The 57671-nt window shown below is 67.9% G+C and carries 48 protein-coding genes and 1 tRNA gene (1 of these 49 running past the window's edge); 28 read left to right on the forward strand and 21 right to left on the reverse strand.

All coding sequences use genetic code 11. The features are described from left to right. Positions 1-250 precede the first annotated feature (250 nt). Positions 251-1255: a nucleoid-associated protein YejK gene (yejK, locus tag PM1_RS05565; protein ID WP_009616125.1), complete on the reverse strand. Its 1005-nt coding sequence runs from the start codon at positions 1253-1255 to the stop codon at positions 251-253. A gap of 64 nt (positions 1256-1319) precedes the next feature. Beyond that, complete coding sequence (locus tag PM1_RS05570; protein ID WP_009616126.1) at positions 1320-2687, reverse strand: TAXI family TRAP transporter solute-binding subunit; 1368 nt, start codon at positions 2685-2687, stop codon at positions 1320-1322. A gap of 106 nt (positions 2688-2793) precedes the next feature. Here PM1_RS05570 and sbcD point away from each other — a divergent pair, with 106 nt between their 5' ends. The 4 genes from sbcD to PM1_RS05590 all read left to right on the forward strand — a co-directional run bounded on the left by sbcD (position 2794) and on the right by PM1_RS05590 (position 9282). Next, positions 2794-4014, forward strand: coding sequence for an exonuclease subunit SbcD (sbcD, locus tag PM1_RS05575; RefSeq protein ID WP_009616127.1), 1221 nt, complete (start codon positions 2794-2796; stop codon positions 4012-4014). Next, entirely contained in the window at positions 4014-7454 is a 3441-nt protein-coding gene (locus tag PM1_RS05580) for an AAA family ATPase (RefSeq protein ID WP_009616128.1), read from the forward strand. Before sbcD ends, PM1_RS05580 begins: the two co-directional genes overlap by 1 nt. Positions 7455-7645: 191 nt before the next feature. Next, a complete protein-coding gene (locus PM1_RS05585; RefSeq protein WP_009616129.1) occupies positions 7646-8347 on the forward strand; it encodes a Dps family protein in 702 nt (233 codons plus the stop codon). Between the two features lie 392 nt (positions 8348-8739). Continuing rightward, a complete protein-coding gene (locus PM1_RS05590) occupies positions 8740-9282 on the forward strand; it encodes a hydrolase (RefSeq protein ID WP_009616130.1) in 543 nt (180 codons plus the stop codon). On the opposite strand, the gene rlmF is transcribed toward PM1_RS05590, so the two are convergent. The 4 genes from rlmF to PM1_RS05610 form a co-directional block, all read right to left on the reverse strand. After that, the gene (gene rlmF / locus PM1_RS05595; RefSeq protein ID WP_009616131.1) at positions 9283-10272 is read right to left on the reverse strand and encodes a 23S rRNA (adenine(1618)-N(6))-methyltransferase RlmF; all 990 of its coding nucleotides are present in this window, start codon (positions 10270-10272) and stop codon (positions 9283-9285) included. A 139-nt stretch (positions 10273-10411) separates the two neighbouring features. Next, on the reverse strand, positions 10412-10708 hold the full coding sequence (locus tag PM1_RS05600; protein ID WP_009616132.1) for a winged helix-turn-helix domain-containing protein: 297 nt from the start codon (positions 10706-10708) through the stop codon (positions 10412-10414). Positions 10709-10725: 17 nt separating this feature from the next. Beyond that, positions 10726-12558 (reverse strand): SLC13 family permease, encoded by a 1833-nt coding sequence (locus PM1_RS05605; protein ID WP_009616133.1) that lies wholly within the window; start codon positions 12556-12558, stop codon positions 10726-10728. A gap of 94 nt (positions 12559-12652) precedes the next feature. Next, positions 12653-14308, reverse strand: a complete 1656-nt coding sequence (locus PM1_RS05610; RefSeq protein WP_009616134.1) for a thiamine pyrophosphate-binding protein — start codon at positions 14306-14308, stop codon at positions 12653-12655. Positions 14309-14518: 210 nt separating this feature from the next. On the opposite strand from PM1_RS05610, the gene PM1_RS05615 reads away from it, so the two are divergent. Continuing rightward, on the forward strand, positions 14519-16423 hold the full coding sequence (locus PM1_RS05615) for a M14 family metallopeptidase (protein ID WP_009616135.1): 1905 nt from the start codon (positions 14519-14521) through the stop codon (positions 16421-16423). Positions 16424-16918: 495 nt separating this feature from the next. Here PM1_RS05615 and PM1_RS05620 read toward each other — a convergent pair whose 3' ends face one another. The 5 genes from PM1_RS05620 to PM1_RS05640 all read right to left on the reverse strand — a co-directional run bounded on the left by PM1_RS05620 (position 16919) and on the right by PM1_RS05640 (position 22896). Beyond that, a complete protein-coding gene (locus PM1_RS05620) occupies positions 16919-17209 on the reverse strand; it encodes a nucleotidyltransferase family protein (protein WP_009616137.1) in 291 nt (96 codons plus the stop codon). 89 nt (positions 17210-17298) lie between these two features. Continuing rightward, positions 17299-20148: a valine--tRNA ligase gene (locus PM1_RS05625; RefSeq protein ID WP_009616138.1), complete on the reverse strand. Its 2850-nt coding sequence runs from the start codon at positions 20146-20148 to the stop codon at positions 17299-17301. A gap of 410 nt (positions 20149-20558) precedes the next feature. Next, positions 20559-20930 (reverse strand): hypothetical protein, encoded by a 372-nt coding sequence (locus PM1_RS05630; RefSeq protein ID WP_009616139.1) that lies wholly within the window; start codon positions 20928-20930, stop codon positions 20559-20561. A 15-nt stretch (positions 20931-20945) separates the two neighbouring features. Further along, complete coding sequence (locus tag PM1_RS05635) at positions 20946-21374, reverse strand: DNA polymerase III subunit chi (protein ID WP_009616140.1); 429 nt, start codon at positions 21372-21374, stop codon at positions 20946-20948. A 34-nt stretch (positions 21375-21408) separates the two neighbouring features. Then, positions 21409-22896 (reverse strand): leucyl aminopeptidase, encoded by a 1488-nt coding sequence (locus PM1_RS05640; RefSeq protein WP_009616141.1) that lies wholly within the window; start codon positions 22894-22896, stop codon positions 21409-21411. A 200-nt stretch (positions 22897-23096) separates the two neighbouring features. Between PM1_RS05640 and lptF the strand changes: the two genes are divergently transcribed. Both lptF and lptG read left to right on the forward strand, forming a co-directional pair. Further along, positions 23097-24221, forward strand: coding sequence for an LPS export ABC transporter permease LptF (gene lptF, locus PM1_RS05645; protein ID WP_009616142.1), 1125 nt, complete (start codon positions 23097-23099; stop codon positions 24219-24221). After that, on the forward strand, positions 24214-25281 hold the full coding sequence (gene lptG / locus PM1_RS05650; RefSeq protein ID WP_009616143.1) for an LPS export ABC transporter permease LptG: 1068 nt from the start codon (positions 24214-24216) through the stop codon (positions 25279-25281). The genes lptF and lptG overlap by 8 nt, the downstream gene beginning before the upstream one ends. A gap of 512 nt (positions 25282-25793) precedes the next feature. Here lptG and PM1_RS05655 read toward each other — a convergent pair. Both PM1_RS05655 and PM1_RS05660 read right to left on the reverse strand, forming a co-directional pair. After that, on the reverse strand, positions 25794-26966 hold the full coding sequence (locus PM1_RS05655) for an IS4 family transposase (RefSeq protein WP_009618623.1): 1173 nt from the start codon (positions 26964-26966) through the stop codon (positions 25794-25796). Positions 26967-27258: 292 nt separating this feature from the next. Then, complete coding sequence (locus PM1_RS05660) at positions 27259-27771, reverse strand: RDD family protein (protein WP_009616145.1); 513 nt, start codon at positions 27769-27771, stop codon at positions 27259-27261. A 168-nt stretch (positions 27772-27939) separates the two neighbouring features. Here PM1_RS05660 and PM1_RS05665 point away from each other — a divergent pair, with 168 nt between their 5' ends. Further along, a complete protein-coding gene (locus tag PM1_RS05665) occupies positions 27940-29481 on the forward strand; it encodes an EAL domain-containing protein (RefSeq protein ID WP_009616146.1) in 1542 nt (513 codons plus the stop codon). 75 nt (positions 29482-29556) lie between these two features. On the opposite strand, the gene PM1_RS05670 is transcribed toward PM1_RS05665, so the two are convergent. From PM1_RS05670 to PM1_RS05700, 7 genes are all read right to left on the reverse strand, one after another. Then, positions 29557-29883: a hypothetical protein gene (locus tag PM1_RS05670; protein ID WP_009616147.1), complete on the reverse strand. Its 327-nt coding sequence runs from the start codon at positions 29881-29883 to the stop codon at positions 29557-29559. Between the two features lie 90 nt (positions 29884-29973). Then, on the reverse strand, positions 29974-31419 hold the full coding sequence (locus tag PM1_RS05675; RefSeq protein WP_009616148.1) for a SulP family inorganic anion transporter: 1446 nt from the start codon (positions 31417-31419) through the stop codon (positions 29974-29976). 218 nt (positions 31420-31637) lie between these two features. After that, positions 31638-31868 (reverse strand): hypothetical protein, encoded by a 231-nt coding sequence (locus PM1_RS05680; RefSeq protein WP_009616149.1) that lies wholly within the window; start codon positions 31866-31868, stop codon positions 31638-31640. Between the two features lie 46 nt (positions 31869-31914). Further along, positions 31915-36705 carry a YadA-like family protein gene (locus tag PM1_RS05685; RefSeq protein WP_024128477.1) on the reverse strand — a complete coding sequence of 1597 codons (4791 nt, stop codon included), beginning with the start codon at positions 36703-36705 and terminating at the stop codon, positions 31915-31917. A 55-nt stretch (positions 36706-36760) separates the two neighbouring features. Further along, a complete protein-coding gene (locus tag PM1_RS05690) occupies positions 36761-37606 on the reverse strand; it encodes a hypothetical protein (RefSeq protein WP_009616151.1) in 846 nt (281 codons plus the stop codon). Between the two features lie 92 nt (positions 37607-37698). Beyond that, positions 37699-39405 carry a LuxR C-terminal-related transcriptional regulator gene (locus PM1_RS05695; RefSeq protein WP_009616152.1) on the reverse strand — a complete coding sequence of 569 codons (1707 nt, stop codon included), beginning with the start codon at positions 39403-39405 and terminating at the stop codon, positions 37699-37701. A 216-nt stretch (positions 39406-39621) separates the two neighbouring features. After that, a tRNA-Leu gene (locus PM1_RS05700) sits at positions 39622-39707 on the reverse strand. A gap of 103 nt (positions 39708-39810) precedes the next feature. Between PM1_RS05700 and queA the strand changes: the two genes are divergently transcribed. The 6 genes from queA to PM1_RS05730 all read left to right on the forward strand — a co-directional run bounded on the left by queA (position 39811) and on the right by PM1_RS05730 (position 45945). Further along, the gene (queA, locus tag PM1_RS05705) at positions 39811-40854 is read left to right on the forward strand and encodes a tRNA preQ1(34) S-adenosylmethionine ribosyltransferase-isomerase QueA (protein WP_009616153.1); all 1044 of its coding nucleotides are present in this window, start codon (positions 39811-39813) and stop codon (positions 40852-40854) included. Positions 40855-40866: 12 nt separating this feature from the next. After that, positions 40867-41985 carry a tRNA guanosine(34) transglycosylase Tgt gene (gene tgt, locus PM1_RS05710; protein WP_024128478.1) on the forward strand — a complete coding sequence of 373 codons (1119 nt, stop codon included), beginning with the start codon at positions 40867-40869 and terminating at the stop codon, positions 41983-41985. Positions 41986-42024: 39 nt separating this feature from the next. Then, on the forward strand, positions 42025-42366 hold the full coding sequence (gene yajC, locus PM1_RS05715) for a preprotein translocase subunit YajC (protein WP_009616155.1): 342 nt from the start codon (positions 42025-42027) through the stop codon (positions 42364-42366). A gap of 66 nt (positions 42367-42432) precedes the next feature. Then, on the forward strand, positions 42433-44295 hold the full coding sequence (gene secD, locus PM1_RS05720) for a protein translocase subunit SecD (protein WP_009616156.1): 1863 nt from the start codon (positions 42433-42435) through the stop codon (positions 44293-44295). 13 nt (positions 44296-44308) lie between these two features. Beyond that, positions 44309-45226 carry a protein translocase subunit SecF gene (gene secF, locus PM1_RS05725; RefSeq protein WP_009616157.1) on the forward strand — a complete coding sequence of 306 codons (918 nt, stop codon included), beginning with the start codon at positions 44309-44311 and terminating at the stop codon, positions 45224-45226. 182 nt (positions 45227-45408) lie between these two features. Beyond that, positions 45409-45945, forward strand: coding sequence for a glycine zipper 2TM domain-containing protein (locus tag PM1_RS05730; protein ID WP_009616158.1), 537 nt, complete (start codon positions 45409-45411; stop codon positions 45943-45945). Positions 45946-46507: 562 nt separating this feature from the next. Here the strand turns inward: PM1_RS05730 and suhB are convergent. Further along, positions 46508-47323 carry a type III secretion system regulator SuhB gene (gene suhB / locus PM1_RS05735; protein ID WP_009616159.1) on the reverse strand — a complete coding sequence of 272 codons (816 nt, stop codon included), beginning with the start codon at positions 47321-47323 and terminating at the stop codon, positions 46508-46510. Positions 47324-47475: 152 nt separating this feature from the next. Between suhB and trmJ the strand changes: the two genes are divergently transcribed. The 14 genes from trmJ to PM1_RS05805 all read left to right on the forward strand — a co-directional run. Then, positions 47476-48255 carry a tRNA (cytosine(32)/uridine(32)-2'-O)-methyltransferase TrmJ gene (gene trmJ, locus PM1_RS05740; protein WP_009616160.1) on the forward strand — a complete coding sequence of 260 codons (780 nt, stop codon included), beginning with the start codon at positions 47476-47478 and terminating at the stop codon, positions 48253-48255. Further along, complete coding sequence (gene cysE / locus PM1_RS05745) at positions 48248-49024, forward strand: serine O-acetyltransferase (RefSeq protein WP_009616161.1); 777 nt, start codon at positions 48248-48250, stop codon at positions 49022-49024. The genes trmJ and cysE overlap by 8 nt, the downstream gene beginning before the upstream one ends. Before the next feature lie 139 nt (positions 49025-49163). Next, positions 49164-49661, forward strand: a complete 498-nt coding sequence (iscR, locus tag PM1_RS05750) for a Fe-S cluster assembly transcriptional regulator IscR (RefSeq protein ID WP_009616162.1) — start codon at positions 49164-49166, stop codon at positions 49659-49661. 28 nt (positions 49662-49689) lie between these two features. Next, a complete protein-coding gene (locus tag PM1_RS05755) occupies positions 49690-50904 on the forward strand; it encodes an IscS subfamily cysteine desulfurase (protein ID WP_009616163.1) in 1215 nt (404 codons plus the stop codon). Positions 50905-50932: 28 nt separating this feature from the next. After that, positions 50933-51319: a Fe-S cluster assembly scaffold IscU gene (gene iscU / locus PM1_RS05760; protein WP_009616164.1), complete on the forward strand. Its 387-nt coding sequence runs from the start codon at positions 50933-50935 to the stop codon at positions 51317-51319. A gap of 25 nt (positions 51320-51344) precedes the next feature. After that, a complete protein-coding gene (gene iscA / locus PM1_RS05765; RefSeq protein WP_009616165.1) occupies positions 51345-51668 on the forward strand; it encodes an iron-sulfur cluster assembly protein IscA in 324 nt (107 codons plus the stop codon). A 7-nt stretch (positions 51669-51675) separates the two neighbouring features. Beyond that, entirely contained in the window at positions 51676-52197 is a 522-nt protein-coding gene (hscB, locus tag PM1_RS05770) for a co-chaperone HscB (protein ID WP_009616166.1), read from the forward strand. A gap of 45 nt (positions 52198-52242) precedes the next feature. Next, positions 52243-54102, forward strand: a complete 1860-nt coding sequence (gene hscA, locus PM1_RS05775) for a Fe-S protein assembly chaperone HscA (RefSeq protein WP_009616167.1) — start codon at positions 52243-52245, stop codon at positions 54100-54102. Positions 54103-54108: 6 nt separating this feature from the next. Then, positions 54109-54447: an ISC system 2Fe-2S type ferredoxin gene (fdx, locus tag PM1_RS05780; RefSeq protein WP_009616168.1), complete on the forward strand. Its 339-nt coding sequence runs from the start codon at positions 54109-54111 to the stop codon at positions 54445-54447. Positions 54448-54457: 10 nt separating this feature from the next. After that, on the forward strand, positions 54458-54658 hold the full coding sequence (gene iscX, locus PM1_RS05785) for a Fe-S cluster assembly protein IscX (protein ID WP_009616169.1): 201 nt from the start codon (positions 54458-54460) through the stop codon (positions 54656-54658). Positions 54659-55096: 438 nt separating this feature from the next. Beyond that, a complete protein-coding gene (gene ndk / locus PM1_RS05790; protein WP_009616170.1) occupies positions 55097-55528 on the forward strand; it encodes a nucleoside-diphosphate kinase in 432 nt (143 codons plus the stop codon). Positions 55529-55555: 27 nt separating this feature from the next. Continuing rightward, positions 55556-56698, forward strand: coding sequence for a 23S rRNA (adenine(2503)-C(2))-methyltransferase RlmN (gene rlmN, locus PM1_RS05795; protein ID WP_009616171.1), 1143 nt, complete (start codon positions 55556-55558; stop codon positions 56696-56698). A gap of 18 nt (positions 56699-56716) precedes the next feature. Further along, the gene (gene pilW, locus PM1_RS05800; RefSeq protein WP_009616172.1) at positions 56717-57472 is read left to right on the forward strand and encodes a type IV pilus biogenesis/stability protein PilW; all 756 of its coding nucleotides are present in this window, start codon (positions 56717-56719) and stop codon (positions 57470-57472) included. Next, positions 57469-57671: the 5' portion of a helix-turn-helix domain-containing protein gene (locus tag PM1_RS05805; RefSeq protein ID WP_009616173.1), read on the forward strand. It continues 832 nt past the right edge of the window; the window shows 203 of its 1035 coding nt (coding positions 1-203); it begins with the start codon at positions 57469-57471; its stop codon lies beyond the right edge, outside the window. The genes pilW and PM1_RS05805 overlap by 4 nt, the downstream gene beginning before the upstream one ends.

Raw genomic sequence — 57671 nt, forward strand, 5'->3', positions numbered from 1 at the left:
GTGGGCGCGTAGGAGCGGATCTCATCCGCGAATCGCGCCGGAATGTCCGGCTATCGCGAACAAGGTCCTACGGGTTCCAGGAAGCACGGCTTTTCGTAGGATGGCGTTGAGCGGAGCGATACCCATCACTCCGGCAGCATGGGTATCGCAAGCTCAACCCATCCTACGAAAAGCACCTCGGCGCAAGAAAGTTGCTCCTACGACCGTGCTTCCTGGACACGTAGGAGCGGACTCCGTCCGCGATTCGCGGTTATTTGCGGCGCTTGAGCTGGTCGTGCAACTGCGTCGGCAGCCCGCGGATGATCAGCATGTCGCGCTCCTCGTCGTACTCCACCTTGCTGCCCAGCAGGTGCGCCTCGAAGCTGATCGACAGGCCCTCGGCGCGACCGGTGAAGCGGCGGAACTGGTTGAGGGTGCGCTTGTCCGCGGGGATTTCCGGGGCCAGGCCGTAGTCCTTGTTGCGGATGTAGTCGTAGAAGGCGCGCGGCGCCTGGTCGTCCATCAGCTCGGAGAGCGCGTCCAGGGCCATCGGCTCGCCCAGGCGCGCCTGGCTGGTGGCGTAGTCGACCAGGGTGTCGGTCTTCTCGCGGGCCTGCTCTTCGGGCAGGTCCTCGCTTTCCACGTAGTCGCTGAAGGCCTTGAGCAGGGTGCGCGTCTCGCTGGGCGCGTCGACGCCTTCCTGGCAGCCGATGAAGTCGCGGAAGTAGTCCGAGACCTTCTTGCCGCCCTTGCCCTTGATGAACGAGATGTACTGCTTGGAGGCCTTGTTGTTGCGCCATTCCGAGCAGTTGATCCGCGCCGCCATGTGCAACTGGCCCAGGTCCAGGTGGCGCGAGGGCGCCACTTCCAGCGCCTCGGTCACCGCCACGCCCTCGCTGTGGTGCAGCAGGGCGATGCTCAGGTAGTCGGTCATGCCCTGCTGGTAGTGGCAGAACAGCACGTGGCCGCCGGTGGAGAGGTTGGACTCCTCCATCAGGCTCTTCAGGTGCTCCACGGCCTGGCGGCTGAAGGCGACGAAGTCCTTGCCGCCGTCCAGGTACTCGGCCAGCCAGCCGCTGAACGGGTAGGCGCCGGACTCCTCCTGGAACAGGCCCCAGGCCTTGTTCGGCTTGGCGTTGTAGCTTTCGTTGAGGTCGGCCATGAGGTTCTCGATGGCCTGGGAGTCGCCCAGTTCGGCGTCGCGCGCGTGCAGCGTGGCGGGGTTGCCGTCGGGCTTCTTGTCGATCAGGTGGACGATGGCGTGACGAATCGGCATCTCGGGCTCGGCTCTGGACGATGGTGGCAAAGCCGCCAGTTTACCCGAGCGCGACGCGCCACGCTCACCCGGCCTTGTCCAGCGGCGCCTCGCCGTCGCGCTCGCGGCGGTTGCGGCGCAGCTGGCGCAGGCGACGGATCACGTAGTTCAGGTGCAGGTGCAGCTCGTACAGCTCGTTGTAGTACGACAGCGGCACCTCCACCCGCGACAGCTCGGCTTCCAGGCTCTCCAGGCGCTCGATCTCGCGGCTGAGCTCCGCGCTGCCGGTGTTTTCGTCCAGGCGCCGGTCGATTTCCCGCAGGTAGCGGTACCAGCGGTAGATGCGCGCGCGGATGCGCCAGCGGTACAGCGGGCCGATGGACTTGAACAGCGGGATGAGGATGGCGATGAAGGGGATCAGCAGGATGATGTAGCGGTCGGCCAGGGAGGCGATGCGGAACGGCAGGAAGCGCTGCAGCAGCGGCAGGCCGCTCTTGTAGTAGCGCTCGGCGTCCTCGTTCAGGCGCAGGGTGCGCGGCTCGGCGGCGGGGAAGGCGCCGGGGGCGTCGAGCAGGCTGCCCTGGCGCATCACCTGGCGCGCGGCCTGGAGGATCAGCGGCGTCAGCGCCGGGTGGAAACGCTCGTTGATCACCAGGGTGGCCACCGGCGACAGGGTGGTCAGGTTGCGGTGCGGCACGTTGTGTTCCAGGTTCAGCAGGCCTTCGCCCACCTCCAGGCGCTTGAGGAAGCGCAGGCGCGCCTCGTAAGCGTCGGCGCGGCGGAAGCCGGCCAGCAGCAGTTGCTCGCTGGCGGCCAGGCGCTGGATCAGCGGGTTGTCCGCCGGGCCGACGAAGAAGGCGGCGTCCAGGCTGCCGGCCAGCAGCGCGTCGGCGGCGCTATCGCCGCCGCTGGCCTGCCAGCCGGCGGGGTGCTGCTCATCCTTGATGCCGTTGGCCTGCAGGATGGCCGCGGTGATCGCCTCGGTGCCGCTGCCGCGGCTGCCCAGGGCCACGCGCAGGGGCAGCAGGTCGGCGATGCGGTCGATGTGCACGTCGCGGCGCTGGAACAGCCACAGCGGCTCCTGGAACATGGCGCCGAGGGTCTGCAGGCGCTGCCGTTGCCCGGCGGCGAGCTGGCGCTCCTGGCCGCTCTGCACCAGGGCGATGTCCACGCCGCTGTGCTCGTCCAGCAGCAGGTCCATGTTCTGCCGCGAGCCGGCGCTGGGCACCAGCTTCAGCTCGAAGCCCTGTTCGGCCAGCTCGGCCTGCAGCTTTTCGCCGAAGGCCGCGTAGCCGCCGTCGGGGGCGCCGGTGGCGAGGGTCGCGCTCATCGGCGGCGGCGGCGCGACGAAGTAGAAGACCGCGGCCACCAGGGCGGCCAGCACCGGCACTATCCACAGGTTGGCGCGCACCAGGATGGCGAGGTCGCGGAGCATGTTGAGCAGGCGTTGCATGGTCTGATTCCCGGCCGGCGTTCCTTCAGGATAGCCAGCCTGGCGCGGGCGCACCCCGGAAGCGGGTATCATCGCCGGCTGGATCAGACAGCGGGACAGCAGGCGCATGCGCATCCTCCACACTTCCGACTGGCACCTCGGCCAGCACTTCATGGGCAAGAGCCGCGAGGCCGAACACCGCGCCTTCTGCCGCTGGCTGGTGGAGCGCGTGCGCGAGCACGACGTGGATGCGGTGATCATCGCCGGCGACGTGTTCGACACCGGCGCGCCGCCCAGCTACGCCCGCGAGCAGTACAACCGCTTCATCGTCGAACTGCGCGAGACCGGCGCCAGCCTGGTGGTGCTGGGCGGCAACCACGACTCGGTGGCGATGCTGGAGGAGTCCCGCGAGTTGCTGGCGGTGCTCGGCACGCGGGTGATCGCCGCCGCCGGGGCCGACCTCGACCGGCAACTGCTGGTGCTGCCGCAACGCGACGGCACGCCGGGCGCGGTGCTCTGCGCCATTCCCTTCCTGCGCCCGCGCGACCTGCTGGCCAGCCAGGCCGGGCAGAGCGCCCAGGACAAGCAGCTGGCCCTGCAGCAGGGCATCCAGGCACACTACCAATCTCTGTTCGCCCTGGCCGAGGCCCGGCGCGCGGAATTGGGCGGGCGCCTGCCGATAGTCGCCACCGGGCACCTGACCACGGTCGGCGCCAGCGCCAGCGAGTCGGTGCGGGAAATCTACGTCGGCAGCCTGGAAGCCTTCCCCACCAGCGCCTTCCCGGCGGCGGACTACATCGCCCTGGGGCACATCCACCGGCCGCAGAAGGTCGGTGGCCTGGAGCACATCCGCTACTGCGGCTCGCCCATCGCCCTGAGCTTCGACGAGGCGCGACAGGCCAAGGAAGTGCTGCTGGTGGACCTCGACGAAAGCGGCCTGCGCGCGGTGACGCCGCTGGCCGTGCCCTGCTTCCAGCCCTTGCAGTCGCTGGCCGGCGACCTCGACAGCCTGCCCGCGGCGCTGGCCGAAGCCGCCAACCTGGGCACGCCGGAACGCCCGGTGTGGGTGGAAGTGCTGGTGCGCAGCGACGACTACCTGAACGACCTGCAGGCGCGCCTGGAGAAGCTCTGCGAGGCGCTGCCGGTGGAAGTGCTGCGCACCCGCCGCGAACGTGGTAGCCAGCAGGTGGGGCTGTTCGGCGAGGCGCGCGAGACCCTCGACGAACTCTCCGCCGAGGACGTCTTCGAACAACGCCTGGACGCCGAGGACCTGGCGCCGCCGCTGCGCCAGGAACTGGCCGGGCTGTACCGCCAGGTGGTCGCCGAACTGCGCGAGGAGCAAGCCTGATGCGCATCCTCAGCCTGCGCCTGAAGAACCTCAACTCGCTCAAGGGCGAGTGGAAGATCGACTTCGCCGCCGAGCCTTTCGCCGGCAACGGCCTGTTCGCCATCACCGGGCCCACCGGCGCCGGCAAGACCACCCTGCTGGACGCCATCTGCCTGGCCCTGTACCACCGCACGCCGCGCATGAACACGCTGTCGCAGAGCGGCAACGAGCTGATGACGCGGCACACCGCCGACTGCCTCGCCGAGGTCGAGTTCGAGGTCAGGGGCCGCCGCTACCGCGCCTTCTGGAGCCAGCGCCGGGCCCGCGACAAGGTCGACGGCGCGCTGCAGGCGCCCAAGGTGGAGCTGGCGCGCATCGAGGCGGCCGGCGGCGAGGGGGAAATCCTCACCGACAAGATCAACGACAAGCTGCGCCAGACCGAGCAGCTCACCGGCCTCGACTTCGGCCGCTTCACCAAGTCCATGCTGCTGGCCCAGGGCGGTTTCGCCGCCTTCCTCGAAGCCAGCGCCAACGACCGCGCGGCATTGCTGGAAGAACTCACCGGCACCGAGATCTACGGGCTGATTTCCCAGCGCGTGTACGAGCGCAGCAAGGCGGCGCAGAACGATCTGGAACTGCTGAAGAGCCGTGCCGAAGGCATGGAGCTGCTCAGCGAGGAACAGCGCGGCGAGCTGCAGGCCGAAGCCGAACGCCTGCTGGCCGAGGAAGCGCCGTTGCTCCAGCGCCAGGCCGAATTGCAGGCCCAGCGCCGCTGGCGCGAGGACCTTTCCCGCGCCGAACAACAGCACCAGCAGGCCGCCGCGCGCGAGCAGCAGGCCCGCGACGCCCTGCTCCAGGCGGCCCCCGACCTGCAGCGCCTGGCCGCCAGCGAGCCGGCGGCGCGCCTGCAGCCCCTGCATGCAGCCTGGCAACAGGCGAGCCAGGCGCTGGAGCGGGACGAAACCGGCCTGGCGGACCTGCAACGCCAGCAACGGGACTGCGCGGAGCAGGCCGTGCGCAGCCTGTGGCAGGCCAGCCAGTACAGCGCGCAGTGGGCGGGGCAGCGCCAGCGCGCCATCGATGAACTCGCAACGCAGCGCCGCGAAGTACAGGCGCAGCTCGCCGCGCACCCGCAACGCGCCCGCCTGGGCGAACTGCTGGGTGGCTGGCGTGCGCAATTCGCCCAGCGCGAACAGCTCGGCAGTGAATTGCAGGGCGCCCGTGCGCGCCTGGAGCAGGAAGCCGCCGCCATCCAATCCTTGCACGGCCAACTCACCGCCCAGGGCCAGGCCCTGGCCGGCGCCGGGCAGGCGCTGGACGCGGCGCACCAGGCCGAGGCGCAGCAGCAGGCGCGCTTGCAGGCCCTGCTGCAAGGCGCCGGCGAAAGCGCCCTGCGTGAGCGCTGGCAGCAACTGCAGCAGCAGGGCAGGGCAATGGACCGCCTGCAGCAGCTGGCGCAGAGCCGCGAGCAGGCCAACGTGCAGGCTGCCCGCCTGCAACCTCAGCTCGACTCGCTGCAGCAACGTCAGGCGCAGAAGGAAGCCGCGATCGCCGAACTGCGCGAGCGCTACAAGACGCTGAAGCAGCAGGTCGCCGACAAGGAGAAACTGCTGGAGCAGGAGCAGCGCATCCAGGCCCTGGAGGCCTACCGCGCACAACTGCAGCCCGGCGAAGCCTGCCCCTTGTGCGGTTCCCACGAGCACCCGGCCATCGCCAGCTACCAGGCGCTGGACGTATCGCAGACGCGCCGCGCCCTCGACGAATGCCGCGCGGCCCTGGCCGCTCTGGAAAGCGATGGCGTGGCGCTGCGCGACGAACTCTCCGACGTGACGGCTCAGGCGGCCCAGGCTCGGCAGCAACTGGAGCAACTGCGCGAACAACTGCACCAGCTCGATACGGAATGGCAGCGTCAGTCGGCCGAGCAGAACCTCGCCATCGAGGATGCCGCCGGCCTGGCCGCGATCCGCCAGGCCCAGGAGCAGGCCCTGGCCGACCTGCAGGAACGCCTGGCGGCGCTCGATGCGCTCAAGGGCGAATTGCAGCAGGCCGCGAGCGCCCGCGAGAGCGCCGAGCGCAGCCATGCGGCCGCGTTGCAGCAGGAGGCTTTGCTGCATCGGGATCTGGACAACGCACAGCAGCGCCAGGCGGAACAGCGGCAACGCCTGGAGCAACTGCAAACCCAGGCCGAACGCCAGGCCGCCGAGCTGCTGGCCAGCCTCGACGGTTTCGCCGCCGCCTTGCCCGAGCAAGGCGCTGCCTGGTTGGCCGAGCGCGAAGGCGAATGGCGCGCCTGGCAGCAGGCTCAGCAACGGGACCAGCAACTGCAGGAGGCCGAGCGCGAAGCCCGGCGCCTGCTGCAGGAAGCCGAAGCCCAGGCCGGGCAGTGGCGCGAACGCTGGAGCGCCAGTGGCGAGCCGGCATTGCCGGAGCCGGCGCCCGAGGCGCAGCCGCAACAGGCCCTGCAAGCGGCGGAGGCGGCCCTACAGGCGGCGCAGCGCCAGGCCGATGCGCTGCTCGGCCGCGAGCAGAGCCTTGCCGCGCACCTGGAGCAGGCGCGCACGACTCTGGCCGAATGCGAGCGAGCCTGGCAGCAGGCGTTAGCTGAAAGCCCGTTCGCCGACCTGGCGGCCTTCCTCGCCGCGTTGCTGGAAGATGGCGAGCGCCAGCGCCTGGGCGAACTCAAGACGCGCCTGGACACCGCGCTGACCGAAGCCGTGGCGTTGCGCGTCGCCGCCGAGGAAGCCGAGCGCCAACTGCGCGCGCAACCGCTGGGCGAACTGGAGCTACCGGCCCTCGACGAGCAGTTGCAGGCCCTCGCCACCCAGCTGCGCGAACTGGGCCAGCGCCAGGGCGAAGTACGCGCGCAACTGCAAGGCGACGACGCCCGCCGCGCCAGCCAGCAGGCGCTGTTCGCCGAGATCGCCGCACAGGAGGCGCACCACGACCTCTGGCAGCGCCTGAACGGCCTGATCGGTTCCGCCGATGGCGCCAAGTACCGGCGCTTTGCCCAGGGCCTGACCCTCGACCACCTGGTGCACCTGGCCAACCGGCAACTGCAGCGCCTGCACGGCCGCTACCAACTGGCGCGGCGCGGCGACGGCGAGCTGGAACTGGAGGTGGTGGACACCTGGCAGGGCGACGTCGCCCGCGACTGCCGCACCCTTTCCGGCGGCGAGAGCTTCCTGGTCAGCCTGGCGCTGGCCCTGGCGCTGTCCGACCTGGTCAGCCACAAGACCAGCATCGATTCGCTGTTCCTCGACGAAGGCTTCGGCACCCTCGACGGCGAGACCCTGGAAGTGGCGCTGGACGCCCTCGACAGCCTCAACGCCAGCGGCAAGAGCATCGGCGTGATCAGCCACGTCGAGGCGCTCAAGGAACGCATTCCCGTGCAACTCAAGGTGCACAAAGGTGTCGGTATGGGGTACAGCCGCCTCGACGCGTGCTTCGCCGTGCAATCCTGAGCCTTGCCCGGCGTCATTGCGCCGCACGTTGGGCGGCGCGACGACTTGCAATCGAAGCGCGGCGAGGTAGGCTCAAGAGCGCACTCTTGGCCGTAAGAGGAATAACGCAGGGAGTGCGTCAGGCTCGTCCCGGACCGCCAGTTTCGGCACGCACAGGGGCGGCATCCACAAGACCCCTTGAGGTGATCGAGATGAAGAAAACCGCAGCCACTGCGAAGAAACCCGCTGCACCCAAGACCGTCGCCAGCAAGCCGGCTGCGGCCAAGCCGGCCGCTGCCAAACCCGCTGCTGCGAAACCTGCCGCGGCGAAGAAGCCGGCAGCGAAGAAACCCGCCGCCAAACCGGCGGCTGCCGCCAAGCCCGCCGCCGCGGCCAAGCCGGCACCGCGCCGCGCCCCGGCCCTGGCCACCCCGTCGGACCTGTCCAGGGACGCCACCCGCGACCTCAGCGCGGCCCTGAGCCGCCTGCTGGCCGACGTCTTCGCCCTGTACCTGAAGACCAAGAACTTCCACTGGCACGTGAGCGGCCCGCACTTCCGCGACTACCACCTGCTGCTGGACGACCAGGCCACCGAAATCTTCGCCATGACCGACCCGATCGCGGAGCGCGTGCGCAAGATCGGCGGCAACACCATCCGCTCCATCGGCCACATCGGCCGCCTGAAGCGCATCGCCGACAACGACGCCGAGTTCGTCCAGCCGCTGGACATGCTGGCCGAGCTGCAGGAAGACAACAAGTCGCTGACCGCCTACATGCGCGAAGTCCACGACCTGTGCGACGAGTACCACGATATCGCCACCGCCAGCCTCATCGAGAACTGGATCGACGAGACCGAGCAGCGCACCTGGTTCCTCTTCGAGACCAGCCGCCGCGGGGATGTGACGGGGCATTGAGGGTGCATGGCTGAAGAGAGGAGGGCCCCTTTTGCAGGGGCCTTTTTCTTTGGCGCGGGGGGAGGTTTCTGCGTGGCTTGCGGGTGTGGCTCCCTCTCCCTAACCCTCTCCCTGAAGGGAGAGGGGACCGTTGGGCAGATGCTGATGCTTTGGAGTCAGCCGGCCACACAGAGACTGCCGGCTGAAACCAAGCCTTTTCTCGGCACGGACAAGCCCCCTCTCCCTTCAGGGCGGGGCGCGCAGCCGAGGGCTGGGGAGAGGGAGCGGACTTGACGTTGCTCCAGCGCTTCACCTTCGCTCATTCTCTTCCCTGCATTTGTGTCGACCTGCTTTCCGGTTGACACCCCCACACAGCAAGCCGAAAAAGAAGAACCACCCCAGGAGACTCCCCCATGCTGCTCCACGCCCCCACCTCGACCCTCCTCCTCATCGACATCCAGGAACGCCTGTTCCCCGCCATCCACGACGCCGAGGCGCTGCTGCAGCACAGCGCCTGGCTGCTGGCCGTGGCGCAGCGCCTGGGCGTGCCGGTGCTGGCCACCGAGCAGTACAGCAAGGGCCTGGGTCCGACCCTGGCGCAGCTGCGCGAGCACCTGCCGGCCGCGGCCATCCTGGAGAAGATCGCCTTCTCCGCGGTGGCCGACCCGGGCCTGCTGCAACTGCCCGGCGGCGAGCGCCGGCAGTTCGTGGTGTGCGGCACCGAGGCCCACGTCTGCGTGCTGCAGAGCGTGCTCGGCCTGCTGGCCGAGGGCCGCGAGGTCTACGTGGTGGCCGAGGCGGTCGGCTCGCGGCGCCCGGAGGACAAGGCCCTGGCCCTGGAGCGCATGCGCCAGGCCGGCGCGGTGATCGTCAACCGCGAGATGGTCGCCTTCGAATGGCTGGAGCGCGCCGGCAGCGAGACCTTCCGCGCCGTCAGCCGCGAGTTCATCCGCTAGTCAGCGGTACCAGGCGGCGCGCGCCTCGGCGTCGAGGAAGGTCCAGGCGACGAAGCGGCTCTGCTTCTGCCCCTGGGCCATGTCCAGGGTGCGCACCTGCAGCGCGCCGGCCTTCTTCAGGGCGCGGCGGAAGTCGTCGAGGTTGCCGGCCTTGGACACCAGCGAGCTGAACCACTGCACCTGCTGCGCCACTTCGCGGCTTTCGCTGGCCATGCGCTTGAGGAAGGCGATCTCGCCGCCCTCGCACCACAGCTCGTTGCTCTGCCCGCCGAAGTTCAGCAGCGGCAGCTTGCGCGAGGGGTCGAGCTTGCCGAGGTTCTTCCACTTGCGCCGGCTGCCGGCGCGGGCCTCCTCGGGGGAGGCGTGGAACGGCGGGTTGCACAGGCTGGCGTGGAAGCGTTCGTCGGCGTGCAGCAGGCCGTGGAAGATGTGCTGCGGCTCGCTCTGCTGGCGCAGCTCGATGGCCTCGGCCAGGCCCGGGTTGCCCAGCACTATGTTGCGCGCCGAGGCCAGGGCGGCGGGTTCGATGTCGGCGCCGAGGAAGCGCCAGCCGTAGTCGCGGTGGCCGATCAGCGGGTAGATGCAGTTGGCCCCGACGCCGATGTCCAGCACCCGCACGCCGGGCCCGCGCGGCACGCAGCCTTCGTTGTCCTCGGCCAGCAGGTCGGCCAGGTAGTGCACATAGTCGGCGCGGCCGGGGATCGGCGGGCAGAGGAAGTCGGCGGGGATTTCCCAGTGGCCGATGCCGTACTGCGCCTTGAGCAGCGCGCGGTTGAACACCCGCACCGCCTGCGGGTCGGCGAAGTCGATGCTGGGCTTGCCGTAGGGGTTGGTGATGACGTAGTCGCCCAGCTCGGGGCTGGCGGCGATCAGGCTAGGAAAGTCGTAGCGCCCCTGGTGGCGGTTGCGCGGGTGCAGCAGGTCGGGTTTCTTCGCGGCGGGATCGCGCAGCGGTTGCGGCTTGGCGGGGCGTTTCGGCGGCTTGGGCATGGCGGGCGGCAGGGCAGGGCAGGGGAGCGGAGGGCGATTTTCCCACAGAAGCGCGCCTTCTGCTTCTCGTAGCTGATCTCATCCGCGAACCGCACCGGGACGTCCGGCTATCGCGGACAAGGTCCGCTACAAGGCGGATTCAGGGGTATTCCAGAGTCGCCTTGATCTTGCCCAGGTTCGCCTCGATCCAGCGCGGGTCGATGGCGCCCCAGTCGCGGATGCGGTAGTGCCCGGCGTTGTTGCGCTCGCCGGCGTGCTGTTCGAACACGCAGTCGATGTCCAGGTCGGCCAGCGCCGCCAGGGTGTCCTGGGCGGTGCGCCGGGGCATGCCGGTGGCTTCCATCAGCGCCGGCACGCTGCTGGCCTGGCCGCTGTGCACCAGCCAGGCGACGTACAAGCGGCGGTAGAAACTGCTCTTGGTCTTGCTCACTTCCATGGGCTTTCCTTGTTCGGTCAATACAGCGGCAGCAGCCAGGGTACCAGCAACACGCTGACGATCATCACCAGCAGGGTGAAGGGCACGCCGACCCTGACGAAGTCGCCGAAGCGGTAGTGCCCGGGGCCCAGCACCAGGGTGTTCACCGGCGAGGAGATGGGCGTCATGAAGGCCGCCGAGGCGGCCAGCGCCACTATCATGGCGAAGGGTTCCGGCTGGGCGCCCAGGGCCCTGGCGGTGGCGATGGCCACCGGCGCCATGAGCACGGCGGTGGCGGTGTTGGAGATGAACAGGCCGATCAGCGCGGTGAGCAGGAACAGGCTGGCGAGGATCAGGTAGGGCCCGGCGCCGCCCAGGGCCGCCACCAGGGCCTGCACCGCCAGGTCGATGCCGCCGGTCTTCTGCAGGGCCAGGGCGAAGGGCAGCATGCCGACGATCAGCACCAGGCTCTGCCAGTGGATGGCGCGGTAGGCGCTGTCCATGTCGATGCAGCGGAAGGCGCCCATCAGCAGGCAGGCGATCAGCGCGGCCAGCACGTTGGGCACCAGGCCGCTGACCATCAGCAGCACCATCACCCCCAGGCTCAGCAGCGCGTGGGGCGCCTGGCTGGCCGCCGGCGCGGCCTCGTCCACCTCGGCCGGCAGGCTCAGCACCAGGAAGTCGCGGCCCTGGCCCTGGAGCTGGCGGATGTCCTTCCAGGCGCCCACCACCAGCAGGGTGTCGCCGACCTTCAGCTTGGCGTCCAGCAGGCCGTCGACCACGGCTTCGCGGTTGCGCCGCAGGCCCACCACGTTGAGCCCGTACTGGCTGCGAAAGCCCAGCTGCAGGATGCTCTTGCCCAGCAGCGCGGACTCCGGCGGCAGCGTCACCTCGGCCATGCCCACCTCGTGGGCGCGCTCGGTGAAGTAGTCGCCGTGCAGGCTCAGCGGTTCCAGGCCGTATTCGTGGTAGAGGGCGAGCAGGTCGATGCCCGGCTGGTAGATGTCCACCAGCAGCACGTCGCCGACCTGCAGCACCACGTCGGCGCCGGGGCTGAGGATCTTCAGGCGGAAGCGTGCCAGGCGCTCGATGGCGATCACGTTGGTGCCGCGCTCGGTGCGCAGCTGGACGTCGCCGAGGGTCATGCCGGCCAGCGTGGAGTCGGGGCGGATGCGCAGCCGGCGTTCGCGCCCGGCCAATTGGTAGTCGCGGATCAGGTCGCGCAGCGAGCGGCGTTGCGCGGCGTTGCCGGGGCCGTCGTGGTTGTCGCCGAGCCAGCGCCGGGCCACCAGCATGTAGGCCACGCCCAGGACCAGGATCACCAGGCCGATGGGGGTGAAGCTGAAGAAGCCGAAGCCCGGCTCGCCCTCGCGCACCAGTTCGCTGTGCACCACCATGTTCGGCGGCGTGGCCACCAGGGTGAGCATGCCGCTGATCAGCCCGGCGAAGCTCAGCGGCATCATCAGCCGCGCCGGCGAGACGTTCAGGCGCCCGGCGACGCTGAGCACCACCGGAATGAAGATCGCCACCACGCCGGTGGAGCTCATCACCGAGCCCAGCCCGGCCACCGCCAGCATCAGCAGCACCAGCAGGCGCGTCTCGTCGCTGCCGGCCTTGTGCGTCAGCCACTCGCCGATGCGGTAGGCCACGCCGGTGCGCACCAGGCCCTCGCCGATGATGAAGAGCGCGGCGATTAGCACCACGCTGGGGTCGGCGAAGCCGGCCAGGGCTTCCTGCACGCTGAGCACGCCGCTCAGCGGCAGGGCGACCATGGCCAGCAGGGCGACCACGTCCATGCGCGGCCGGTTGACGACGAACAGCGCCACCGCGGTGGCGAGCAGGAACAGGACCCAGAGCAGTTGCGGATTCATGCGCTTCCTTAGCCGGCGAATCGGCGGGCATTGTGCCCGGGCGACGGGCGCAATGCCTTGATCCGATGCAGCTTAGCGAAGCCTTCGGCGGTTTTCAGGAAAGCCGCGCCACCGGGGTGATCTGCCGTGGGTCGGTGCGCAGCTCGATCAGCGCCGGCTTGCCGCAGGCCTGGGCGCGCTGGAAGGCGGCGGCGAAGTCCTCGGTGCGCTCGACCAACTCGCCGTGGGCGCCGAAGGCCCGGGCCAGGGCGACGAAGTCCGGGTTGTGCAGCTCGGTGGCCGAGACGCGCCCCGGATACTCGCGTTCCTGGTGCATGCGGATGGTGCCGAGCATGCCGTTGTTGACCACGATGACGATCAGCGCGGCGCCGAACTGCACGGCGGTGGCCAGTTCCTGCGGGTACATCATGAAGCAGCCGTCGCCGGCGAAGCACACCACCTCGCGCTGCGGCTCGCGCAGCTTGGCGGCGATGGCGGCGGGGAAGCCGTAGCCCATGGCGCCGTTGGTGGGCGCCAACTGGCTGCGGGCGGCGCGGTAGCGGTAGAAGCGGTGTACCCAGACGGCGTAGTTGCCGGCGCCGTTGCTGATCACCGCGTCTTCGGGAAGGGTTTCGGCGAGGTGGCCGACCACCGCGGCCAGGTCCACGCCCTGCAGTTCGGCGGGGCTGGCCGGCGGGGTGGAGTAGGCCAGGTAGTCGGCGCGGGCCTCGGCGGTCCATTCGGCCCAGGGGCGGTTTTCCAGGGGCGCCAGGGCGTCGAGGGCGGCGGCCATGGCCGGCAGGCTGGCCTGGATCGGCAGGTCGGCCTGGTAGACGCGGCCCAGCTCGCTGGCGTCGGGGTGGACGTGGATCAGCGTCTGCTCGGGTTTCGGGCTGCGCACCAGGGTGTAGCCGGCGCTGGGCGTCTCGCTCAGGCGCGAGCCGAGCACCAGCAGCAGGTCGGCCTCCTGCACCCGCGCGGCGAGCTTGGGCGAGGCGCCGAAGCCGAGCTGGCCGACGTACTGCTCGTCGCGGTTGTCGTACAGGTCCTGGCGGCGGAACGAGGCCACCACCGGCAGTTCGTTGGCCCGGGCGAAGCGTTGCAGGGTGCGGCGCCCGGCCTCGTCCCAGCCGGTGCCGCCGATCACCAGCAGCGGCTTGCGGGCGCGGGCGAGCAGGCTGCGCAGCTCCTCCAGCGCGGCCAGCGGCGGGGCGACCTGCGCAATGCGCGGGGCGGGCGCATCCGCCACCTGCGCGGCGCCGAACAGCACTTCCTCCGGCAGGCCGACCACCACCGGGCCGGGGCGGCCGGACTGGGCCACGGCGAAGGCCTGGGCGACCACCTCGGGAATGCGCTGGATGTCGTCGATCTCCGTGGCCCACTTGGCCAGGCCGCCGAACATCTGCCGGTAGTCCACCTCCTGGAACGCCTCGCGGCCCTTGAAGGCGCTTTCCACCTGGCCGACGAAGAGGATCATCGGCGTGGAGTCCTGTTTCGCCGTGTGCACGCCGTTGGCCGCGTGGGTGGCGCCCGGCCCGCGGGTGACGAAGCAGATGCCCGGGCGCCCGGTGAGCTTGCCGTAGGCGTCGGCCATGTTCGAGGCGGCGCCTTCGTGGCGGGTGACGATGGTGCGGATCGAACGCGCGTCGTGCAGGGCATCGAGCACCGGCAGGTAGCTTTCGCCGGGGATGCAGTAGACGGTGTCCACCGCGTTGCGCAGCAGGGCTTCGACGAGGATCTGGCCGCCATTGCGGGCGGGTAGGTCGGACATGGTGCGGGCTCCTGTGGAAGTCGGGACGGCGGCTTTCCGGGCCGCGCTGGCGCGTCGATCTTCGGCCCAAAGCCTGCGCCGCGCCAAGCGAGCTTTCTTCGGGTAGTCATTCCACCCCGGAATGACTCCTGCGACAACCGGCCCCTTCGGCCGCGCGGATCATGGTCTAAGGTTCCCGGTGCCATGGCTCACCGCGAAAGGAGGCCCACCATGCGCCATCGAGGATTCCACCCGCTGTACGCCGCGCTGCTGCTGAGCGGCAGCCTGCCGGCCCTGGCCGCGCTGCCCCAGGCACCCGGCTACGTCGACGATAGCGGCTACCCGGCGGCGGCCAGGCAGCGCATCCTGCCGCCGATGTTCGAGCAGAAGCTGAGCAGCACCCGCTACCTGGCCAAGCCCGACGATCCGCTGATCACCCTGGCCGAGTCCAGCGGCTTCCGGCAGACCAGCGACTACCACCAGACCCGCGAGTACCTGAAGAAGCTGGCCGATGCGTCCGGCGGCAAGCTGCAGCTGAGCGAGCTGCCGGAAAAGAGCGCCAGCGGCGAGCCGATGCTGCTGGTGACCGCGTCCACCGAGGCCGACAAATCGCCGGCCGGGCTGAACGGCTCGGGCAAGCCGACGCTCTTCGTCGAGGCCGAGATCCACCCCGGCGAGGCCAACGGCAAGGACGCCATGTTCATGCTGCTGCGCGACATGACCGCCGGGGCCAAGCCACTGGCCGGGCTGCTGGAGAAGGTCAACATCCTCTTCATCCCCACCGTGAACGTCGACGGCGACCTGCGCCGCAGCCCCTACGGGCGCATCAACCAGAACGGCCCGGAGGTCACCGGCTGGCGCGTCAACGGCCTGAACCTGAACCTCAACCGCGACTTCACCAAGCTCGACAGCGCGGAAATCCGCAACGTCGCCTGGGTGTTCAACCAGTACGACCTGAGCTTCTTCGCCGATACCCACTCCACCGACGGCGCCATGTACCCCTACGACAGCTCCTACTGCCACAACGGCAACGGCTGGTCGCCGGCATCCAGTCAGTGGATGGACAAGGTCATGCGCGGCCCGGTGTACAAGGAGCTGGAGGGCGACGGCCACGTGGTGCACGAGTGCATCAGCCTCAACGACAACCAGGACCCGGCCAAGGGCTACTACCCCTACCGCACGGACCTTGCGCGCTTCTCCAACCAGTACGGCGACATCCGCAACGTGCCCTCGATCCTCATCGAGCAGCACGCGCTGCACCCGTATGAAACCCAGGTGCTGGGCAACTACGTGATGCTCAAGGCGATGTTCCAGGTGATCGGCGACCACGCCGACTCGCTCAAGGCCGCCATCGCCAAGGACCGCGAGCGCCTGGAGGCGCAGAAGGAGGTGATCCTCACCTGGAAGCCGGGCAAGGAGCAGCGCACGCCCTTCGTCGTCGGCGACTACCGCTACGAGCAATCGCCCATCACCGGCGCGAAGACCATCGTCTGGAGCAACAAGCCGAAGACCTTGCAGGTGCCGATCAGCGACAACTCGGTGCCCGACCTGGTGGTCAAGCGGCCGAAACAGTACGTGGTGCCGGTGCAGTGGCGCGAAGTGATCGCCCGGCTCAAGGCCCACGGCATCCGCATGAAGACCCTGGAGCAGCCGACCGCCATCGAGGTCACCCTGTACCGCATGGACGACATCAAGCTGGCCGGCGGCTTCGAACCGGACCGCGCGGCGGCCAACGAAATCCCCGGCTACGAGGGGCACCTGCTGGTCAGCGGAACCGGCAAGCCGTTCCAGCGCCTGCAGACCTTCCCGGCAGGCTCGGTGGTGATCGACACCGACCAGCCGCTGGGCGTGCTGGCGATCAACCTGCTGACCGCCGAGAGCCCGGATTCCTTCTGGTCCTGGGGCTTCTTCAACTCCACCCTGGTGTCCGCGGAAGAGCCGGAGGAGTACGTGATGGAGCCGATGGCACGCAAGATGCTCGCCGAGGACCCGCAGCTGAAGGCCGAGTTCGAGAAAAAGCTGAAGGAGGACAAGGCCTTCGCCAAGGACCCGCATGCGCGGCTGGAATGGTTCTACCAGCGCACGCCCTTCTATGACGTGAATGCCTACGTCTACCCGGTTGGCACGGTGTTCTGAGGGACAGGGGCTCTTCGTAGGAGCGAGCCGTGCCCGCCGGTATGGTAGGACTCCGCACGCGATGGACCGAATCGCGCCGGTGGCTTGGTTCATCGCGGACAAGGTCCGCTCCTACGAGGAAACTCCATGCCTCACGACAACTGTAGGAGCGGGCCCTGCCCGCGAATCGCGCGCAGGGCGCGCTCCTACAGGGGAATGGCGCAGGTGGGGCGGCGTAGGAGATCTCATCCGCGAATTGCGCCAGTAGCTTGGGCTATCGCGGACAAGGTCCGCTCCTACGAGGAAACTCCATGCCTCACGACAACTGTAGGAGCGGGCCCTGCCCGCGATTCGCGCGCAGGGCCCTACAGGGGAATGGCGCAGGTGGGGCAGCGTAGGAGCGGATTCATCCGCGAATCGCGCCGGAGCCTCCGGCTATCGCGGACATAGCTCAGGACTTTCTTCGCGCAGGTGATCATGTCGTCGACGTAGAAGTGCCAGACGCGCCCGGACGCCTCAGACATTCACCGCCTCCGCCTCGATGAAGGGCCGCAGTTCGGGGCGCAGGGCCTTTTCGGTGACCAGGTCGACGCTGCTGCCCAGCAGGTCCTCGAGGTAGAACTGCACGCCGAAGTAGCGCTCGGAGGTGGCGGGGCCGTCGAAGGCCACCAGGATATCCACGTCGCTGTCGGGCCTGGCGGCATCGCGCACGGTGGAGCCGAACAGGGCGAGCCGGACCACGCCGAAGCGCTCGGCCAGCTCGGGCTTGCAGCTTTGCAGCAGGGACAGGGCGTTGGTGCGGTTCATGGCGGTGGCCGGGCTCCGGGGATACGCCAGAAGGTAGCACAAGCGAAAAGCACAAGGCCCGCATTCGCGGGCCTTGTGGATGACGCCTGTTACAGGCTGGCGATCTTCTCGCGCTGCTGGATCAGGTTGGTCACCGCCTGCTCGGCTTCGGCGAGCTTGGCGCGTTCCTTCTCGATGACTTCGGCCGGGGCCTTGGCGACGAAGCCTTCGTTGGCCAGCTTGCCGCCCACGCGCTTGACCTCGCCTTCCAGGCGCTGGATTTCCTTGTCCAGGCGCGCCAGCTCGGCGGCCTTGTCGATCAGCCCGGCCATGGGCACCAGCACCTGCAGCTCGCCCACCAGCGCAGTGGCCGACATCGGCGGTTCCTCGCCTTCATCGAGCACGCGCACCGACTCCAGCTTGGCCAGCTTCATCAGCAGCGGCTCGTTGTCGGCCAGGCGGCGGTGGTCTTCGGGGGAGGCGTTGTTCAGCACCAGGTCGATGCGCTTGGCCATGGAGATGTTCATCTCGCCGCGGATCTGGCGGATACCCAGCATCAGCTGCTTGACCCACTCGATGTCGCCTTCGGCGGCGGCGTCGATCTTCGCCTCGTCGGCCACCGGCCAGGGTTGCAGCATCAGCGTGTCGCCGCTCTTGCCCGCGGAGGCCTTGATGCGCTGCCAGATTTCCTCGGTGATGAAGGGCATGAACGGGTGCGCCAGGCGCAGCGCGGTTTCCAGTACGCGCACCAGGGTGCGGCGGGTGCCGCGCTGGCGCTCGATGGGCGCGTTCTCGTCCCACAGCACCGGCTTGACCAGTTCCAGGTACCAGGCGCAGTACTCGTCCCAGACGAACTCGTAGAGGGCCTGGGTGGCCAGGTCGAAGCGGAAGGCGTCGAGCTGGCGGGCGACTTCCTGCTCGGTGCGCTGCAGGGCGGAGATGATCCAGCGGTCCACCGCGGACAGCTCGACCGGCTCGCCGTTCACGCCGGTGTCCTGGCCATCGGTGTTCTCGATGACGAAGTTGGCGGCGTTCCACAGCTTGTTGCAGAAGTTGCGGTAGCCCTCGACGCGGCCCATGTCGAACTTGATGTCGCGGCCGGTGGAGGCCAGCGAGCAGAAGGTGAAGCGCAGGGCGTCGGTGCCGTAGCTGGCGATGCCTTCGGGGAATTCCGCCTTGGTCTGCTTGGCGATCTTCTCGGCGAGCTTGGGCTGCATCATGCCGCTGGTGCGTTTTTCCAGCAGCGCGTCGAGGCTGATGCCGTCGACGATGTCCAGCGGGTCGAGCACGTTGCCCTTGGACTTGGACATCTTCTGGCCCTGGCCGTCGCGCACCAGGCCGTGGACGTACACGGTCTTGAACGGGATCTGCGGGGTGCCGTCCTCGTTCTTGATGAGGTGCATGGTCAGCATGATCATGCGCGCCACCCAGAAGAAGATGATGTCGAAGCCGGTCACCAGCACGTCGGTGGGGTGGAAGGTCTTCAGGTATTGCGTCTGTTCCGGCCAGCCGAGGGTGGAGAAGGTCCACAGGCCCGAGCTGAACCAGGTGTCCAGCACGTCTTCGTCCTGGCGCAGGGGCTGGTCGCCCAGGTTGTGCTTGGCGCGCACTTCGGCCTCGTCGCGGCCGACGTAGACGTTGCCGGCCTCGTCGTACCAGGCCGGGATGCGGTGGCCCCACCACAGCTGGCGGCTGATGCACCAGTCCTGGATGTCGCGCATCCAGCTGAAGTACATGTTCTCGTACTGCTTGGGCACGAACTGGATGCGGCCGTCTTCTACCGCGGCGATGGCGGGTTCGGCCAGCGGCTTGGTGGAGACGTACCACTGGTCGGTCAGCCAGGGCTCGATGACGGTGCCGGAGCGGTCGCCCTTGGGCACTTTCAGCGCGTGGTCGTCGATTTTCTCCAGCAGGCCCCTGGCCTCGAAGTCGGCGACGATCTGCTTGCGCGCGACGAAGCGGTCCAGGCCGGCGTAGGTGGCCGGCAGGCTGGCGTCCACATCCGGGTTGACGCTGCCGTCGAGCTTGAACACCTGGGCGGTGGCGAGGACGGCGGCGTCCTTGTCGAAGATGTTGATCAGCGGCAGGTCGTGGCGCTTGCCGACTTCGTAGTCGTTGAAGTCGTGGGCCGGGGTGATCTTCACGCAGCCGGTGCCGAACTCGCGGTCGACGTAGTCGTCGGCGATGATCGGGATGCGCCGGCCCACCAGCGGCAGCTCGACGAAGGTGCCGATCAGGGCCTGGTAGCGCTCGTCCTCCGGGTGCACGGCGACCGCGCTGTCGCCGAGCAGGGTTTCCGGGCGGGTGGTGGCGACCACCAGGTGGTCCTTGCCGTCGGCGGTCTTGTGGCCGTCGGCCAGGGGGTAGCGCAGGTGCCAGAGGTGGCCCTTCTCGTCGTGGTTCTCCACTTCCAGGTCGGAAATGGCGGTGTGGAACTTGGTGTCCCAGTTGACCAGGCGCTTGCCGCGGTAGATCAGGCCGTCGTCGAACAGGCGGACGAAGGCTTCCTTCACCGCGTTGGACAGGCCGTCGTCCATGGTGAAGCGCTCGCGCGACCAGTCCACCGAGGAGCCCAGGCGGCGGATCTGCCGGGTGATGGTGCCGCCGGACTGTTCCTTCCACTCCCAGACCTTCTCCAGGAACTTCTCGCGGCCGAGGTCGTGGCGCGCGATGCCCTGGGCGGCCAACTGGCGCTCCACCACCATCTGGGTGGCGATGCCGGCGTGGTCGGTGCCCGGCTGCCACAGGGTGTTGCGGCCCTGCATGCGGCGGTAGCGGATCAGCGCGTCCATGATGGCGTTGTTGAAGCCGTGGCCCATGTGCAGGCTGCCGGTGACGTTCGGCGGCGGGATCATGATGGTGTACGGCTCGCCGGAACCCTGCGGGGCGAAGTAGTTGTTCTGCTCCCAGGTGGGGTACCAGTGGGATTCGATGGCGTGGGGCTGGTAGGTCTTGTCCATGAGCGCGGCGGGACCCTGTTAGCGGCTAGACGGAAAACCGGAGAGTATAACGGCTGCCGAGGGGCGGCGGCCACCGGCGATCAGGGGGCTGGAGGGGGCCGTTCGGCGTGGGCGGGAGGTCCGGCGTCAACCTGTAGGAGCGGGCCCTGCCCGCGAAATCGCGCGCAGGGCGCGCTCCTACAATGGGCAGGGGGCGTTACGGTGGGGCTTCGGGTTGGCCCCGTTGCCCTCACCCCAGCCCTCTCCCGGAGGGAGAGGGGGCCGTTCGGCGTGGGCGGGAGGTCCGGCGTCAACCTGTAGGAGCGGGCCCTGCCCGCGATTCGCGCGCAGGGCGCGCTCCTACAATGGGCGTGGTGTGAGGTGACCCGTAGGAGCGGATCTCATCCGCGATCGCGCCGGCAGGGCCGGCGTCAGGGTTTGCGCTGCGCCAGCAGCCTTTGCAGGCGCGCTTCCAGGCGGCGCTGCAGTTCGGCTTCGATCTGCGGCACGAAGTCGTCGATCACGTCCTGCAGGATCAGCTGCGCGGCGGCGCGCAGTTCGCTGTCCAGGCGGGCCTGTTCGCGGTTGTGGCCCGCCGGGGGCAGGTCGTCCTCGGGCTCTTCCTCGGCCGGGGCCGGCCGCGGCGAGGCCTGGACCACGTCGGAGAGCAGGGGGATGTTGTCCGGCTCGAAGGATTCGGTGAGCAGGGGTGGTTCGCCATCCGGCTCGCCGAGCAGGTCGTGGATCGACTCCAGGTCGTCGAGCAGGTGGTCGGGGTCTTGCGGTGGCTTGCGGCTGTCCATTTTTCCGGTAGAGCGTCAGAGGCGCGGCAGGCGATGGTCCTGCAAAGGATAGCCCTGCTCGCGGTAGAAGCGGAAATTCTCCCGCGCCGCCTGGCGGATGGCCGGCTCCTCCACCACCAGTTCGGCGATGCGCGAGAACTCGCCGGCGAAGGCCGGCACCGCCAGCGTCAGGTTGATCAGCAGGTCGCGGCGGCCCGCCGGTGGCTCGCCCAGGCCCAGGGTGACCGGGGCCTGGGCGTCTTCCTCGGCGGCGTTGTGCGGCACGAAGGCTTCCTTGCGGAAGCTCCACAGGCGCGCGTCCAGGGCTTCGCGCTGAGTTTCGTCGGCGCACAGCAGGTACACCCGCATACCCTGCCGCCAGGCCTTGTCGGCCAGGCGGCAGGCGATGGTCAGGCGCGCGTCGGGATCGGCGCTGGGGATGACGTAGAAGTCGACCCGCGTCATGCCGGCGATCCCATCGAACGATTGCTCTTTGCCATTACTTCACGCGGTCCAGCAGGTACTGGGTGAGCAGCGGCACCGGGCGGCCGGTGGCGCCCTTGTCCTTGCCACCGCTGATCCAGGCGGTTCCGGCGATGTCCAGGTGCGCCCAGTGGTACTTCTTGGCGAAGCGCGAGAGGAAGCAGCCGGCGGTGATGGTGCCGGCCTTCGGCCCGCCGATGTTGGCGATGTCGGCGAAGGGGCTGTCCAGCTGCTCCTGGTACTCGTCGAACAGCGGCAGCTGCCAGGCGCGGTCGTCGGCGTGCTCGCCGGCCTTGAGCAGCTGGCGCACCAGGGCGTCGTTGTTGCCCATCAGGCCCGAGGTGTTGGCGCCCAGGGCGACGATGCAGGCGCCGGTGAGGGTGGCGATGTCCACCACCGCCTGGGGCTTGAAGCGCTCGGCGTAGGTCAGGGTGTCGCACAGCACCAGGCGGCCTTCGGCGTCGGTGTTGAGGATCTCGACGGTCTGCCCGCTCATGGTGGTGACGATGTCGCCGGGGCGGGTGGCGCGGCCGCTGGGCATGTTCTCGGCGCAGGCCAGCAGGCCCACCAGGTTGATCGGCAACTGCAGTTCCAGCACCGCGCGGAAGGTGCCGAAGACGCTGGCGGCGCCGCACATGTCGAACTTCATCTCGTCCATGCCCAGGCCGGGCTTGAGGCTGATGCCGCCGGTGTCGAAGGTGATGCCCTTGCCCACCAGCGCGTAGGGCGCCTCGTCCTTCTTGCCGCCGTTGTACTGCAGCACGATCAGCCGCGGCGGCTGCTCGCTGCCCTGGGCCACGGCGAGGAAGGCGCCCATGCCCAGCTCGCGGAGTTTCTTCTCGTCCAGCACCTCGACCTTGAGGTTCTTGTGCGCCTTGGCCAGGGCCTTGGCCTCGTCGGCCAGGAAGCTGGGGTGGCAGAGGTTCGGCGGCAGGTTGCCGAGGTCGCGGGTCAGGGCCATGCCGTTGGCGATGGCCTGGGCCTGCCTGGCGCCCTGCTCGACGGCGGGGGCGTCGGCCTTGTCGGCCAGCAGGGTGATCTTCTTCAGCTTGGGCGCGTCGGCCTTCTGGCTCTTGAAGCGGTCGAACACGTACAGGCCATCGGCCAGCGTCTCCACCAGCAGGCGCGCCTTGCCGTGGGCGTCGCGGCCCTTGACCGCCAGGTCGCCCAGGGCCAGCACGGCGTCGCCGCCGCCCAGGCTCTTCAGGCTGCCCAGCACCGAGGAAACCAGTTTGCGGTATTGGCGGTCGGAGAGTTCGCGCTCCTTGCCCGCGCCCACCAGCAGCACGCGTTCGGCCTTAAGGTTGGGCAAAGCTTGCAGGAGTAGGGTCTGGCCGACCTTGCCGGCCAGGTCGCCGCGCTTGAGCAGGGCGGCGATGGCGCCGCCGCTGGCGGCGTCCACGGCCTGGGCCACGGTGCCGAGCTTGCGGCCTTCGCCGACGGCGAGCACCAGGGTGGCGGTCTTCAGGGTTTGCGGACTGACGCTTTTTACAAGGAATTCCATGACAAGGTGTCCCCGGAGCGAAGGGTCGAAGTGGCGGGCGGTCGGCGACCCGTCCCGGTGTCTGCGCAGTGACAGGCCCGGCGAATCGCAGGATAATGCCGCGTATTTTTCACCGGCCCGCTGCAATGCGGGCCGGCAGTGCCTCACGGCGGCTAGTTTGAGCGTAGCCGCCCGAGCGTGACAACCCTGGAGTGCCCGGTTTGATTGTCTTCCGTTACCTGTCCCGTGAAGTGTTGGTCACCATGAGCGCGGTGAGCGCCGTGCTGCTGGTGATCATCATGAGCGGCCGCTTCATCAAGTACCTGGCGCAGGCCGCCCAGGGCATGCTGGACCCCGGCTCGCTGTTCATGATCATGGGCGTGCGCCTGCCCGGCTTCCTCCAGCTGATCCTGCCCCTGGGGCTGTTCCTCGGCATCCTGCTGGCCTATGGCCGGCTGTACCTGGAAAGCGAGATGACGGTGCTCACCGCCACCGGCATGAGCCAGCAGCGCCTGCTGGCCTACAGCATGGCGCCGGCGGCGCTGATCGCCCTGCTGGTGGCCTGGCTGAGCCTGTCCCTGGCGCCCCAGGGCATCGCCCAGATGCAGCTGATCCTGAACAAGCAGGACGCCATGACCGAGTTCGACACCCTGGCGCCGGGCCGCTTCCAGTCGATGCGCGACGGCTCGCGGGTGACCTACACCGAGCAGCTGAGCAACGACCGCACCCAGCTCGGCGGGGTGTTCATCTCCGACAAGAACCCGCCGCGCAACGGCCAGGACCGCGGCCTCGCGGTGCTGGTGGCGACCAGCGGCGAGCAGCAGATCCACCCCGACGGCAGCCGCTACCTGATCCTCAAGGACGGCTTCCGCTACGACGGCGTGCCCGGCCAGGCCGACTACCGCGCCATCAGGTACGACACCTACGGCGTGCTGCTGCCCAAGCCGGAGGTGAGCAGCGAGATCGACGACCGCGACGCCATCCCTACCAGCGACCTGTTCGCCAGCAAGGAGCCGCGCATGCGCTCGGAGCTGCAGTGGCGCTTCTCCATCCCGCTGCTGGTGTTCATCGTCACCCTGCTGGCGGTGCCGCTGTCCAAGGTCAACCCGCGCCAGGGCCGCTTCCTCAAGCTGCTGCCGGCGGTGCTGCTGTACATGGCCTACCTGGCGCTGCTGATCGCCGCCCGCGGCATGCTCGACAAGGGCAAGATCCCCATGGCCCTGGGGCTGTGGTGGGTGCATGCGATCTTCCTGGCCATCGGCCTGCTGCTGGCCTTCTGGGAACCGCTGAGTCTGAAATGGGCGGCCTCGCGCGCACGCTCCGTGAAGGAGCGCAAGCATGCGTAAGCTCGACCGCTACATCGGCATTACCATTTTCGTCGCCATCCTCGCCGTGCTGGGGGTGATCCTCGGCCTGGCCCTGCTGTTCGCCTTCATCGATCAGCTCGGTGCCCTGGACGAGAACTACACCCTGGGCGTGGCCCTGAAATACGTGCTGCTCACCGCGCCCAGCCGCGCCTACGACATGCTGCCGATGGCCGCGCTGATCGGCTGCCTGGTGGGCCTGGGCACCCTGGCCAGCAACAGCGAGCTGACCATCATGCGCGCCGCCGGGGTGTCGCTGCAGCGCATCGTCTGGGCGGTGATGAAGCCGATGCTGGTGCTGATGTTCGCCGGCATCCTGATCGGCGAGTACGTGGTGCCCTACACCGAGACCCAGGCCCAGAGCGACCGCGCGCTGGCGCAGAGCAGCGGCGGCGCGGTCAGCTCGCGCAACGGCCTGTGGCACCGCCAGGGCCAGGAATTCATCCACATCAACGTGGTGCAGGCCGACGGCACCCTGCTGGGCGTGACGCGCTACGACTTCGCCGAGGGCCACGTGCTCAAGAGCGCCAGCTTCGCCAAGCGCGCGGTGTTCCGCGACGGCCAGTGGACGCTGGAAGAGGTGAGCACCACGCTGCTGCACCCGCAGGAGAAGCGCAGCGAGGTGGTCAGCGCGCCGTCGGAGGCCTGGAACATCCAGCTCAGCCCGCAACTGCTCAGCACCGTGGTGATGGAGCCCGAGGCGCTGTCCATCAGCGGCCTGTGGGAATACATCCACTACCTCAAGGACCAGGGCCTGAGCACCAACCGCTACTGGCTGGCGTTCTGGACCAAGGTGCTGCAGCCGGCGGTGACCGCGGCCCTGGTGCTGATGGCCATCTCCTTCATCTTCGGCCCGCTGCGCAGCGTGACCCTCGGCCAGCGGGTGTTCACCGGGGTGCTGGTGGGCTTCACCTTCCGCATCGCCCAGGACCTGCTGGGGCCGTCGAGCCAGGTGTTCAACTTCCCGCCGCTGTTGGCGGTGTTGTTGCCGGCGGCGATCTGTGCGCTGCTGGGGGCGTGGTTGCTCAAGCGGGCGGGGTGATATCCCGGGGCTGGCCGGGCCGGTGATTCGGCGCGGCCTGCGGGTCCTACATGGCTGGCACGCCCATCTATCCCCCCGTCATTCCCGCGAACGCGGGAACCCAGCTGCCTTGGCTTGGGTGGTTCTGCGCCGCTCCGAGTCTGCCCGACCGTCTTGTTTCGCCCCCTCGGGCGAGTCCCTTTTGTCAATCGCCACAAAAGGAACCAAAAAGGCTTGCCCCGACATACGGGCCCGATGGAGCCGGGCTACCCTCGCGAACTCCCCCGCCACGGAGGCCCGCCCCGAGGGTACGTCCCTGTAGCCCATCGGGGCTCTCGCGACATCCATGTCGCATGACCTCCTGAGCGCCGGTTTCGCTCGGCCTTCTGAAGGGGCGTTTCGGAGTGCGCGGATGTTTCTCTGGAAGACCAAAAGCCAGAGCAAACGCGCTTTTGCTTTTCGTAGGAGCGAGCTTGCTCGCGAACCCCGCAGTCACTGGGTTCCCGCGTTCGCGCACTGCTGTCCGGCACGCCTCATGCTATTAACAGTTGCCCCTGACGCAGGTTGATCTCGCGTATTCGCTCCTGTCGTCGTCGGTAACGTTCGGCCTCTAGACCAGGGCGCTGAAACAGCGTCGCCTGCACCTCCACCATCAGCATCCACAGGCTCTGCTGCGTTCCCGTTCTGCGTTGGTAAAGACTCAGCAGCAAATAGCTGATCAGCGCACAGAGAATCTGGAGGCGCACAGCATTCTCGCTACGGCCCAGGAAACGCCTGACCTTCAGGTGTTGCTTGATCCATTTGAAAAACAGCTCGATCCGCCAGCGATCCCGATAGCGCTCGGCGATTTCTGCCGCCGGGCTGCTCAGGTCGTTGGTCGCCAGGCTCAGAGGCGGCTCATCGCCTGGGCGGTTCACCAGAATCCGCCGCAGGGGCTGGGTGTAGTGATTACGCCGCCGGCCACCTGGGTTGCGGTTGGAGAAGCTCACCTCTTCGTCTCGCAGGATCGTTTCCCGGTCTTGCTGGGGAACCTCGCGCTGGGCCAGGACCTTGAGCTGCACATTGGACTTGAATCGTGTGACGAAGCGGGCCTTCTGGGCATCCAGGCTCGCCCACCAGTTGAAGTCGTAATAACCCTTGTCGAACACGTAGGTGGCCTGCGGTTCGATGTCCAGCCTCCTGCCTTCATCAACGTCGTTGACGTTGGCTGCGCTGAAGCTGCAATGCACCGGCGCCGCCGCCTGCTCGGCATACAGCACATGGACTTTCAGCCCCTGGGAGCGGGTTCGATTGGACAGCGTCCATTCGTCGAAGCCAGGGCCCTTGAGGGTGATCGTGGTGGAGTCCAGCAGGTACAGCAGTTCCTTCCCGTCACGGCGTAACTGCCGGCAGACGCCCGCCATCAGGTAGTGCGCGACCTGGGCGAAGACCTCGGTATTACGGCGTTCGTTGGCGTCGGCCAGGGTGGAACGCCGGATCGGACCCGTACCCAGGTGATAGTGCTGATGGGGATGGCTGTTGAAGCTGGTTTCAAGCGCCCGCAGGCTGCTCACGCCGGCCAGTTGGGCATACACCATGGCGACCAGGTGATCCCAACTGCCAAAGCGCTTGCTGTGCTTGTCGGCGCCGTGTTCGGCGACCAGTCGATCGAAGACGCCACGAGGCAGCGCTTTTAGTACATCGTGAAAACGGCTTATCCTGAACATCTTGCGGGGGCTGTGAGGTTGAGTTGGCGCTCAACGGTTTAACCCGTGCCTTCAGCCCCCGCAAGCCCTCCAGACGCCCCCTCGAAAATATTCCGGACAGTAGTGCGCGTTCGCGGGAATGACGGGGTGAGGTTAGGCGTTTCAGGATGACTCCGAACTTCCCACCCACTCCGAACAGCCCCCTCTCCCTTCAGGGAGAGGGTTGGGGAGAGGGCGCTCTTAACCCCAACACCTACGCCCCCGGCAAACCCCCTGCGCGAGCAAGCTCGCTCCTACAAAAAACGCCCCAGCCTCACCCCCGCCCCTGCGTCGCCTTGCGCACCGCCTTGGGAATCTGGATCACCACGCTCTCCGAATAGCGGTCGTGCCAGGTGCGCTTGTCCTTGTCCCAGAGCATCCACAGGAAGCCCAGCCCGCCGCAGGCCCAGGAACCGATGGCGATCATGAAGCGCAGCAGCGCCTGCATCAGGCTGATCGGCGTGCCGTCGGCGTTCTGCACGCGCACGCCCCAGACCTGCATGCCGAGGGTCTGGCCCTTGTGCGTCCAGAACTTGGCGAAGAAGGCGAACAGGCTGATGAACAGCAGACTGGACAGCAGCGGGTCGCCGACCAGAGCGCCCTGGTCGGCGAGCTGCCTGAGCTTTTCGCCGCCCAGGATCAGCCGCAGCAGCACCTGCTGGTAGAGCAGGGTGACCACCATCAGCAGGGCCACGCAGAGCAGGAAGTCGTAGAACATGGCCGCGAAGCGGCGCAGCAGGGGCGCGGGGGGGAAGTTCCCCTCCGGCTGGAGTTGGGCTTTGGGCATGGCGTCGTTCGGCGCTCGGAGCAGGGACGAGGGCGGGGATTATACGACCTTTGGCCGATCGCCACCGAGGCCAGGGTGCCGCAGGCGGAATGATCTACGCTGGTTTCAGGCGCCCGCTCAGGCTGCTCGCCGAGCCCGATGACAGCGGCGGCGCCCGGGATGACACGGATGCCTGGATCGAGCAAAGTCCGGCGCCTGCTCTGGCGCCTGTGCGTTTCCCTGCTGGTCGCCCTGCTGCCGCTGCTGCTGGGCGGGGGCATCATCTATTGGCAGACCCTGGTCAGCCTCCAGCGCGAAGCGGGGCTCGCCTCGAGCGAGGCGCTGCACCTGATCGACATCATGCTCGGCAACGCCGCCGGCTCGGCGCGGGCCACCATCGCCTACGCCGAAGGGCCATGCGCCGTGGCCGAGCTGGTGCTGCGCGAGCAGGTCGCCACCGTGCCCTTCGTGCGCACCGTCAACCTGGTGCGTGACGACCGGGTGTTCTGCAGCTCGCTGTTCGGCAACGTCGACGAAGCGGTGAACACGGCCGATTTCGTCGACGGGCGCCTGAACCTGTTGCCCGGCAATGCGGTGACGCCGGACTTCGCGCTGATCGTGTACCGCCTGGCCGAAGGCCCCGCCGCCGTGCTGGCGGCGGTGGACGGGCGCTACCTGAGCAACGTCCTGCAACTGGTGGACCAGCGCAGCGAACTGCTGGTCCGGGTCGGCCCGCGCTGGATGGACGAGGCGGGCGAGGTGCACGAGGGCGCGCCCGACGCCTTCCCCCTGGCCGAGACGCGCCAGGCCTCGACGCGCTTTCCCTACCAGGTGGTCGGTGGCTTCCCGGCCGGCGCCCAGTGGGGCGTGATGCGCGACGACTACTGGCCGCTGTTCGCCATGCTGGCGGTGCTTGGCGGGCTGTTCGGCCTCGGTTGCCACTGGATGCTGGGGCGCGCGGCGACGCCTGCCCGCGAGATCGAGCGGGCCATGTACGCCGGCGAATTCGTGCCCTTCCTCCAGCCGCTGGTGGACGCCGCCAGCGGCCGCTGGATCGGCGCCGAGGTGCTGATGCGCTGGCGCCACCCGCGCGCGGGGCTGGTCAGCCCGGATATCTTCATCCCCTTGGCCGAGCAGAGCGGCCTGATCGTGCCCATGACCCGCGCGCTGTTGCAGCAGTTGGCGGCCCAGTTACCGAAGCACGCGCACCTGCTGGGCGAGGGTTTCCACCTGGGCGTCAACGTCAGCGCCGTGAATTGCCGCAGCAGCAGCCTGTTGACCGATTGCCTGGACTTCCTCGGCGCCTTCCCGGTGGGTTCGGTGCAACTGATGCTGGAGCTGACCGAGCGCGAACTGATCGACACCCCCACCGACGACCTGCTCGGCTGCCTGCGCGACCTGGGCGTGACCCTGGCGATAGACGACTTCGGCACCGGCCATTCCAGCCTGGCCTACCTGCGCCGCTTCCGCGTGGACGCCCTGAAGATCGACAAGAGCTTCGTCGCCACCGTCGACGACGATAGCCGTTCCCGGCACATCCTCGACAGCATCCTCGACCTCTGCGACCGCCTGGACCTGCAGGTCATCGCCGAAGGCATCGAGACGCCGGCGCAGCGCGACTACCTGGCGGCCCGCGGCGTGCCCTGCCTGCAGGGCTACCTGTTCGGCAAGCCGATGCCGCTGGCGGAGTTCATCGCCGAACTGGAGCGCCGCGTCCGCGCGGGCGTCTAGGACGGTGGGCTGAACTGCGTATGCCGAGCCCATACCGACGGCGCCCAGCGGGTACCGTCGGCAGCGCAGCGGCGATCAGACGTAAGCTTGGGCGCGGCGGTTGCCGCGGGGTAGGCGGGCCTTGCCGGACAGGGCGCTCAGGCGCGCCTGCCAGGCTTGCCGGGCAGCGTCGCGGCCGGATTGTGCCGGGGCGCGGGCGGGCTGCTTGCTCTTCGGCGCCGCAGCCGGCGCAGGCTTCGGGACGGTGGGCGCGCTGCCCGCGGCTTCCTGCGCCTGGGTGAAGGCGTTGGTGCGGCGGCAGGTCTTGCAGCTGACCTGCGCGACGTCCTGCGAGCCCGCCACGTTCGGGTCGCTGCGGCCGCAGGCGGCCTGGCTGGTGCCAATCAGGAAGTGAGTGACCATGTGGACCTCCTAGTCAAAAAAGGGGCGGCATTATTCCACAGGGTTCCCGGCGCGCCAGCGCTGCCGGTCATTTTCGGATGAACGTCCGAATCAGCCGTGCTGCACCCCGGCGCGCTTGAGCAACTGCTTGCAACGCTCGGACAGGTGCACCACGCGCAGGTGCTTGCCGGCCCTGGCGTAGCGCTCGCGCAGGGTCTTCAGCGCGGCGATGGCCGAGTAGTCGACGAAGCTCAGGTGGCGGCAGTCCAGGGTGACCTGCGGCGGGTCGCCGGCCGGGTCGAATTGCTCCAGGAAGGTCGTGGTGGAGGCGAAGAACAGCGTGCCGTGGAGGCGATAGAACTTGCTGCCGTCGGCCTCCAGGTGGCTGTCGGCATAGAGTTCGCGGGCGTGCTTCCAGGCGAAGTCCAGGGCGGCGGCGACGATGCCGCAGAGCACGGCGGTGGCCAGGTCGGTGAACACGGTGATGACGGTCACCACGACGATCACCAGCACGTCGCTCGCCGGCACCTTGTTCAGCACCCGCAGCGAGGCCCAGGCGAAGGTCTGCTGGGCCACCACGAACATCACCCCGACCAGCGCCGCCAGCGGGATGCGCTCGATCAGCGGGGAGAGGAACAGCACGAAGAGCAGGATCATCACCCCGGCGACCACCCCGGAAACCCGCCCGCGGCCGCCGGAGCCGAGGTTGATCATGGTCTGGCCGATCATGGCGCAGCCGCCCATGCCGCCGAACGCCCCGGAGACCATGTTGGCCGCGCCCAGGGCCACGCACTCGCGGTCCGGGTAGCCGCGGCTCCGGGTGATTTCGTCGGTGAGGTTGAAGGTCAGCAGGGTTTCCAGCAGGCCGACCAGCGCCATGAGGATGGCGTAGGGCGCGATGATCCGCAGCGTCTCCAGGTTCCACGGCACCTGCGGCAGGGCGAAGGCGGGCAGGCCGCCGGCGATGTGCGCCATGTCGCCGAGGGTGCGCGTGGGCAGGCCGAGCAGGTACACCAGCAGGCCGACGCCGAGGATCGCCACCAGCGCCGGCGGCACCGCGCGGGTCAGCTTCGGCAGCAGGTAGACGATGGCCATGGTCAGCGCCACCAGGCCCAGCATCAGGTACAGCGGCGCGCCGTCGAGCCAGGCCCCGCCGGTCTTGAAGTGCTCCAGCTGGGCCAGGGCGATGACGATCGCCAGGCCGTTGACGAAGCCCAGCATCACCGGGTGCGGCACCATGCGCACCAGCTTGCCCAGGCGCAGCAGGCCGAAGGCGATCATCACCAGGCCGCCCAGCAGCACGGTGGCCAGCAGGTACTGCACGCCGTGCTGCACCACCAGCGCCACTATCACCACGGCCATGGAGCCGGCGGCCCCGGAAACCATGCCCGGCCGGCCGCCGAACAGGGCGGTGAGGGTGCAGATGAAAAAGGCGCCGTACAGGCCCATCAGCGGGTTGAGGTGGGCCACCAGGGCGAAGGCGATGCACTCGGGCACCAGGGCGAAGGACGTGGTGAGGCCGGCCAGGATGTCGGCGCGCAGACGGGCGAGTTTCATGGCGTTCCTGAGGTCAGGGCCGGTGGGGCCGGCCGCGGGTGGTGCGGATAGAGGACGCGCATGGTACGCAATGCCGCATGCTCGAACCAGTCGCGGCGCATGCCGTTTTGTCCGAGCCCCATCCCGGTGCTTCCCTCATGGCGAAGGGTTCGCTGCCCACAGGTGGCAGCGAACCCTTGAAAGGCGCCGCTGTTGCGAGCGGCGAATGTATGGCCTGTTCAGCGACTGCTGGAAATGGCCAGCTTGCCGGTGGCTATGAGTGCGGCGATTTCCTCCATGTGCAGGGATGTCTCCTTCAACGCCTCCACCACACCTTCGATCAGGTGTTGCGAGAGTGGGTTGGCGACAGGCAGCCCCTTCAGGTAGTCGGCGAGAAGCTCGGCCGCCATGTCGTTGTTGTAGGCGGTCGTCATCAGAGAGCTGTGGATATTCTTCGGATCGAGAAACATGGCTTCCACCTGCGGGGGCGCGCGGACGCGCCCCCGTCACACTGAGTCAATCCCACTGGTAGCCAACGCCTACCGAGACGCCGACGTCGCCATCGCTGTCCGCGCTTCCCTGGAGCTTGGTGACCCACTTGCCGTCCTTGGTGATGTGCGACACGCCGACCGCCAGCGCCTGCTCGCCACGGAAGTTGCCCAGGCCGGCGGAGGTCATGCTTGCCCCCGGCGCATGGGGCTGCGGCAGGCTGGCCATGGCCATGGCCCCGGCGATGCCGGCACTGAGTTCGTCGTCCAGTTCGTTCATGTCCTTGCGCAGGGCGTGGTAGCTGGCGTCGGTGTAGGCCTTGGCGCCGCTGATGCCGCTGTTCAACTGGCCGAGGTTGACGGCGTCGGTGGCCTGGGTGCCGGCGGCCACATTGGTGATCTGCCGGGCGTTGGTCGCGCTGCCGACGGATACCGTGTTCGCCCTGTCGGCCACCGAGTTGGCGCCCAGGGCCACCGAGTTGGAGGCCTTGGCGTGGGCGCTTTCGCCCAGCGCGGTGCTGTGCTCGGCGCTCGCCTGGGCCCTGGTGCCGATCGCCGCGCTGTTCCTGCCGCTGGCCTGGGCGCCGGCGCCGCCGGCGATCGCATCCTGGCCGACAGCCTGCGGCTTGCTCAGCGCAGAGCTGTTGTTGCTCTGGAACATGCCGTCGGTGCCGTTCTGCAGGTTGGTCACATGGTTATGGACATCGCTGACCCGCTGGTCCACCTGCGCCACGCTGTCGTTCAGGGCGCCGGCCGAGGTGTTGACGGCGTCCGTGAGCTGGTCGACGTTGACCGCGTCGGTGCCGGCGGTGCCGCGGGCGACATTGGTGATCTGCCGCTCGTTGCCCTGGCTGCCCACGGAAACGCTGTTGTCGCGATCGGCCAGGGAGTCCGCGCCCAGGGCCACGGCGTTGCTGGCGGTGGCATTGGCGCCGCTGCCGATGGCGGTACTGCGTTCGCCGCTGGCTTGTGCGGCGCTGCCCACCGCCGTGGCGTCCGCCGCGCTGGCGGAGGCGCCGGCGCCGGCGGCCATGCTGCGCTCGCCGCTCGCCTGGGCGGCGTCGCCCAGGGCCATGGACGAGGTGCCGGTGGCCGAGGCGGCCGGTCCGACTGCGATGGAGTCCGCGCCGGCCGCAGAGGCATCGGCCTTTTCCGAATTGGCGCGGAAGTAGCGTGACACGCCGGTCTGGTTGATCCCGTCCTCCAGGGCGCTGACGCGGGTGTCGGTGCGGTACAGCTGCGAGCCGACCACCACGTCGCTGGAGTCCGCGGCGATCCGGCCTTCCTCGACATTGGTGATGCGCGAGCGGCTGGTTGCGCCGGCGCTGCCATGCATGGCGCTGAAGGCGCCCAGGGAGTCGTCCCAGAGCAGGGCGTCACCGCGCAGTTCGCTCACTTCGTCGCGGGTGGCGTTGAGTTGGGAGACGTTCACGGCGTCGGTGTCATCGCTACCCGCGGCGACGTTGGTGATCCGCCGCTTGAGATCCTGGTTGCCCACCGAAACGCTGTCGTCGGCATCGGTCACCGAGCCATGGCCCAGGGCCACGCTGCGGGCGTGTTCGGCGCGGCTGGCGGTGCCCAGCGCCATGGAGTGCTCGCCGCTGGCCACGGACCAGCCGCCGATGGCGTTGGCGGCCTGGCCTGTCGCCGCCGAGGCGATGCCCAGGGCGGTGCTGCCGTCGGTGGAGGCCAGGGCTTCCTTGCCGAGCGCCGTGCTGCCCACGCCCAGAGCGCGGGACCAGGCGCCGGCCGCCGTGCTGGCGAGGGCCGCCGCCTCGGCTTCGGCGCCCAGGGCGGTGGCGCTTTGCGCCGTGGCTTCGGCGCTGTTGCCCAAGGCCACGCTGTGCCCGCCGGTGGCCTGGCTCCAGGCGCCGACGGCGGTGCTTTGCTGACCGCTGGCCTGCGCGCTGGTACCCAGTGCGGAGCTCTTTTCACCGCTGGCCTGCGCCTGCACACCCAGGGCGCTGGCGCCGGCGCCGCTGGCGCTGGACCAGCCGCCGACGGAGGTGGCGCTGCTGCCCGTCGCCTGGGCCTGCAGGCCTATCGCCGTGCTGCCATGGGTGCTGGCCCGGGCCTCCTTGCCGAGCGCGGTGGCGCCAACGCCATGGGCCATCGCCCAGTTGCCGACGGCGGTGGCGGAGTTCGCGCTCGCTTCGGCATCGACACCCACTGCCAGCGCGTCGCTGGCGGTGGCTTCGGCACTGCTGCCCAGCGCGGTGCTGCGCTCACCGGTGGCCTGGCTCCAGCCGCCCAGCGCGGTGGCGCGATCGCCGAGGGCATCCGCCCTGACGCCAACGGCCGTCGCGTGCTGGCCGGATGCGTGGGCCTGGTTGCCGGCTGCCAGCGCGTTCTCGCCGCTGGCCAGCGCCGCCGTACCCATGGCGATGGCGTTGCTGCCGCTGGATTCGGACTGCGGGCCTATGGCAATGGCGTTCTCGCCGCTGGCGTTGGCGTCCGGGAGTTCGGAGTTGGCGCGGAAGTAGCGTGTGCCGCGCTGGTAAACGTCGCCCAGCCAGTCCGCTACGTCGCCAATGGCGTCGGCCGCTTCTTCGCCCAGGCGCTGGAGTTGCGAGAGGTTGACCGCGTCGGTGGCCTGGGTGCCCTCGGCCACGTTGGCGATGCGGCGCTGCAGGTCGGCGTTGCCGACCGAGACCTCGTTGTCCGCTCCTGTGGCGGAGTTCAGGCCCAGTGCGACGCTGCCCTGATGCGACGCCACGGCTTCCTTGCCGAGAGCCACGCTGCCGATACCGCTGGCCTTGGACCAGGTGCCCACGGCAGTGCTGGCCAAGGCGGCGGCTTCGGCTTCGGCGCCGAGCGCGGTGCTGTCCTGTGCGGTGGCTTCGGCGCTACCGCCCACGGCGGTGCTGCGCAGTTGCGTGGCCTGGCTCCAGGCCCCGAGGGCAAGGGCGCGTTCGCCCGCCGCGTCGGCGGAGACGCCCAGGGCGCTGGCATGCAGGCCGGAGGCGTTGGCCTGGTTGCCCACCGAGGTGGCGTTCGCGCCGCTGGCGGAGCTTTGCGTGCCGAGCGCGGTCGAGCCGCCGGCGGTGGCGCTGGCCAGCTTGCCCAGCGCAGTGGCGTTTTCGCCGCTGGCTGCGGTTCTTGCGCCAACTGCGGTCGCCCCGTCGCCGGTGGCCTGGGCCGCGATGCCCAGGGCGCTGGCATCGCCCTGGGAGGCCAGGGCTTCCTTGCCGAGAGCCACGCTGCCGATACCGCTGGCCTTGGACCAGGTGCCCACGGCAGTGCTGGCCAAGGCGGCGGCTTCGGCTTCGGCGCCGAGCGCGGTGCTGTCCTGTGCGGTGGCTTCGGCGCTACCGCCCACGGCGGTGCTGCGCAGTTGCGTGGCCTGGCTCCAGGCCCCGAGGGCGAGGGCGCGTTCGCCCGCCGCGTCGGCGGAGACACCCACCGCAGTGGCGTTCGCGCCGCTGGCGGAGCTTTGCGTGCCGAGCGCGGTCGAGCCGCCGGCGGTGGCGCTGGCCAGCTTGCCCAGCGCAGTGGCGTTTTCGCCGCTGGCTGCGGTTCTTGCGCCAACTGCGGTCGCCCCGTCGCCGGTGGCCTGGGCCGCGATGCCCAGGGCGCTGGCATCGCCCTGGGAGGCCAGGGCTTCCTTGCCGATGGCCACGCTGCCGACGCCGCTGGCCTTGGACCAGGTGCCCACGGCAGTGCTGGCCAAGGCGGCGGCTTCGGCTTCGGCGCCGAGCGCGGTGCTGTCCTGTGCGGTGGCTTCGGCGCTACCGCCCACGGCGGTGCTGCGCAGTTGCGTGGCCTGGCTCCAGGCCCCGAGGGCGAGGGCGCGTTCGCCCGCCGCGTCGGCGGAGACGCCCACCGCAGTGGCGTTCGCGCCGCTGGCTTGGGCGGCGCTGCCCATGGCGATGCTGTCGCTGCCCGAAGCCACGGCCTCGGGGCCGATGGCTACGCTGTCCTGGCCGTTGGCTTGGGCCATCGCCTTGTCGGAGTTCGCCTGGAAATACTTCGTCCCGCTTTCATAGACGTCGCTGAGCCAGTCGGAAACCGACTGCAGCGCTGCTTCGCCTTGCTGGCGCAGCGTCTCCAGCTGGGAAAGGTTGATGGCGTCGTTGGCCTGGGTGCCGTCGGCTACATGGGTCAACTGGCGATCGAGGTTGGCGTTGCCGATGGAGACGCTATCGTTCCTGTCGGTCGCCGAGCCGGCACCCAGGGCTACCGAGTTGGCATGGTTGGCGCCAGCCCAGGCCCCCAGGGCCAGGCCATTGGCGCCGGCCGCCTGCGAATCCAGGCCCAGCGCGGTGCTGTGCTCGCCCTGGGCGCTGGCTCCCTTGCCGATCGCCGTGCTGGCCAGGCCCGATGCCGAGGAGTACGCGCCCAGGGCGGTGCTGCTGGCCTGGCTGGTGGCGGCGTTGCGGCCGATGGCCAGGCTGCTGTCGCCCTTGGCCTCGGTATTTCGTCCAAGCGCCACGCTGTTGTCGCCATAGGCGGCCGCCCACGGGCCGACGGCGGTGGCGTGGCTTGCCGATGCCGTGGCGTAGTCGCCCAGGGCCGTGCTGTTTACACCTGACGCACTGGCGCCGGTGCCTTCCTGCACGCTGGTGAGCATGGCGCCCAGGCGCACCTCGGCGCGCGGCTGGACCACCTGGCTGGCGCTGGCCTTGTCGTCGCCCTCGATCTCGGCTTCGGTGACCGCCCCGGCAGGAATGCCGAACAGCGCCAGGCAGGCGGAGGAAAGCAGGCCCACTGCGCCGGCCAGGCCGCGGTTGCGGTGCTTGCCGTGGCTTCTGGCGAATTCGCTGGCGACTACCCAGGCGCGGCGCGCCGCACTCCAGACCAGTCGGAATGACTTGTTCATGAGAGACTCCTTGCGGGGAGCTCCCCGCAAATGGTGAGAGGCCCCTGATCCGGGATCAGCGGGCGTTCGAGGTGGGGAGAGGGGGAAGGGCGCGTGCCGCCTGGGCAATCAGCGGGCGCTCCGGACAGGCCACCGGCGGTAGCCCCAGCTCCACCTGGTAGAGCCATCGGGCAGCGGCAGCGTCGTTACGCATGCCTTGCAGGTAGCCGCCGGCGAAGAGGGTGGCTTCGGCGATCAGGGCCCGGCGTTGCGGCAGCGTCAGCGGCATCCGGTCGATCGCCGCGAAAACACTGGCGGAGTCGGCCTTGCCGCGATACAGCTCGACCAGCGCGTGCTGCGCCGCGTCGTCGGGCCGCACTGCGGCGAGCAGGCGCTTGAACGCCGTGTCGCGGGCGCGCCTGGAGGAGGCGTTGTCGCGCGTGACCAGCCATAGCCGCCAGAGCTGCGCATAGGCCTTCTCATCGGCGTTCGCGCCCTTCGAGGCGATTTGCGCGAAGGCACGGTCGGCGTCGCGGTAGCGCCCCAGGGCGGCCAGGTTGGCGGCGGAAGGCAGGGCGACCAGGTCGCTCCAGACGGAGCGGCCCAGCCGGTCGTAGTGGCGCCGTGCCTGCTGCGGCCTGCCCAGGGCGTCGTCGACCAGGGCCAGTTCCATTTCGAGCCGTCCGCTGCTGGTGCCCTTGGCCAGGAGTTTGTCGAGGAGGCGGTCGGCGCCCTGGAAATCGCCGGCGAGATAGGCCGCATGGGCGGTGCCCAGAAGCTGCTGGCTTTCGCTGGCGTTGACCATTGCGGCGAACAGCCAGCAGGCCAGGGCGATGAGCAGCCAGGTGGCTTGCGAGGGGCGGCCACGCCGGCCGCGGCCTCTGGCGTTCGTTCGAAGGCTATGAGCGCTGAATCCGAACATGATGTCTGCTCCCAAGAAAACGATGGGGGCAGGCTATGGCCGAAGGCTTCGTGTGGCTGTCGTGATGCGCCGGGATCGTTGTAGCGATTGCGCTACGTCGACGGCGAGGGCGGCGGACCGAAAGGCGGTTCAGGGCCGGAGAGCAACTGCAATTCGATGACGCAGGGCAGCCGCAGGGGCAAGCCGGAAAACGTCAGCGAGGCCCGCAGCAGGGGCGCCAGGCGCCAGGCCAGGCCGAGATGGGCGTCGAACCTGTCGAAGGGAATGCCGGCATCCGGCGTGTTCACGTCGATCCGCCAGACGGACTCGCCGTGGCCGCGGTATTCCTGCCGTGCTTCCACATGCAGGTTCGCCGAGGACTCCGCGCTGACGAAGGCCAGGGCCGTCGCCAACAGTTCGCCGTACAGTCCGGCGTCCATCCAGGCACATGTCGCCGTTTGCGGCAGCGAGAGCGTCACGCTGGCGGCGTAGCGCCTGGCGAAGGTCTCGAGCGCCTGGTTGGTGAGCGCGTTCAGGTCGCAGGTCTCCGGTAGCGGAACCCTGTTGCCCTGGTCCAGTTCGGCCAGTTCCAGCAGCAGCTCGGTATGTCGCTTGAGCATGCCGACGGGGTTTCGCAGCGAAGCCGCCTCCGGGGTGCTTTTCGCCAGGTCGGCCAGTTGCTCTTCCAGGATCGATAGCTGCTCTTCGAAGCGCTTGCATTCGGCGATGAAAAAATGGGTGCGCAGCTGCCGCAGGGAGAGCATTCGCTGCTGCGCTTGCGTCAGTTGTGCCACTTCGCTGTCGAAGTCGCTGACATCCACGATCGCGCACAGCATGCCGAGCACCTGGCCGCTTTCGTCCCGGTGGGGCACGCCCCAGACCCGGACGGTGCGGGGGCCCTGGGGGAAGTGGGCCACGAAATCCGACACGAAGGACCTGGCGTCGGCCACGGCCTTGAGATAGCCACGACGCACCTGCTCGGTGAGTTGTTCCCCTACGATTCCGTTGGGAGCGATCTCCATGCCCAGGCACGCCTGCCGGGAAAGACCATGCAGGTCGGCGAAGCCCTGGTTGCACAGCAGCAGGGCCCCGTCCCGCGCGCGCAGTGCCGTCGGGAAAGGCAGCATTTCGATGAATTCCTGCAGGCGCGGGCCTTGCCCGCTGGCGAAATGCATTTTCCCCAGGCCCGCGGCGGGGGCGACGCCATGCCGCCAGGCGAACGCCAGCAGGTCCGCGTTCGAGTGCAGGTCCAGCTTCTGGAACAGGCGCGTCTTGTAGGTGCTGACGGCGCTGGGGCTCAGCTTCATCGTGGCGGCGATGGACTTGATCGGGTTGCCCTGCGCCAGTTGCTTCATCACGGTCAGCTCGCGGGGTGACAGGGTGGCCAGCAGCCGGCTCTCCTGGCGGTCGCCCGGGCGCCGCGACACATCCTCGAAGGCATGGCGCGGAAAGAAGGTCCGGCCACTGAGCAGCGTCCGAACCGCGAGAAGCAACTGCTCGGGCGGCTCGGACCTGGACAGGTACCCGGCTGCCCCGTATTGGCGGGCGAGATCGATGAAATGGGGCTGGTAGTCGTTTCCCAGGACCAGCACGGGGAGGTTGCGTCCGCTTTGCCGCAGCCACTGCAGGACTTCGGTGCCGTTGGTATCCGGAAGCATGAAGTCGAGCACCAGCAGGTCCGGCGCAGTGCTCCGCAGCGCGGCTATCGCGGCGGCCCCGTTGGACACACAGGTGGGAACCTCATGCGCCTGGTCTTTCAGGGCGGAGCTGGCACCGGCGCTGAACAGGGGTTCAATGCATGCAAGCAGTATGTTCGCCATGCGGACACCTCGGGTTGCCGAGCAGAGTAGTAAAAAAACCGGCGATTGGCGAAGAGGCGGGGCATGGGCTGGAGCCGCCGCCCCGTTCGCGGGGCGCGACGCGGCATGGCGGAGCCCGAAGGGGCTTGCAGAGGGAAGGGCGGGGAAGGGCAGGCAACAAAAAACCGGCTCGATGGCCGGTTCTTCTGGTGTTCCGAGATTCGCTGGGAATCTGGATGGTGCCCCGGGAGAGACTCGAACTCTCACTCTGTCGCCAGAAACGGATTTTGAATCCGCCGCGTCTACCATTCCGCCACCGAGGCAATGGCGCGGCAGTATAGGGAGGCCCTCGGTACCGGTCAATCCACCCGCGTGGCGATGCCATCGCAATTCCAGTAATATATCCGGCCCTTCGAGATATACCCCATGCGCGTCGCCGACTTCCATTTCGATCTGCCCGAGGCCCTGATCGCCCGCCATCCGCTCGCCGAACGTCGCGCCAGCCGCCTGCTGGTGCTGGACGGGCCGAGCGGCGCCCTCAGCCACCGTCACTTCGCCGACCTGCTGGAGTACCTGCGGCCGGGCGACCTGATGGTGTTCAACAACACCCGGGTGATCCCGGCGCGGCTGTTCGGCCAGAAGGAGTCCGGCGGCAAGCTGGAAATCCTCGTCGAGCGCGTGCTGGACAGCCGCCGCGTGCTGGCCCACGTGCGTTCGAGCAAGTCGCCCAAGCCGGGTTCGAAGATCCTCATCGACGGCGGCGCCGAGGCGCAGATGCTGCAGCGCCACGACGCGCTGTTCGAACTGGGCTTCGCCGAAGACGTGCTGCCGCTGCTGGAGCGCGTCGGGCACATGCCGCTGCCTCCCTATATAGACAGGCCCGACGAGGCCGCCGACCGCGAGCGCTACCAGACCGTCTACGCCGAGCGCGCCGGCGCCGTGGCCGCGCCCACCGCCGGGCTGCACTTCGATGAAGGGCTGCTGGCGGCCATCCGCGAGAAGGGCGTGGACACCGCCTTCGTCACCCTGCACGTCGGCGCCGGCACCTTCCAGCCGGTGCGCGTGGAGAAGATCGAAGACCACCACATGCACAGCGAGTGGCTGGAGGTCGGCCAGGACGTGGTCGACGCCGTGGCCGCCTGCCGCGCCCGTGGCGGCCGGGTGATCGCCGTCGGCACCACCAGCGTGCGTTCGCTGGAGAGCGCGGCCCGCGACGGCCAGCTCAAGCCCTTCAGCGGCGACACCGACATCTTTCTCTACCCGGGCCGGCCCTTCCATGTGGTCGATGCCCTGGTGACCAACTTCCACCTGCCCGAGTCGACCTTGCTGATGCTGGTCTCGGCCTTCGCCGGCTACCCGCAGACCATGGCCGCCTACGCTGCGGCGGTGGAGCACGAGTACCGTTTCTTCAGCTACGGCGATGCCATGTTCATCACCCGCAACCCCGCGCCGCGCGGGCCCGAGGACTGATCCATGAGTTTCATGAAGTTCGAACTGCTGGCCACCGACGGCAAGGCCCGGCGCGGCCGCCTGAGCTTCCCCCGCGGAGTGGTCGAGACCCCGGCGTTCATGCCGGTGGGCACCTATGGCACGGTCAAGGGCATGTTGCCGCGCGACATCGAGGGCATAGGCGCGCAGATCATCCTCGGCAACACCTTCCACCTGTGGCTGCGCCCGGGCACCGAGGTGATCCGCAAGCACGGCGACCTGCACGACTTCATGCAGTGGCAGGGGCCGATCCTCACCGACTCCGGCGGTTTCCAGGTGTTCAGCCTGGGCGCGCTGCGCAAGATCAAGGAAGAGGGCGTGTACTTCGCCTCGCCGGTGGACGGCGCCAAGGTCTTCATGGGCCCCGAGGAGTCCATGGCGGTGCAGCGCGCGCTGGGCTCGGACATCGTGATGATCTTCGACGAGTGCACCCCGTACCCGGCCGAGTTCGACGTGGCCAAGCGCTCCATGGAGCTGTCGCTGCGCTGGGCCAAGCGCTCGAAGATCGCCCATGGCGACAGCCCCTCGGCGCTGTTCGGCATCGTCCAGGGCGGCATGCACGAGGAACTGCGCATGCGCTCGCTGGAAGGCCTGCAGGAGATCGGCTTCGACGGCCTGGCCATCGGCGGCCTGTCGGTGGGCGAGCCGAAGGAAGAGATGATCCGCGTGCTGGACTTCCTGCCGCCGCGCATGCCGGCCGACAAACCCCGTTACCTGATGGGGGTGGGCAAACCCGAGGACCTCGTGGAAGGTGTGCGCCGCGGCGTCGACATGTTCGACTGCGTGATGCCCACGCGCAACGCGCGCAACGGCCATCTGTTCGTCGATACCGGGGTGATCAAGATCCGCAACGCCGTGCACAAGCACGACGAGTCGCCGCTGGATGCGACCTGCGATTGCTACACCTGCAAGCACTTCTCCCGCGCCTACCTCTACCACCTGGACAAGTGCGGGGAAATGCTCGGCAGCATGCTCAATACCATCCATAACTTGCGGCATTATCAGCGGCTTATGGCTGGTTTGCGCGAGGCAATCCAACAGGGTACATTGGCCGCCTTTGTCGACGCCTTCTATGCCAAACGCGGCCTTCCGACGCCGCCGTTGGGCGATTGATCCCGATTTTCCAAAAGAATATAGAGACAGGAGTATCCGATGAGCTTTCTGATTCCCGCCGCCTACGCCGACGCCGCTGCTCCCGCGGCCGCCGCAGGCCCGATGGGCACTGGTTTTGAGTGGGTCTTCCTGGTCGGCTTCCTGGTCATCTTCTACCTGATGATCTGGCGTCCGCAGGCCAAGCGTAACAAGGAGCACAAGAACCTCCTGTCCAGCCTGCAGAAGGGTGACGAAGTCGTCACTTCCGCGGGTATCGCCGGCAAGGTGCTGAAAGTCGCCGAGGACTTCGTGGTCGTCGAGGTCGCCGACAACGTCGAGCTGAAGTTCCAGAAGGGCGCCATCGCCGCGACCCTGCCGAAAGGCACGCTCAAGGCCATCTGAGTTCCAGGCAAAGAAAACCAATAGACGGGGCGCATGAAGCGCCCCGCGTCATAACGGGCGGTATCAATGCTCAACAAATATCCCCTGTGGAAATACCTGCTGATCCTGGCGGTGCTTGCCGTCGGCTTCATCTATTCCGCACCCAACCTCTACCCGGACGATCCGGCCGTGCAGGTCAGCGGCGCCAGCAGCGCGCTGCAGATCACCCAGGCCGACATCGACAAGGCCAGCAAGGCGCTGACCGACGCGGGCATCGCCGTCAAGGCGGGCAGCCTCGGCAAGAACAGCGGCCTGATCCGCCTGGTCAAGCAGGAAGACCAGCTTCCCGCCAAGGACATCGTGCGTCGCGCCCTGGGCGACGACTACGTGGTCGCCCTGAACCTGGCGCAGACCACCCCGAACTGGCTGCGCAGCATCGCTGCCCACCCGATGAAGCTGGGCCTCGACCTTTCCGGCGGCGTGCACTTCCTCCTCGAAGTGGATATGGACAAGGCTGTCGACGCCCGCCTGAACGTCTACGAGAGCGAGATCAAGAGCGCCCTGCGCAAGGAGCGCCTGCGCTACCGCAGCCTGCCGGTGCAGGACCGCGCCATCCAGCTGGGCTTCACCGACGACGAATCGCTGGACAAGGCCAAGGCGCTGATCGCCAAGGACTACCGCGACTTCGAGGTGACCCAGGATTCGCGCAACGGCATGCAGGTGCTGCGCCTGGCCATGACCGCGGCCAAGCTCGCCGAAATCCGCGAATACTCGATCAAGCAGAACCTCACCACCGTGCGCAACCGCGTCAACGAGCTGGGCGTGTCCGAGCCGCTGGTGCAGCGCCAGGGCGCCAACCGCATCGTGGTCGAGCTGCCGGGCGTGCAGGACACCGCCGAAGCCAAGCGCATCCTCGGCAAGACCGCCAACCTGGAGTTCCGCCTGGCCGCCGAGCCCGACGCCATCAAGTCGGCCACCGAGACCTTCGAATTCCGCGAGCCGCGCCGTCCGCCGGTGGCCCTGGAACGCAGCGTGATCATCACCGGCGACCAGGTCACCGACGCCAGCGCCAGCTTCGACGAGAACGGCCGCCCGCAGGTGAACATCCGCCTCGACGGCCACGGCGGCGAGCTGATGAACCGCGCCACCCGCAACAACGTCGGCCGCAGCATGGCCGTGGTGTTCATCGAGCAGAAGCCGATCACCCGCTACGCCAAGCAGGTGGTCGACGGCGTCGAGCAGGAAGTCGCCGTCCCGGCCTTCAAGGAAGAGAAGAAGATCATCAGCCTGGCGACCATCCAGTCGGCCCTGGGCAACCAGTTCCGCATCACCGGCCTCGACGGCCCGGGCGAGTCCTCGGAACTGGCCCTGCTGCTGCGCGCCGGCGGCCTGGCCGCGCCGATGTACTTCGCCGAGGAGCGCACCATCGGCCCGAGCCTGGGTGCGGACAACATCGCCAAGGGCATCGACGCCTCCCTGTGGGGCATGGTGTTCGTGTCGCTGTTCATCATCGTCATCTACCGCTTCTTCGGCGTGATCGCCACCGTCGCCCTGGCCTTCAACATGGTCCTGCTGGTGGCGCTGATGTCGATCCTCGGCGCGACCCTGACGCTGCCGGGCATCGCCGGTATCGTGCTGACCATGGGCATGGCGGTGGACGCCAACGTGCTGATCTTCTCGCGGATACGCGAGGAGCTGGCTGGCGGTATGTCGGTGCAGCGCGCCATCCACGAAGGCTTCAACCGCGCCTTCACCGCCATCGTCGACGCCAACCTGACCTCGCTGCTGGTCGGCGGCATCCTCTACGCCATGGGCACCGGCCCGGTGAAGGGCTTCGCCGTGACCATGTCGCTGGGCATTCTCACCTCGATGTTCACGGCCATCATGGTCACCCGCGCAATGGTCAACCTGATCTTCGGCGGGCGTGACTTCAAGAAGCTGTGGATCTAAGGGGGATCATGAGATGAATATCAAGATCGGTACCATCAACTTCATGGGCGTGCGCAACATCGCGTTCGCCGCCACCCTGGTCCTCACCCTGATCGCCCTCGGCAGCTGGATCACCAAGGGCATCAACTTCGGCCTGGACTTCACCGGTGGCACCCTCATCGAGCTGAACTACCAGCAGCCGGCCGACCTGGGCAAGGTCCGCGACGAGCTGGTCAAGGCCGGCTACGCCGAGGCCGTGGTGCAGAGCTTCGGCGACACCAGGGACGTGCTGGTGCGCATGCCCAGCGAAGACCCGGAGCTGGGCAAGAAGGTCGCCGCGGCGCTGCAGCAGGCCGACACCCAGAACCCGGCCAGCCTCAAGCGCGTGGAATACGTCGGCCCGCAGGTCGGCGAGGAACTGCGCGACCAGGGCGGCCTGGGCATGCTCCTGGCCCTGGGCGGCATCCTCATCTACGTCGGCTTCCGCTTCCAGTGGAAGTTCGCCGTGGGCGCCATTCTCTCGCTGATCCACGACGCCATCATCGTGATGGGCGTGCTGTCGTTCTTCCAGATCACCTTCGACCTCACCGTGCTCGCCGCGGTGCTGGCGGTGGTGGGCTATTCGCTGAACGACACCATCGTGATCTTCGACCGGGTGCGCGAGAACTTCCGCGTGCTGCGCAAGGCCAGCCTGATCGAGAACATCAACATCTCGACCAGCCAGACCCTGCTGCGGACACTGGCCACCTCGATCTCCACCCTGCTGGCCATCGCCGCGCTGCTGTTCTTCGCCGGCGACAACCTGTTCGGCTTCTCCATCGCGCTGTTCGTCGGCGTGCTGGCCGGCACCTACTCGTCGATCTACATCGCCGACGTGGTGCTGATCTGGCTGAAGCTCTCGGCCGAGGACCTGATCCCGCCGCAGGCCAAGGAAGTCGACGACCGCCCCTGAGGCTGTCCCGCCGCTCCTCGAAACTCCCGCTCCGGCGGGAGTTTTTCTTTGTGCGCGATCCGGCCGTGTGTCGGCATGCAGTGGCGCATCGCGAAGGAATGTCGGAACTTTCCTAAGGATTCCCTGCTCCAAGGCAAGGACAAGGGCAAGTGCCCATATGAAAGGAAAGCCAGGAGGTCTATGTGAACAAGTCGTTGCTCATCGGTACCGTGTTGGGCGCAGTCGGCGTTACGGCAGGTGGAGCGGTGGCCACGTACAGCCTGGTGGACCGCGGCCCCGAGTATGCCGAGGTGGTCGCCGTCCAGCCGGTCAAGGAGACCATCAAGACACCGCGCCAGGTCTGCAAGGACGTGGCGGTCACCCACCAGCGCCCGGTCAAGGACCAGCACCAGATCGTCGGCACCGCCATCGGCGCCATCGCCGGCGGCCTGCTGGGCAACCAGATCGGCGGCGGCAATGGCAAGAAGATCGCCACCGTGGCCGGTGCGGTCGGCGGCGGCTACGCCGGCAACAAGGTGCAGGAAGGCATGCAGGAGCGTGACACCTACACCACCACCGAAACCCGCTGCAGCACCGTGAACGACACCAGCGAGAAAGTGGTGGGCTACGACGTCAAGTACATGCTCGACGGCAAGGCCGGCCAGGTGCGCATGGACCGCGACCCGGGCAGCCAGATCCCGGTGGACAAGAGCGGCCGGCTGATCCTCAGCCAGCAGTAAGCATCGAAGCACGAGAAGGCGCCCCGCGGGGCGCCTTCTTCGTTTCCGGCAGAGGCTCTTCGTAGGTTCTCATCCGCGATCCGCGCCGGGACGTCCGGCTATCGCGGACAGGGTCCGCTCCTACGGGAGAGGAGGAATACCATGCTCCCCGGAAACCTGTAGGAGCGGGCCCTGCCCGCGATTTCGCGCGCAGGGCGCGCTCCTACATGGGAATGGCGTGGGTGGGGCGGCGTAGCGGATCTCATCCGCGAATCGCGCCGGAGGTTCCGGCTATCGCGGACAAGGTCCGCTCCTACGGGAGAGGAGGAATACCATGCTCCCCGGCAACCTGTAGGAGCGGGCCCTGCCCGCGATTTCGCGCGCAGGGCGCGCTCCTGCATGGGAATGGCGTGGGTGGGGCGGCGTAGCGGATCTTATCCGCGAATCGCGCCGATACCTCCGGCTATCGCGGACAAGGTCCGCTACAGGGAGGGGGCTGTGCCGGGGTGCTTTCGTAGGATGGGTTGAGCTTGCCGAACAAAAAAGCCCGGCACATGGCCGGGCTCTTTCATTCGGCTGATGCTCAGCGCTTGAACGACGGCGGCAGGTGCGGCTGGATGCTGGTCAGCAGCGCCTTGAAGCACTTGGTGTTACCGGCCACGATATGGCCCTTCTCGAGGAATTCATGGCTGCCGGTGAAGTCGCTCACCAGGCCGCCGGCTTCCTGCACCAGCAGCGCGCCCGCGGCCATGTCCCACTCGGACAGGCCGAATTCCCAGAAGGCGTCGAAGCGGCCGGCCGCGACGTAGGCCAGGTCCAGGCTGGCGGCGCCGGCGCGGCGGATGCCGGCGGTCTGGCCGACCAGGCTGCGGAACATGCCCAGGTAGGCGTCCAGGTGGTCCAGCTGGCTGTCGCGGAACGGGAAGCCAGTGCCCAGCAGGGCGCCTTCCAGGCTCTTGCGGTTGCTCACCCGCAGGCGGCGGCCGTTCAGCGCGGCGCCGCGGCCGCGGCTGGCGGTGAATTCTTCCTGGCGCACCGGGTCGAGGACCACGGCGTGCTCCAGGCGGCCCTTGTACTTGCAGGCGATGCTGACGGCGAAGTGCGGGACGCCGTGGATGAAGTTGGTGGTGCCATCCAGCGGGTCGATGATCCACAGGTAGTCGGCGCCTTCGCCGCTGCCCTCGAGGTAGCCGCCTTCCTCGCCCATGATGCCGTGGTTCGGGTAGGCCTTGCGCAGGGCGGTGACGATGCTGAGTTCGGCGGCGCGATCGACTTCGGTGACGTAGTCCTTGGCGTCTTTTTCGTTGACCGAGAGGGTGTCCAGGCGTTCGATGGAGCGGAAGATCAGTTCACCGGCGCTGCGGGCCGCGCGCAGGGCGATGTTCAGCATGGGCTGCATGGAGAGGTCACCTGGATGATGTTAAAGAAAGCCGAACATTGTACCAGAAAACCGTGGCGCTCATAGGGCGGCCTGTCGCTTGCGTGGCGCAAGACCGAGCGCTGCGGTAGGATTCCGTTCCTTTTCGTATCTGCTTGTGTGGAGAGCTTCGGTTGCTCGACAGAATTCGCGTGGTGCTGGTGAACACCAGTCATCCCGGCAATATCGGCGGTACCGCCCGGGCCATGAAGAACATGGGCCTGTCGCGCCTGGTGCTGGTCGACCCCATGGACTTCCCCAGCGGCGAGGCGGTGGCCCGCGCCTCCGGGGCGACCGACATCCTCGACGCCGCCCAGGTGGTGCCGAGCCTGGAAGACGCCCTGGTGGGCTGCAGCCTGGTGCTCGGCACCAGCGCCCGTGACCGGCGCATCCCCTGGCCGCTGCTCGACCCCCGCGAGTGCGCGACCACCAGCCTGCAGCACGCCCAGCAGGGCGGCGAGGTGGCCCTGGTGTTCGGCCGCGAGTACGCGGGTTTGACCAACGAAGAATTGCAGCGATGTCAGTTCCACGTGCACATTCCCGCCAACCCCGAGTTCAGCTCGCTGAACCTGGCGACGGCGGTCCAGGTGCTCGCCTACGAGGTGCGCATGGCCTGGCTGGCCGCCGAAGGCCAGCCGACCAAGCAGGAGAAGCTGGAGACCACCGCCATGCTCAACAGCCTGCCGGTGACCGCCGACGAGCTGGAGCGCTTCTATTCGCACCTGGAGTCCACCCTGGTCGACATCGGCTTCCTCGACCCGCAGAAGCCGCGGCACCTGATGTCGCGCCTGCGCCGCCTGTACGGCCGCGCCGGGGTCAGCAAGCTGGAGATGAATATCCTCCGGGGTATCCTCACCGAAACACAGAAGGCCGCGCAGGGCGCGGCCTGCAAGCGGAGTGAAGATGATGTTTGAGCGTGTGCGCGAAGATATCCAGAGCGTATTCCATCGCGACCCGGCAGCGCGCAATGCCTTCGAGGTACTCACCTGCTACCCGGGCCTGCACGCCGTGTGGCTGCACCGCCTGGCGCACCTGCTGTGGACTTCCGGCTGGAAGTGGCTGGCGCGCCTGGTGTCCAACTTCGGCCGCTGGATGACCGGCATCGAGATCCACCCCGGCGCTAGGATCGGTCGGCGCTTCTTCATCGACCACGGCATGGGCATCGTCATCGGCGAGACCGCCGAGATCGGTGACGACGTCACCCTCTACCAGGGCGTGACCCTCGGCGGCACCAGCTGGAACAAGGGCAAGCGCCACCCGACCCTGGCCGATGGCGTGGTGGTCGGCGCCGGCGCCAAGGTACTCGGCCCGTTCACCGTCGGCGCCGGGGCGAAAGTGGGCTCCAACGCCGTGGTCACCAAGGAAGTGCCGCCGGGCGCCACCGTGGTCGGCATTCCCGGGCGCATCATCATGAAGGACGATGCCGAGCAGCAGGCCAAGCGCCAGGCCATGGCCGAGAAGCTCGGCTTCGACGCCTATGGCGTCAGCCAGGACATGCCCGACCCGGTGGCCCGCGCCATCGGTCAGTTGCTCGACCACCTGCAGGCGGTCGACGGCCGGCTGGAGGGCATGTGCCAGGCGCTGACGGCCCTGGGTAGCGACTACTGTGCGAAAAAACTGCCGGAGCTGCGTGAAGAGGACTTCGCCGGCGTCAAGGATGAAGAGGGCAAGGCGGCGCATTGATGCGTCGCTAACGATTTCCTGCTACATTATGCCGCCCTTCGCTGGCTAATCCCGAGTAATTTGATAGGTCTTATAGTTGACTCAAATACTCGGAAATGGCATCCTTTCGCCAGTCCAGTGATCCATTCGGGAATGTCCCATGCGTCTGACCACCAAAGGCCGCTATGCCGTAACCGCCATGCTCGACCTGGCGTTGCATGCCCAGCGTGGTCCGGTTTCCCTGGCGGACATTTCCGAGCGCCAGGGCATATCCCTGTCCTATCTCGAACAGCTGTTCGCCAAGTTGCGCCGTGGCAACCTGGTGACCAGCGTGCGCGGTCCCGGCGGCGGCTACCAGCTGTCCCGCGACATGGCCGGCATCCACGTCGCCCAGGTGATCGATGCGGTCAACGAATCGGTCGACGCCACGCGCTGCCAGGGGCAGGGGGATTGCCACTCCGGCGACACCTGCCTGACCCACCACCTTTGGTGCGACCTCAGCCAGCAGATCCACGAATTCCTCAGCGGCATCAGCCTCGCCGACCTGGTCGAGCGCCGTGAAGTCCAGGAAGTCGCGCAGCGGCAGGATGAGCGTCGTTGCGGAGGCACCGGCAAACGGCCGAGCCTCGATAAGATTGAAGCGTCCGCCATCGATTGAGCGCGCGCCAGCCTGTAGGAGTTACCTGATGAAATTGCCGATCTACCTCGACTACTCCGCCACCACCCCGGTGGATCCGCGCGTCGCTCAGAAGATGGCTGACTGCCTGCTGGTGGACGGCAACTTCGGCAACCCCGCCTCGCGCTCCCACGTGTTCGGCTGGAAGGCCGAGGAAGCCGTGGAGAACGCCCGCCGCCAGGTCGCCGAGCTGGTCAATGCCGACCCCCGCGAAATCGTCTGGACCTCCGGCGCGACCGAGTCCGACAACCTCGCCATCAAGGGCGTGGCGCACTTCTACGGCAGCAAGGGCAAGCACATCGTCACCTCGAAGATCGAGCACAAGGCGGTGCTGGACACCACCCGCCAGCTGGAGCGCGAAGGCTTCGAAGTGACCTACCTCGACCCCACCGAGGAAGGCCTGATCACCCCAGCCATGGTCGAGGCGGCGCTGCGTGACGACACCATCCTGGTCTCGATCATGCACGTGAACAACGAGATCGGCACCATCAACGACATCGCCGCCATCGGCGAGCTGACCCGCTCGCGCGGCATCCTGTTCCACGTCGACGCCGCGCAGTCCACCGGCAAGGTCGACATCGACCTGGACAAGCTCAAGGTCGACCTGATGTCCTTCTCCGCCCACAAGACCTACGGTCCCAAGGGCATCGGCGCCCTGTACGTGCGCCGCAAGCCGCGTGTGCGCCTGGAAGCCCAGATGCACGGCGGCGGCCACGAGCGCGGCATGCGCTCGGGCACCCTGGCCACCCACCAGATCGTCGGCATGGGCGAGGCCTTCCGTATCGCCAAGGAAGAGATGCACGCCGAGAACGAGCGCATCCGCGCCCTGCGCGACCGCTTCTTCGCCAAGCTCGAAGGCCTGGAAGAGCTCTACGTCAACGGCAGCCTGACCCAGCGCGTGCCGCACAACCTGAACCTGAGCTTCAACTACGTGGAAGGCGAGTCGCTGATCATGGCCCTGAAGGACCTCGCGGTCTCTTCCGGTTCGGCCTGCACCTCCGCCTCCCTGGAGCCGTCCTACGTGCTGCGCGCCCTGGGCCGCAACGACGAGCTGGCGCACAGTTCCATCCGTTTCACCTTCGGCCGCTTCACCACCGAGGAAGAGGTCGATTACGCCGCCGGTATCGTGGGGCAAGCCGTTTCCAAGCTGCGCGAGCTCTCGCCGCTGTGGGACATGTTCAAAGAGGGCGTCGACCTGTCCAAGGTCGAATGGCAGGCCCACTGACCCGCCCCATAGAGAGTGAGGATTAGCCATGGCATACAGTGACAAGGTCATCGACCACTACGAAAACCCGCGCAACGTCGGCAAGCTCGACGCCGAGGATCCCGATGTCGGCACCGGCATGGTCGGCGCGCCGGCCTGCGGCGACGTGATGCGCCTGCAGATCAAGGTCAACGAGCAGGGCGTGATCGAAGACGCCAAGTTCAAGACCTACGGCTGCGGTTCGGCCATCGCCTCCAGCTCCCTCGCCACCGAGTGGATGAAGGGCAAGACCCTGGACGAGGCCGAATCCATCAAGAACACCACCATCGCCGAAGAGCTGGCCCTGCCGCCGGTGAAGATCCACTGCTCGGTGCTCGCCGAGGACGCCATCAAGGCGGCCGTGCGCGACTACAAGCAGAAGAAGGGTCTGCTCTAACCGCTCAGTTGAGTAAGGAGTTCCCATGGCCATCAGCATGACCGAAGCCGCCGCCAAGCATGTCCAGCGCTCCCTCGAGGGGCGCGGCAAGGGCGAGGGCATTCGTCTTGGCGTGCGCACCACCGGGTGTTCCGGGCTGGCCTACGTGCTCGAGTTCGTCGATGAGCTGGCGCCCGAGGACCTGGTCTACGAGAGCCACGGCGTGAAGGTCATCATCGACCCGAAGAGCCTGGTCTACCTCGACGGCACCGAGTTGGACTTCACCAAGGAAGGCCTCAACGAGGGCTTCAAGTTCAACAACCCGAACGTTCGTGGCGAGTGTGGCTGCGGCGAAAGCTTCAACGTCTGAGGCCGGCGTGGGTAGTCCTTGCCACTTCGCGCTCTTCGACCTGCAGCCGGCTTTCCGCCTCGATCTGGATGCCCTCGGCCAGCGTTACCGTGAGCTGGTCCGCAGTGTCCACCCGGACCGTTTCGCCGATGCTTCCGAGCGCGAGCAGCGCGTGGCGCTGGAACGCGCCGCCGAGCTGAACGACGCCTACCAGACGCTGAAGAGCGCGCCGCGCCGGGCGCTGTACCTGCTGTCCCTGCGTGGCCAGGCGCTGCCGCTGGAAGCGACGGTGCAGGACCCGGAGTTCCTTCTGCAGCAGATGCAGCTGCGCGAAGAGCTGGAAGACCTGCAGGACAGCGCCGACCTGGATGGCGTAGCCGCCTTCAAGCGCCGCCTGAAGACCGCCCAGCAGCAGCTGGAGGACAGCTTCGCCGATTGCTGGGACGACGCCGCGCGCCGCGAGCAAGCCGAGCGCCTGGTGCGCCGCATGCAGTTTCTCGACAAGCTGGCGCAGGAAGTGCGCCAGCTCGAAGAGCGACTCGACGATTAATCCGCGCGGCCCGTGCCGCGCCCGTTACGCCTGATTAGAAGCCGCATGGTCCTATTGCAGATCGCCGAGCCCGGACAAACCCCTCAGCCGCACCAGCGCCGGCTGGCCGTGGGCATCGACCTGGGCACCACCAATTCCCTGGTCGCCGCCGTGCGCAGCGGCGTCGCCGCACCCCTGGCCGATGCCGAGGGGCGCCTGATCCTGCCGTCGGCGGTGCGCTACCTGGCCGACCGCGTCGAGGTCGGCGAGTCGGTCAGGCGCGGCGCCTCCGCCGACCCGCTGAACTCCATCATCTCGGTCAAGCGCCTGATGGGCCGTGGCCTGGAGGATGTGAAGCAGCTCGGTGGCCAGTTGCCCTACCGCTTCACCCAGGGCGAGTCGCACATGCCCTTCATCGAGACCGTGCAGGGCCCGAAAAGCCCGGTCGAGGTCTCCGCGGAAATCCTCCGCAGCCTGCGCCAGCGCGCCGAAGCCACCTTGGGTGGCGAACTGGTCGGCGCGGTGATCACGGTGCCGGCGTATTTCGACGACGCCCAGCGCCAGGCCACCAAGGACGCCGCGCGCCTGGCCGGCCTGCACGTGCTGCGCCTGCTCAACGAGCCCACCGCCGCGGCGGTCGCCTACGGCCTGGACAAGAACGCCGAGGGCGTGGTGGCCATCTATGACCTGGGCGGCGGCACCTTCGACATTTCCATCCTGCGCCTGACCCGCGGCGTCTTCGAGGTCCTGGCCACCGGTGGCGACAGCGCCCTGGGCGGCGACGACTTCGACCATGCCATCGCCGGCTGGATCATCCAGCAGGCCGGCGTTTCCGACGACCTCGACCCGGGCAGCCAGCGCCAACTGCTGCAGGCCGCCTGCGCGGCGAAGGAAGCCCTGACCCTCAACGAAAGCGTCGAAGTCGCCTATGGCGACTGGCGCGGCAGGCTGGACCGCAGCCAGCTGGATGCCCTGATCGAACCCTTCGTTGCCCGCAGCCTCAAGGCCTGCCGTCGCGCCGTGCGTGATTCCGGCATCGAGCTGGAAGACATCGGCGCGGTGGTCATGGTCGGCGGCTCCACCCGCGTGCCGCGTGTGCGCCAGGCGGTGGGTGAGCTGTTCGGCCGCGAACCGCTGGTGGACATCGACCCCGACCAGGTGGTGGCCATCGGCGCCGCCATCCAGGCCGATGCCCTGGCCGGCAACAAGCGCGGCGAAGAGCTGCTGCTGCTGGACGTCATCCCGCTGTCCCTGGGCCTCGAGACCATGGGCGGGCTGATGGAGAAGGTGATCCCGCGCAACACCACCATCCCGGTGGCCCGCGCCCAGGAGTTCACCACCTACAAGGATGGCCAGACGGCCATGATGATCCACGTGCTGCAGGGCGAGCGCGAGCTGGTCAAGGACTGCCGTTCCCTGGCGCGCTTCGAGCTGCGCGGCATCCCGCCGATGGTGGCCGGCGCGGCGAAGATCCGCGTCAGCTTCCAGGTGGACGCCGACGGCCTGCTGGCGGTGTCCGCCCGCGAGATGAGTTCCGGCGTCGAGGCGAGCATCCAGGTCAAGCCGTCCTACGGCCTGACCGACGGCGAGATCGCCCGCATGCTGCAGGACTCCTTCCAGTACGCCGGCGACGACATGAACGCCCGCGCGCTGCGCGAGCAGCAGGTCGAGGCCCAGCGCCTGCTCGAGGCCGTGCGCTCGGCGCTGGACGCCGATGGCGAGCGCCTGCTGGACGCCGACGAGCGGCTGGCCATCGAAGCCAGCATGGATACTCTGCGCGAACTGGCCGCCGGTAGCGATACCGCCGCCATCGAGCAACAGATCAAGCGTCTGTCCCAGGTGACCGACGCCTTCGCCGCGCGACGGATGGACGCTTCCGTCAAGGCCGCCCTGGCCGGTCGCCGGCTCAACGAAATCGAGGAATAAGCGAAGATGCCGCAGATCGTATTTCTGCCCCACCCCGAGCATTGCCCGGAGGGCGCGGTGGTCGAGGCCCAGCCGGGCGAGACCATCCTCAAGGCTGCGCTGCGCAACGGCATCGATATCGAGCACGCCTGCGAGATGTCCTGCGCCTGCACCACCTGTCACGTGATCGTGCGCGAGGGCTTCAACTCCATGGAGCCGTCCGACGAGCTGGAAGACGACATGCTGGACAAGGCCTGGGGCCTGGAGCCGGATTCGCGCCTGTCGTGCCAGGCGGTGGTGGCGGACGAGGACCTGGTGGTGGAGATTCCGAAATACACCATCAACCAGGTTTCCGAAGGTCATTGAGGGAGCGGACATGAGCCTGAAATGGACCGATGTGCTGGAAATCGCCATCCAGCTGGCCGATAGCCATCCCGACGTGGACCCGCGCTACGTCAACTTCGTCGACCTGCACAACTGGGTGGTCGGCCTGCCGGAATTCAGCGACGACCCGTCGCGCGGCGGCGAGAAGGTCCTGGAAGCCATCCAGGGCGCCTGGATCGAAGAGGCGGAATAGGTGGGCTGGAAGCTGGAAGCCGGAAGCTTGAAGCCGGAAGTGAAAGGCGCCACGCTTTCTAGCTTCTAGCTTCTAGCTTCTAGCTTCTAGCTTCTAGCTTCTAGCTTCTAGCTTCTAGCTTCTAGCTTCTAGCTTCTAGCTTCTAGCTTCTAGCTTCTAGCTTCTAGCTTCTAGCTTCCAGCTTCCAGCTTCCAGCTTCCAGCCGCCCTTATGCTTTTCCCCGAACCCGCGTATAATTCGCGGGTTTTATCTTTAGGTGTTCGCTCAGGTTCCCCGCGGTGCCTGTCGATACCGCCGGAGCGCTGCGTGCGTACCGGCCCCGCGCGTGCCAGCCAGAGGCTGCCGCTGTCGCGCGGCTCACCCTGAATCACAGAAGCTCCTGGGCTCGTCCCAGGGGCTTCTCGGCATTACCAACCTTGCTTTTCGGAGTTATCCCAAATGGCCCTGCAACGTACCTTCTCCATCATCAAGCCCGACGCCGTCGCCAAGAACGTCATCGGCGAAATCCTGACCCGCTTCGAGAAGGCCGGTCTGCGCGTCGTCGCTTCCAAGATGGTCCAGCTGTCCGAGCGCGAAGCCGGCGGCTTCTACGCCGAGCACAAAGAGCGCCCCTTCTTCAAGGACCTGGTCGCCTTCATGACCTCCGGCCCGGTCGTCCTGCAGGTTCTGGAAGGCGAAGACGCCATCGCCAAGAACCGTGAGCTGATGGGCGCCACCGATCCGAAGAAAGCCGACGCCGGCACCATCCGCGCCGATTTCGCCGTTTCCATCGACGAGAACGCCGTTCACGGTTCCGACTCGGAAGCGTCGGCTGCCCGCGAAATCGCCTACTTCTTCTCCAGCACCGAGGTGTGCGAGCGCATTCGCTGATCCAGGCGAATGGGCGAGGGTGAATCCATGACTGATACCGCTGCAAAGGCCAACCTGCTGGGTATGACCAAGCCCCAGCTCGAGGAATTCTTCGAGTCCATCGGTGAAAAGCGCTTCCGCGCCGGCCAGGTGATGCAATGGATTCACCACTTTGGCGCCGAAGACTTCGACGCCATGACCAATGTCGGCAAGGCCTTGCGCGAAAAGCTCAAGGCCTGTGCCGAGATCCGCGGCCCCGAAGTGGTCAGCCAGGACATCTCCAGCGACGGCACCCGCAAGTGGGTGGTGCGCGTGGCGTCCGGCAGCTGCGTCGAGACCGTGTACATCCCGCAGAACGGCCGCGGCACCCTGTGCGTGTCGTCCCAGGCCGGCTGCGCCCTGGATTGCAGCTTCTGCTCCACCGGCAAGCAGGGCTTCAACAGCGACCTGACCTCCGCCGAGATCATCGGCCAGGTGTGGCTCGCCAACAAATCCTTCGGCACCGTGCCCGGCAAGATCGACCGCGCCATCACCAACGTGGTGATGATGGGCATGGGCGAGCCGCTGCTGAACTTCGACAACGTCGTCACCGCCATGAGCATCATGATGGAGGACTTCGGCTACGGCATCTCCAAGCGCAAGGTGACGCTGTCCACCTCCGGCGTGGTGCCGATGATCGACAAGCTCGGCGAAGTCACCGACGTGTCCCTGGCGCTGTCGCTGCACGCGCCCAACGACGAGCTGCGCAACCAGCTGGTGCCGATCAACAAGAAGTATCCCCTGGCGGTGCTGCTGGATGCCTGCCAGCGCTACATCGGCCGCCTGGGCAAGGAACGCGTGCTGACCGTCGAGTACACCCTGCTCAAGGACGTCAACGACCAGCCCGAGCACGCTGAGCAGATGATCGCATTGCTCAAGGAAATTCCTTGCAAGATCAACCTGATTCCGTTTAATCCGTTCCCCCATTCCGGTTACGAGCGGCCGAGCAACAACTCGATCCGCCGTTTCCAGGACATGCTGCACAAGGGCGGCTTCAACGTCACCGTGCGCACCACCCGCGGCGACGACATCGACGCCGCCTGCGGCCAACTGGTCGGCCAGGTGATGGACCGTACCCGCCGCAGCGAACGCTACATCGCCGTACGCCAGCTGGCGGCCGACGCCGAGAAGGCGCCCGCCAATCGAAACTGATCTCGAGGGAGGATTCCGATGACCTTGCGCGCCGCGCTGTTCGTGTTCCTGGCCAGCCTGCTGGCGGGTTGCGTGACGTCTGGGAAGCAGGATCCCCTGAGCACCGCCAAGGGCCGTGAAGAGGCCCGCGACGCCTACATCCAGCTGGCCATCGGCTACCTGCAGAACGGCAATACCGAGCAGGCCAAGGTGCCGCTGCGCCAGGCCCTGGAGCTGGACTCCTCGAGCGCCGACGCCCACGCCGCGCTGGCCTTGGTCTACCAGCAGGAGATGGAGCCCAAGCTGTCCGAGCAGGAATACCGCAAGGCATTGTCCTCGCGCTCGGATGCGCGCATCTGGAACAACTACGGCAGCTTCCTGTACGAACAGAAGCGCTACGACGAGGCCACCAATGCCTTCCAGAAGGCCGCCGAGGACAGCCTCTATCCGGAGCGCTCGCGGGTCTTCGAGAACCTCGGCCTGGTCAGCCTCCAGCTGAAGCAGCGCGAGCAGGCCAAGCAGTACTTTGAAAAGGCCCTGCGCCTGAACCGCCGGCAACCCAGCGCCTTGCTGGAAATGTCGCAGCTGTCCTACGACGATCGCCAGTACGTGCCGGCGCGCGACTACTACAACGAGTACCTGAAGCAGGGACAGCAGAACGCCAAGAGCCTGCTGCTGGGCGTGCGGCTGGCCAGGGTCTTTGACGACAAGGACACCGCCGCCAGCTACGGCCTGCAGCTCAAGCGCCTGTATCCCGCATCCCCCGAATACCAGGCATACCAGGCAGAGAAATGATGAAGACGTCGCAGCCAGAAGTCGCCAGCACGAGCCGCGCCAATCCGGGTGAGGCCTTGCGCCAGGCGCGCGAGAGCCGGGGCTGGTCGACCTCGCAGGTGGCCGGTCAACTGAACCTCACCGAGAACTCCCTGCGCCAGCTGGAACTGGGCAATTTCGACAAGCTGCCGGGCCACACCTTCGCCCGCGGCTACGTGCG

This window comes from Pseudomonas sp. M1 (assembly GCF_022760135.1).
GTDB classification, from domain to species: Bacteria; Pseudomonadota; Gammaproteobacteria; order Pseudomonadales; family Pseudomonadaceae; genus Pseudomonas; species Pseudomonas citronellolis.

Bases quoted from the DNA above. Each gene is read 5' to 3' on its own strand.
- PM1_RS05685 (WP_024128477.1), bottom strand. From the start codon at position 36,705: ATGAACAAGTCATTCCGACTGGTCTGGAGTGCGGCGCGCCGCGCCTGG.
- PM1_RS05570 (WP_009616126.1), bottom strand. From the start codon at position 2,687: ATGCAACGCCTGCTCAACATGCTCCGCGACCTCGCCATCCTGGTGCGC.
- PM1_RS05590 (WP_009616130.1), top strand. From the start codon at position 8,740: ATGCTGCTCCACGCCCCCACCTCGACCCTCCTCCTCATCGACATCCAG.
- PM1_RS05690 (WP_009616151.1), bottom strand. From the start codon at position 37,606: ATGTTCGGATTCAGCGCTCATAGCCTTCGAACGAACGCCAGAGGCCGC.
- PM1_RS05630 (WP_009616139.1), bottom strand. From the start codon at position 20,930: ATGGACAGCCGCAAGCCACCGCAAGACCCCGACCACCTGCTCGACGAC.
- PM1_RS05585 (WP_009616129.1), top strand. From the start codon at position 7,646: ATGAAGAAAACCGCAGCCACTGCGAAGAAACCCGCTGCACCCAAGACC.
- iscA (WP_009616165.1), top strand. From the start codon at position 51,345: ATGGCCATCAGCATGACCGAAGCCGCCGCCAAGCATGTCCAGCGCTCC.
- cysE (WP_009616161.1), top strand. From the start codon at position 48,248: ATGTTTGAGCGTGTGCGCGAAGATATCCAGAGCGTATTCCATCGCGAC.
- PM1_RS05625 (WP_009616138.1), bottom strand. From the start codon at position 20,148: ATGGACAAGACCTACCAGCCCCACGCCATCGAATCCCACTGGTACCCC.
- PM1_RS05605 (WP_009616133.1), bottom strand. From the start codon at position 12,558: ATGAATCCGCAACTGCTCTGGGTCCTGTTCCTGCTCGCCACCGCGGTG.
- iscX (WP_009616169.1), top strand. From the start codon at position 54,458: ATGAGCCTGAAATGGACCGATGTGCTGGAAATCGCCATCCAGCTGGCC.
- yajC (WP_009616155.1), top strand. From the start codon at position 42,025: ATGAGCTTTCTGATTCCCGCCGCCTACGCCGACGCCGCTGCTCCCGCG.
- PM1_RS05615 (WP_009616135.1), top strand. From the start codon at position 14,519: ATGCGCCATCGAGGATTCCACCCGCTGTACGCCGCGCTGCTGCTGAGC.
- hscA (WP_009616167.1), top strand. From the start codon at position 52,243: ATGGTCCTATTGCAGATCGCCGAGCCCGGACAAACCCCTCAGCCGCAC.
- rlmN (WP_009616171.1), top strand. From the start codon at position 55,556: ATGACTGATACCGCTGCAAAGGCCAACCTGCTGGGTATGACCAAGCCC.
- PM1_RS05640 (WP_009616141.1), bottom strand. From the start codon at position 22,896: ATGGAATTCCTTGTAAAAAGCGTCAGTCCGCAAACCCTGAAGACCGCC.
- suhB (WP_009616159.1), bottom strand. From the start codon at position 47,323: ATGCAGCCCATGCTGAACATCGCCCTGCGCGCGGCCCGCAGCGCCGGT.
- iscU (WP_009616164.1), top strand. From the start codon at position 50,933: ATGGCATACAGTGACAAGGTCATCGACCACTACGAAAACCCGCGCAAC.
- PM1_RS05620 (WP_009616137.1), bottom strand. From the start codon at position 17,209: ATGAACCGCACCAACGCCCTGTCCCTGCTGCAAAGCTGCAAGCCCGAG.
- fdx (WP_009616168.1), top strand. From the start codon at position 54,109: ATGCCGCAGATCGTATTTCTGCCCCACCCCGAGCATTGCCCGGAGGGC.
- iscR (WP_009616162.1), top strand. From the start codon at position 49,164: ATGCGTCTGACCACCAAAGGCCGCTATGCCGTAACCGCCATGCTCGAC.
- PM1_RS05675 (WP_009616148.1), bottom strand. From the start codon at position 31,419: ATGAAACTCGCCCGTCTGCGCGCCGACATCCTGGCCGGCCTCACCACG.
- queA (WP_009616153.1), top strand. From the start codon at position 39,811: ATGCGCGTCGCCGACTTCCATTTCGATCTGCCCGAGGCCCTGATCGCC.
- PM1_RS05610 (WP_009616134.1), bottom strand. From the start codon at position 14,308: ATGTCCGACCTACCCGCCCGCAATGGCGGCCAGATCCTCGTCGAAGCC.
- PM1_RS05600 (WP_009616132.1), bottom strand. From the start codon at position 10,708: ATGGAAGTGAGCAAGACCAAGAGCAGTTTCTACCGCCGCTTGTACGTC.
- PM1_RS05660 (WP_009616145.1), bottom strand. From the start codon at position 27,771: ATGCCCAAAGCCCAACTCCAGCCGGAGGGGAACTTCCCCCCCGCGCCC.
- lptG (WP_009616143.1), top strand. From the start codon at position 24,214: ATGCGTAAGCTCGACCGCTACATCGGCATTACCATTTTCGTCGCCATC.
- PM1_RS05755 (WP_009616163.1), top strand. From the start codon at position 49,690: ATGAAATTGCCGATCTACCTCGACTACTCCGCCACCACCCCGGTGGAT.
- PM1_RS05635 (WP_009616140.1), bottom strand. From the start codon at position 21,374: ATGACGCGGGTCGACTTCTACGTCATCCCCAGCGCCGATCCCGACGCG.
- PM1_RS05680 (WP_009616149.1), bottom strand. From the start codon at position 31,868: ATGTTTCTCGATCCGAAGAATATCCACAGCTCTCTGATGACGACCGCC.
- rlmF (WP_009616131.1), bottom strand. From the start codon at position 10,272: ATGCCCAAGCCGCCGAAACGCCCCGCCAAGCCGCAACCGCTGCGCGAT.
- PM1_RS05695 (WP_009616152.1), bottom strand. From the start codon at position 39,405: ATGGCGAACATACTGCTTGCATGCATTGAACCCCTGTTCAGCGCCGGT.
- tgt (WP_024128478.1), top strand. From the start codon at position 40,867: ATGAAGTTCGAACTGCTGGCCACCGACGGCAAGGCCCGGCGCGGCCGC.
- PM1_RS05665 (WP_009616146.1), top strand. From the start codon at position 27,940: ATGCCTGGATCGAGCAAAGTCCGGCGCCTGCTCTGGCGCCTGTGCGTT.
- PM1_RS05580 (WP_009616128.1), top strand. From the start codon at position 4,014: ATGCGCATCCTCAGCCTGCGCCTGAAGAACCTCAACTCGCTCAAGGGC.
- sbcD (WP_009616127.1), top strand. From the start codon at position 2,794: ATGCGCATCCTCCACACTTCCGACTGGCACCTCGGCCAGCACTTCATG.
- PM1_RS05655 (WP_009618623.1), bottom strand. From the start codon at position 26,966: ATGTTCAGGATAAGCCGTTTTCACGATGTACTAAAAGCGCTGCCTCGT.
- PM1_RS05670 (WP_009616147.1), bottom strand. From the start codon at position 29,883: ATGGTCACTCACTTCCTGATTGGCACCAGCCAGGCCGCCTGCGGCCGC.
- pilW (WP_009616172.1), top strand. From the start codon at position 56,717: ATGACCTTGCGCGCCGCGCTGTTCGTGTTCCTGGCCAGCCTGCTGGCG.
- ndk (WP_009616170.1), top strand. From the start codon at position 55,097: ATGGCCCTGCAACGTACCTTCTCCATCATCAAGCCCGACGCCGTCGCC.
- yejK (WP_009616125.1), bottom strand. From the start codon at position 1,255: ATGCCGATTCGTCACGCCATCGTCCACCTGATCGACAAGAAGCCCGAC.
- secF (WP_009616157.1), top strand. From the start codon at position 44,309: ATGAATATCAAGATCGGTACCATCAACTTCATGGGCGTGCGCAACATC.
- secD (WP_009616156.1), top strand. From the start codon at position 42,433: ATGCTCAACAAATATCCCCTGTGGAAATACCTGCTGATCCTGGCGGTG.